This window comes from Sedimenticola hydrogenitrophicus (assembly GCF_025175675.1).
Taxonomy (GTDB): domain Bacteria; phylum Pseudomonadota; class Gammaproteobacteria; order Chromatiales; family Chromatiaceae; genus Sedimenticola; species Sedimenticola hydrogenitrophicus.
The window spans coordinates 230,413-287,235 of record NZ_JANIOA010000001.1; the positions used below are offsets into that span (position 1 = coordinate 230,413).

The following is a 56,823-nucleotide window of genomic DNA, read 5'->3' on the forward strand; positions in this document are numbered from 1 at the left end:
CCCCCTCGCGCTCCTGGAAGGCGCGAAACTGCGCCGCCCACTCGCTTCCCGGCTGCAGATGCTGCTCGCGGAAGTGGCGGTAGAGCAGCTCCAGGACCGGCAGTTTCAGCGCCGCCACCGCTGCGTAATCGACCAGTTCGGTCTCGCGCTGCGCCTGCAGGCGTAGCTGGAACTCGGCCGAGCCCACCAGTGCGCGGGCCGCCTCGCAGCCGCGGTACTCCGCGATCGCCTCGACATCGAGATAAAGCAGATTCAGGTAGAGGCGACTCGACGGGCTGTAGGGGCTGGCGTGTTCCGGGTTGTGGGGAAACAGGGCATGCAGCGGATTGACCCCGACAATATCCGCCCCCCAGCCCGACCACTGCTCCAGCAACAGCCGCAAATCGGTGAAGTCACCGATCCCCCAGTTGCGTTCGGAACGCAGGCCATAGAGCTGTACCGCCGGCCCCCACAGACCGCCGGGGCGCTCCAGCGCGGCCGACAGGTAACAGTTGCCCGGCGCGACGATGAGGCTTTGGGAGGCGATCACCTCCCCACCGCGGACGATGGCCAGTTGGTGATAACCCGGCGGGGGCTGGAGCGGTAACGCCAGCTTCCAGACGCTCGAAGGCCGGCCGTCCACCTCGCGCCACTGCAGGCGCGGCAATCGCGCCGGCTGGAACGGGTGGTCATGCTTCGTGCCATCCTCCAGCCGCAGGCGGCAGATCAACTCGGCGCCGGCCTCGGCATCCGCCATCACCAGGCGTACCCAGGGGTCGGTTTCCCCCGTCACCCGCACCGGTTCGAGCAGGCGCCGCCAGGGGCGCAGCCGGCACTCATCGATCGCCGCCGCCAGGCCCGCCGCGCTGGCGACGTCAAAGCCCATGGCGCCGAGCAGGGCGCGGCGGGTGGCGTCGGAGGGCCGGTGGGTGCGTTGCCAGTTATCCACGTACTCCGGCACTATCCCCGCCAGCTCGCTCAGGGTGGCCAGCAGTTCAGCCTGGTTCATCAGCACCCTCCAGATACCAAGCCACCGAACAGCCGGGCAGTCTCCCCGCCGCCAAATCCGCCGCCAGATCCTCCGGCGGCCCGGCCGGACCGGCAAACAGCAACCGGCCCCGGGGCGGTCCGGCCACCGTCACCGTGGCACTCCCCAGGTTGGCCAGGACACTGAGGCGGGAGCCGTCCCCAAGCCGCCAGGAGACCTCCAGCGCCGCCTCGCCCAGCACCTCGAACCAGCTGCCGCGCGCGCCCGGCAGACGCGGCACAATGACCTGCTGGCGCAACGCCAGCAGCCGCCGGTACAGGACCAGCCGGTCGCGCGACGGCGGGCTCTCCAGGGCGGACCAATCGAGCCGCGCCAGTTCGAAGGTCTGTTCGGCGCAGGGATCGGGAATGGTGGCGCGCACCGCCGGGTCGCGAAAGCGGCTGAAGCCGGCGAACTCCTTGCGCCGTCCCTCGGTCACCGCCGCGGCCAGACCGGGCTCGAACTGGCAGAAAAAGGGGAAGGGTTCACGCGCCCCCCACTCCTCGCCCATGAACAGCAGCGGCGGTGGCGGAGCCGGCAACAGCAGCGCCGTCGCCGCCGCCAGCGCCTCGGCCCCGGCCAGGGCGGTCAGGCGCTCGCCGAAGGCGCGGTTGCCGATCTGGTCATGATTCTGCAGAAACGAGACAAAGGCGCTGGGCGGCAGGTGGGCACTGGGCTCGCCGCGGCGCGCGCCGTGGCGGTAGCCGGAGACCTCGCCCTGATAGGCGAAACCCTCGCTCAGGCAACGGCCCAGGTGGGCCGTGGCGTGCTCCCGGTAATCGGCATAGTAGCCATCCTGTTCACCGGTCAGCAGCACATGACAGGCGTGGTGCAGGTCATCATTCCACTGGGCATCGTAGCCGTGGGCACCCGCGTCCCCGCGTTCCAGATAGCGGACCGCATTGTGGTCATTCTCCAGCACCAGGTGGATGTGCCGCTCGCGTCCCAGCGTGGTCCGCACCACCTGGGCCAACTCCTCCAGGATGTCGGGCCGGCTGTCGTCGATAATGGTGTGCACCGCGTCCAGCCGCAGCCCGTCGAGATGGAACTCTTCCAGCCAGTAGAGGGCGTTGTGGATATAGAAGTCGCGCACCGTGCGGCTCATCTCGCCGTCGAAATTGATCGCCGCGCCCCAGGGGGTGTGGTGACGCTGGCTGAAGAATGGCGGCGCATAGAGGTGCAGGTAATTGCCCTCCGGACCGAAGTGATTGTAGACCACGTCGAGGAGCACCATCAGCTCGCGTTGATGGGCCGCCTGAATCAGCCGCTTGAGGTCGTCGGGGGTGCCGTAGCCGGCATGCGGGGCGAACGGCAGGGCACCGTCGTAACCCCAGTTGCGGTGGCCGGGAAATTGCGCCAGCGGCATCAGCTCGATGGCGGTGATGCCGAGCTCCAGCAGATGGTCCAGCCGCTGCATGACGCCGGCAAAGGTCCCCTGCGGGGTGAACGTCCCGACATGCAGTTCGTAGATGACCGCCTCGTGCCAGGGCCGTCCGCGCCAATCGCCGTCCTGCCAGGCAAAGGCGCCGGAGTCGACCACCACGCTGGGGCCGTGCACGCCATCGGGATTGCCGCGCGATGCCGGATCGGGGACGCAGAGGCCGTCACCGATCTCGTAACAGTAACGGCTACCCGCCGGGACGGCGTCACACACCCGTTCGAACCAGCCCCCGGGCAACGCCGTCATGGGTTGCGGTGGTGCCTCGCCGAGCCGCAGCAGCACCCCCGGCAGTGCCGGCGCCCACAGACGAAAGCGCACCCCGCCCGGTTCCGTGAGCTGGGCGCCAAAGGGCATGCGATGCCCGCGCCGGGTGTCGGCCGGCGTAGAGGTAGTGGCTGAAGCCATGGTGGGCACTCCCTGTTGCAGTGGCGGTGGGCGGTGCGCTCGGTCAATCATCCGCCGCTCCCCGGGGGTCGGGGCCGTTGCCGACAAGCCGTCGGTACAGAATGCGAATCACCGCCTCCAGCCAGGTGGGACGTGTGTGCAGCGTGCGATGCAGGGTCTCCACCGCCCGCGCCGTGAGATGGAAGTCGAGTAGTGCCCGGGCCTGGGCGGCATCGGCCGGGTAGATGGTACAAGCGGCAATCCCCTCCAGGTAGCCGCTCATGAAGGCATCCCGGGCCGTCCGCTCCCACACCCTGGCCGCGTGTTCCAGCATTTCGTGCGCGGGGACCGCCAGCTGCCGCTGCAGCGCGATTGCGGCGGCCAGGGTCAGTGAGTAGTGCATCCCCGCCACGTCCTTGAGCGGGGAATAGCGGGCACGCCGCTCTTGCAGGGGGAGGTCCGGGTCGCCCTCGAAATCGGTGATGACAAAATCGTTGTGGGCGATCAGGATCTGCCCCAGATGATAATTGCCGTGGACCCGCAGCTTGTAGAGCGGCGCGCCGCCCGGGACGCTCAGCCGATCCAGCGCATCGGCGGCGCCGGCGAGCAGCGCTCCGGTCATCTCGCGGAGCGGTTCCGGCAGCGGGTCGGGGGCGTTGTCCAGCCACTCGAGGCCGCCCAGCAGCAGCCCGCGCAACCGGCCCCGCTGGCCGTCGATCTCTTCGGGCGCGAGCGGTTGCGGATCGAACTGCGGGTTGCCGCCGGTCGCCAGCGCACAATGCAGTTCGGCGGTACGCTGGCCCAGTTTGCCCATCTGGGTGGCATAGACCGCATGGGTCTCCGGGTCGTCCACGCTCTCCGGCACTTCGATGCAGAGCGTCAACAGGCGATCCAGATAATCCTGGGTATAGTCCCAGAGCGTGCCCTGATTGGACATATAGCGATGCATGACGGCGATGGCGGTGACGCTGTCCGGGGCATGGTATTCAATGCTGCCGATCAGTGGCGCGATCGACGGTCGCGGCGACAGGTCGCTGAGGAAACGTCCCATCTCCAGCTCTGGATTCACCCCCTCCTGGACCCGCCGGTAGACCTTGAGTATGGCCTGGTCAGCGAAGATGATGGCGTTGTTGCTCTGCTCCAGGCCGGGCCGTTGCACTGCGGGTGGGGCGGTGATATCGGGAAACTCCGCGCGACGGCTGAACACCATCTCGCCGCTGCCGAACGGCAGCCGCCGGTCATGCGCCATGGCATCGAGCAGGTGGAGACAGAAGGCATCCTCCCCCAGGGCATCGTAGATGATGCCCATCCTGGCATGCTGCCTGACCCTGGCCAGCATCCAGGGCGAGAGCGCGTTGAACTCCTGTTCGGATCCCGAGCCGTCAAACAGCATGCCGAGCGGCAGAAAACAGATCTGCATCGGCTGCGTATCGAAAGTGACCCTGACCAGCAGCGGCAGCCACTCCCGGTCGTCGCTCCCGCGCCATTCACTGGCCACTTCCAGCTCGATGCCGGCCACCTTGCCGGCGGCCTCGCTGAACCAGTGCTGGGCATCAAAAAAAGCCGGCAGCACCTCGCTCTTCAACTGGTTGAAAGTCTTGCGCGCCAAGCCATCACGCGCCCCCCGGCCGGATCCGCCGACCAGGGCCGCCAACAGGCTCTCCGGCAACACCAGCACCGGCAACTCCTCGCGCGGCAATTTATCCACATGCCAGACCGGCGGGTCCACCTCGGCCGACAGGCCGAACCAGTAAAAACCGTAACGCGGCAGACTGAGCAGATAGGGCAACTCGCCGATGGCGGGGAACGCCGAGTTGTCCAGCAGCTCCACCGGCACCAACCCCTTGTAGGCGGAGAGATCCAGTTCCACCGGCTGGGCGCTGTGCGAGAGGTTGAACACGCAGAGGATGCGCTCCTCCCCGTATTCGTGCAGATAGGCCAGGATCTTGCGGTTCCCCGGGCGCAGCAGGGTGATTCGGCCGCGGCCGAAGGCCTTGAAGTTCTTGCGCGTGGCGATCAGGCGCCGCATCCAGTTGAGCAGGGAGCTGGCATGCCGGGCCTGGGCCTCCACGTTCACCGCCTCGTAACCGTACAGCGGATCCATGATCAGCGGCAGATAGAGCCGCTGTGGATCGGCCCGGGAGAAGCCGGCGTTGCGATCCGGACTCCACTGCATGGGGGTGCGCACGCCGTGGCGGTCACCCAGGTAGATGTTGTCGCCCATGCCGATCTCGTCGCCGTAGTAGATGATGGGCGAACCGGGCATGGAGAGCAGCAGGCTGTTGAGCAGTTCGATCTTGGCCCGGTCGTTGTCCATCAGCGAGGCCAGGCGGCGGCGGATGCCCAGGTTGACCCGGGCCCGCGGGTCGGTGGCGTAGATGTCGTACATGTAGTCGCGCTCACGGTCGGTGACCATCTCCAGGGTCAGCTCATCGTGATTGCGCAGAAAGATCGCCCACTGGCAGTTGTCCGGGATATCCGGGGTCTGCAGCAGAATCTCGCTGATCGGGTGACGGTCCTCCTGGGCGATCGCCATGAAGATGCGCGGCATCAGCGGGAAGTGATAGGCCATATGGCATTCGTCGCCCTCGCCGAAGTATTCGCGCACATCCTCCGGCCACTGGTTGGCCTCGGCCAGAAAGACGCGGTCGCTGTAGCGCCGGTCAAGCTCGGCGCGCAGCTGGCGGATGATGGCGTGGGTCTCGGGGAGATTTTCGCAACTGGTCCCCTCGCGTTCGATCAGGTAGGGGATGGCATCCAGGCGCAGTCCGTCGACCCCCATGTCCAGCCAGAAGCGCATCGCCCGCAGCACTGCTTTGATTACCTGCGGGTTATCGAAATTGAGGTCCGGTTGGTGGGAGAAAAAGCGGTGCCAGTAATAGGCCTGGGCGGTGTCATCCCAGGCCCAGTTGGAGTTTTCATAATCGGTGAAGATAATGCGCGCGGTCTCGTAGCGTTTCGCCGTCCGGCTCCAGACATAGAAGTCGCGTTTCGGCGAACCGGCCGGCGCGGCGCGGGCGGCCCGGAACCAGGGATGCTGATCCGAGGTGTGATTGATCACCAGCTCGGTAATCACCCGCAGGTCACGATTGTGCGCTTCGCGCAGGAAGCGGCGGAAGTCGGCCAGGGTGCCGTAATCGGCATGGATGCCCCGGTAATCGGCGATGTCATAGCCGTCGTCGCGCAGCGGCGAGGGATAAAAGGGCAGCAGCCAGAGTGCATTCACCCCCAGCTCCCGCAGGTAATCGAGCTTGGAGGTCAGCCCCGCGAAATCACCGATACCGTCACCGCTGCTGTCGCAATAGGCGCGCACATGCAGCTGATAAATGATGGCATCCTTGTACCAGTCGTTATCGGTTGACGACTTCATCGGCAACGTCCATTGGCATCTCCCTGCATGTTCCGGCCTGCAACCTCTGGCCGGTCGTCACGCCCCCGGGGCGGTCGATGGGTCAAGCGGAATGGGACACAACCGGAAGCGATACGGGCCGCGGCAAAATTTACCCGCTCTTCCCATGCAACGGTGTAACTACTCACCCGGCCTGTAAGTGATTGGCCTGCCTTGCCGGCCTCACGCGATGGCTGGATCAAGATCGGCCAACAAGGCAGGCCAATCACCCCGTGAGTAGTTACACAACGGTATGAGTATAGATGCCGGGTGGTGGATCTTGAAGTTGGAGGGAAGGTGACGGCCAACCGCCGCGCCGGATCAACGCTCCGTCAGCAGCAGCTTCAGCGCCAGTCCGGCGAATACCACACCGCTCAGGCGGTTGAGAATCAGCCCGCCCCGGCCCTTGCGCAGGAAACCGCCGATGCGCCCCGCCGCCAGGCTGATCAGGCCGAACACCAGCAGCGCACTGAGCATGAACAGCAGGCCGAGGATGGCGATCTGCAGGGTGACGCTGCCCTGTGCCGGATCAAGCGCCGGATTGACGAACTGCGGCAGGAAGGCGAGGAAGAACAGCGACACCTTGGGATTCATGATGTTCATCAGCACCCCGCGCAGATAGAGCCGGCGATAACCGTCGCCGCTGCCGCGCGCGCCGAGTGTCTCGGCCGGTGCGCGGAACACCTGCCAGGCGAGCCAGGCGAGGTAGAGGGCGCCGCCGATCTTGAGCAGCGAGAAGGCCAGCGCCGACTCCTGGATGAATACCGCCACGCCGAGCGCCACCGCGCCGGTATGCACCACCAGGCCGGTGCAGAGGCCGAGGGTAGTGACCACGCCGGCCAGGGGACCCCGGGCGATGGAGATGGTCAGCACGAACAGGTTGTCCGGTCCCGGCGACAGGGCCAACAGCACCGCGGAGGTGACGAACAGCAGCAGGGTGGCGGTTTCAAACATGGCGGATCCTCGATTGAGCCACGATCATAGCATGGCAGCTACACGGCGATGATGCCCATTCAGGTCAGGCGGGAACAGGACTCACCACTTCAGCCCGATCATCAAGTCCATCACATTGGTGCCGGTGGGGCCGGTTTGGATCAGATCACCGCTGGCCTCGAGGAAGCGGCCGGAATCGGCCCGCGCCAGGCACACCTCGGGATCGATACCCAGCGCCCGGTTACCGCGTCCCACGCTGCCGCCGTCGACCAGGGCTCCGGCATCCTCGCCCGGTCCGTCGCCGCCGTCGGTGCCGGCGGCCAGGAAACAGAGGTCCCGGCGACCGGAGATCTGGGTGGCCACCACCAGCGCCAGATGCTGGTTACGCCCGCCCTGGCCGGGATGCTCCGGCAGCCGGATGGTGGGTTCGCCACCCCAGATATAGAGACCGGGCCAAGTATCGCGCAACTCATAGCCGAGGCGGCGGCCGAGCACCTCCACATCACCCCCCAGATGGGCCCGGTTCAGGGTCACGGCATAACCCAGCTCCCGTGCCTTGGCGGCGGCGGCCTCACGGGCATCCACCAGCGAGGCGACGACGCTGATGCGGATATTATCCGGCGGTGTCGCGGCGGGCGCCGGTGCGATCGGCAGCAGGGCCCGCAGCCAGTCGGGCAGTGACAGATCATCCAGGGTGTCCGGTTGCTGTGCCGCCACCAGCAATCCCGAGCCGATCACCCCAGGATCGTCACCCGGCACATCCGAGATCAGCAACACCCGGGCCGGCCGCCCCTGCAGCAGCGGGATAAGGCCACCCCCCTTGATCTGCGAAAGGGCCTTGCGCACCCGGTTCATGGCATCGATCGGCAGGCCGCTCCCCAGCAGCCAGCGGTTGACCCGCTGCAGGGTCTCCAGGTCGATGCCGTCGCGGAGCCGCTCCACCAGCCCCGAGGTACCGCCCGAGATCAGAAACAGCAGGCGGCGATCGCCGGGCCGTGTGCGGATGAACTCCAGCAGCGCATCGCCGGCCTGCAGGCTGCGCGCATCGGGCACCGGGTGCCCCCCCTCGACACAGCGCAGCCCGCGGGCGCCCAGCAGCGGCGCATCGAGATGCCCCGGCTTGGAGATCACCAGGCCGTCCACCACCCGCTCCCCCAATGCCTCCAGGGCGCCCAGGGCCATCGACTGGGCCGCCTTGCCCAGGGCGATGAGCGAGACCGGTCCCGCCACGTCTTGCAGCGGATCCCGCACACAGGTACGCCCCTCGACGCGCGCAAGCGCTGCCTGAAAAATCGTCAGCAGGTCCCGGCGTGCGCCCGCCCTGTCCGGCATGATGTGACTCCTGTTATGCAGTGGCTCTATATCAGTATAAACACAGGACCATTCTAGCCTCGTCAACCAGATATGGTAAGCTGGAGTCCATCGCTGGCCTGAACACCGCTGGGGAACACTCTTGGAAAGCATACAGATACGCCGTCATTTCAGTCGCAATATCCTGATTCGCATGATCATCCTGGGCGCCATCGGCGCCGGCGTGCTGTTCTGGAAACTCGATTTCATTATTGATATCTACTTCCGCGACCAGCTCACCCCCACCGGCCTGATCATCAACGGCGCCATCCTCGCCCTGTTCACCCTCGGGCTGTTCAGGATCATCGGCATACTGGTCAGTTACGGGCTGGAAGAGCGGGCGGTGGTCCAGTTCATGGCCAACCTGCGGGACAAGGTCGATCCGCTCTACGAGGTCGCCGAACAGCGCATTATCGCGCGCCGCTACCGTACCCTGGAGACGCTGCACAAGGCCAACACCCCGATCAATCACAACGCCCTGGCCACCACCCTGGTGGCGTCGGAGAGCACCCGCAACAGTCTGCCGAAGTTCGTCAACAACACGCTGATCCTGAGCGGCGTGTTCGGCACCATCGTGTCACTCTCCATCGCCCTGATCGGCGCCTCCGACCTGCTCGCCTCGGCGGTCAACGTCAATGGCATGGGACTGGTCATCCACGGCATGTCCACCGCGCTCTCGACCACCATCACCGCCATCGTCTGCTATATCTTCTTCGGCTATTTCTACATGAAGCTGACCGATGTGCAGACCAACCTGGTAAGCGGGGTGGAGCAGATCACCGCCGCCCACCTGATGCCGCGCTTCCAGATCCAGACCGAGAGCGTGCTGTTTGAGTTCAGCGGACTGATCCGCTCGCTGCAGAGCCTGATCAGCAAGATGGAGGGGTCCCAGGTCTCGTTCCAGAACCTGGCCCAGGAGATGCAGCTCTCCCAGGGTAACATCCAGGCGCTCGAGCAATCCATCAGCCGGGCGATGCAACAGGCCTATGAGGAGCGCATCCAGCCCATCACCCGGGAGATGGAGGACATCAAGCGGCTGCTCAGGGATGGCTTCCGGCTGCACGAGGACGTATGAACTCCGACAACAGCTTTGTCGATCTGCGGCTGAACCGCCAGGAGGGACAGAACCAGGATAGCTTCTGGCCCTCCTTCACCGACATCATGACCGTGATCGTGATGATCTTCGTCATCGCCATGGTGGTCCTGTTGCTACGCAATATCGAGCTGGTCAACCAGCTGCGCGCCACCATGGAGGCGGAACGTGCCGCGGTAGAACTGGCCAAGGCCACCGGCGAGGAGAAGGAGAGCCTGGCACTGAAGCTGTTCGCAGCGGAAAACGACCTCTCCATGCTGCGCATGCGCCTGATGCAGCTGGAAGAGCAGCGCACGGAACAGGCCGGCACCATCGACACCCAGCATCGCAGCATCGTCCAGCTGCAGGCGGAAAACGAGTCGCTGCAACTACTGCGCGACCAGCTCAATGCGGAGAATTTCACCCTCACCCAGCAGTTGCAGAAACGGGACGTGCTGATCCAGCAGCAGCAACAGAACCTGGAGGATCTGCAGCAGACCCTGCTCTCGGCACAACAACAGTTGAGCCGGTTCCAGGAGGAGATCGCCTCCGCCCACTCGGCACTCAATACGCTGGAGCAGAACTACGTCGCGGTACAGGAGCAACTGGCCCAGCTGCAGCAACGTTACAGCAGCCAGTCGGGCGAACTACGGGCGGCACGGGTCGCCGAGCTGGAGAGTGGCCGGCAACTGCAGACCCTGCAATCCAATTTCCAACAGCTCAAGGTCAAATACGACAAACTGATCCGGCCGGCCCGTTCACCCGCAGGACGCTACCTGGTGGAGGTACGCTACACCAAGCCGGACAAACGCATCCTGGCCGAATACCAGACCCAGGAACAGCCGGGCTACCGGTCCGTCTCCCAGGAGCAGCTGGAGACGGTTCTCGGCGGGCTCAAGAAGCAGCAGGACAATGGACTCTATATCAAGGTGATCTTCCCGGAGAACAGTGGTCTCACCTTCACCGAGGCGTGGGGCCTGACCTCCCATTTGCACGCCAGCTACGACTACTATTTCCAGGGCGGCGGCCCCGAGTTGGTCCCGGTGCTGCCCACCCCCGACCAGGGTGAATGAACGCCGCAGCGGATACCTCCGGGGGATGGCCCCGGAACTTGGCACGCCACTTCACTTGATTCTGGCCTTGATCCGGGGTTTTGTTGTTATACTCGCAACCGAACGCCCAATATAACTATAAGCCGGTCCGACTATGCCAATACCCGTCATCATCTGTGACGATTCAAGCTTTGCCAGAAAACAGGTCATGCGCGCCCTGCCCTCCGGCTGGGACGTGGATCTGACATTCTGCGAAAACGGCCGGGAGGCGGTCGCGGCGATCGAGGCCGGCCAGGGGGACATCCTGCTGCTTGACCTGACCATGCCGGTGATGGACGGCTTCGAGGTGCTCGAGTACATCCGCTCCAACGATCTGCCCACCCTGCCCATAGTCATATCCGGCGACATCCAGCCGGAGAGCCACAAACGGGTCATGGCGCTCGGCGCGGTCGCCTTCATCAAGAAGCCGGTGGACCCGGCCGAACTGACCCGGGTGCTGGATGAGTTCGGGGTGCTGGAGATCCTCACCGGCAAGGAGCCGCCGGCCAACGTCCAGGTCACCTTCACCGAGTGGGTGCAGGAGATCACCAATGTGGCCATGGGACGGGCGGCGGACCTGCTGGTGCGGGTGGTGAATGAAAAAGTGGAGCTCTCCATCCCCCACGTCAGCCTGCTGGACCGGGGCGATCTGGAGATGACCCTGAACGCCACCGCCCACGGTGACAGCTTCTCCTGCATCACCCAGGGATTCATCGGCGGCGGCATCTCCGGCGAGAATCTGCTGCTGTTTCACGACACCGATATCCGCCATGTCGCCGAACTCCTCAACTTCGATCTCAACCACCTGGAAACCTCCAGCGAGATCGAACTCTACATGGATATTGCCAATGTGCTGGTTGGCGCCTTCCTCAAGGGCTTCGCCGAACAGCTGGATGTCTGCTTCAGCCAGGGACATCCCCGCATCACCATCCACAATCAGGACAGTGCCGTGATCCTTGCCAACCACCAGGGACACGACCGGATACTGACCATAGAGGTCAACTATGTGATCGGGGACAATCAGATCCGCTGTAATCAACTGGTGCTGATCACACCGGAATCCATTGCCGCGCTGAAGCTGCGCTCGGGTGAGGAGATTATCTGATCATGAGTTCGCTCAACGACGATATTTCAGAGATGCACCTGCTGTTGGGGATTATCCACAATGTGGATGTAGGCCTGGTGGTGCTCGACCGCGACTACCGGATCAAAATCTGGAACCATTTCATGTGGAACCACAGCGGCATCAACCCCTTTACCCTGACCGACAAGAACCTGTTCGAGGAGTTTCCGGAGCTGCCGGTCAAGTGGCTGGAGAAAAAGCTGGATACGGTATTCCTGCTCAACAACCGGGCATTCTCCTCCTGGCAGCAGCGCCCCTACATCGTCCGCTTCAACAGCTATAACCCGATCACCGGCCGCTCGGACACCATGTTCCAGAACATGACCATCTTCCCGCTGACCGGTATCTCGGGTGAGGTGGAGCATGTCTGCCTGATGCTGTACGACGCCACCGATGCCGCCCTGGACGAGCAGGCGCTGCAGTCGGCCAACGAAGAACTGGACCGGCTGGGGCGCACCGACGGCCTGACCGGCCTGTACAACCGCCGCGCCTGGGAGCATCACCTGGAGAACGAATTCAAGCGGTTTCCGCGTAGCGGCAAACCGCGCACCCTGGTGATGTTCGATATCGACCACTTCAAGAAGGTGAACGACACCTACGGCCACCAGGCCGGCGATGAAGTGATCCGCATCACCTCGGCCCTGCTGCAGGAGACCAAACGGGAGATCGACATCGCCGGCCGCTATGGTGGCGAGGAATTCTGCGTCATCCTGCTGGATACCGACTGCCAGGGCGGCAGGATCTTCGCGGAGCGTCTGCGCCAGGCAGTGGAGGCGACCCGGGTGAATTACGACGGCCAGGAGATCCGCTTCCGCATCAGCCTCGGCGTGGCCGAGATTCGTGCGGACTTAGCCAACCACAGCGTATGGCTGGAACAGGCGGACAAGGCGCTCTACCAGTCCAAGGAGGGCGGCCGCAACCGCACCACGCTCTACACGCCGGAGTAAGGGCCATCCGGCGGGCACGGCCCACCCTATGTCTGGTGTCGAGTTAACGCGGGAACAGCGCGACCGCCCCTATACGAACCACGGATCCACACGGATGGACACAGATGGGTTCACCCTGCCGGGCACATGCATGCCCCCGCCCGACCAACTCCCTGCCGGGGCTTCCCTATCCAAAATCCGTGTGTATCCGTGTCCATCCGTGGTTCTTCCTAAGCCATAGGGGATCCCGTAGGCACCGTGATTTGTTGGATTGTCCCGGCAGGCACGGCCCGCCCTATGAAAATACCGATTTACCCCGCCCGGGATTCGCCCGGCCGGGACGCCACCTTGTCGCGCAGATAGACCGGCGCGGCCAGTTCCGCCGCCACCGCCTCGCCGCGGACAAAACCGGCCGCGCCCAGCAGCGCCACGTCGTGGGCACTGCAGAGCAGATCCGCATTCACTTCCCCGACCGCGTCGCCGAGCCGCTGGTCCAGCAGATCCCGGTAGCTACCCCAACCGGCCCCGACACCCTGCCAGCCGCCGCCAGCCGGCAAGGTTACCCGGTCGGGCGCGGACACCTCATCGGCTACCCGGGCCGAAACCAGGCCCTGGGCATCCACTTCATAGGCGCCCCAGTAGACCTCCTGCATGCGCGCGTCGTAGGCCGGCAGCAGACGCCGCCAACCCAGCTCGCGGAAGCCCCGTTGCGCCAGGGCGGCCAGGGTGGAGACCGGGACCACCGGCAAGTCGGCGGCGAAGGCGGCGCCCTGCGCCACACCCACCGCAATGCGCACCCCGGTGAAGGCGCCGGGCCCGCGGCCAAAGGCGATGGCATCCAGCCCCGCGAGTGTCACCCCGGCCTCGGCCAGCAACTCATCCAGCATCGGCAGTATCAGCTGGCTGTGCATGCGCGGTTGCACCTGGTAACGCTCAATGACGTTCCCGTCGATCAACAGTGCGGCGGAGCAGGCTTCGGTGGCGGTTTCCAGGGCAAGTATCTTCATGGCCACCGATTGTATCCCAGCTCCCGCTGAAAGTGGCTATTTTTGCTGACCGGCGCCAACCGGATCGCTCATCTATTCCACCCGCCCGTAGCTCCCCCCCACTGCCTGCTATGCTTAAATTTGTAATCACTTGGACAGTACCGCTGACTATGGCGTTGCTGCGGAGCGGGTCGCCGACGCCACCGTCCCTTATCAGGTTCCCAGCGACCCTTCCCCGGTCCCGCCCGCGCCCCGGCTACGGGTGTGGCCGGCAATTATCGCGCACATCCTGTGTGGCGCCGGGTAGGATTTACCGTGTGATGCCCGGAATACCATTCGACCAAGAGCGACTCCCCGCCACCAGCGGTACCGACATGGCGATGCCGGGCCAGGGGCTCGCCCTGTTCACGGATCTCTACGAGCTGACCATGCTTCAGGCCTACCTCGAGGAGGGCCTGACCGAACCGGCGGTTTTCAGTCTGTCCGTACGCCGCCTCCCGGCACGCCGCAACTACCTGCTCGCCTGCGGCATCGACAGCGTGACCGGGTATCTGCAGCAGCTGCGTTTCCGCGACGACGATCTCGCCTATCTCGCCTCGCTCCAGCTGTTCAGCGACCGGTTCTTGTCCTGGCTCGGCGCATTCCGCTTCAGCGGGGAGATGCAGGCCGTTCCCGAGGGCACACCGGTGTTCGCCAATGAACCCATTCTCGAGGTTTCGGCACCGCTGCCGGAGGCGCAACTGATCGAGACGCTGGTCTTGAACCAGGTGCACCTGCAGACCGTTCTGGCCTCCAAGGCGGCCCGGGTGGTAGCCGCGGCGCAGGGGCGGCCGGTGATCGATTTCGGCGCCCGGCGCATGCATGGCCTCGATGCCGCGCTGAAGGCTGCCCGCGCGTTTTACATCGGCGGGGTCACGGCGACGTCGAATGTAATGGCCGGCAAGCTCTACGGTATCCCGGTCGCCGGCACCATGGCGCACAGCTACGTGCAGGCGCACGAGGACGAGGCGGCGGCATTCCGGGCGTTCGCACGACTCTATCCGCAAACCATACTGCTGGTGGACACCTACGATACGCTGGCCGGCGTGGGCAAGGTCATCGCGCTGGCACAGACATTCGGTAAGGACTTCCAGGTGCGCGGGGTGCGGCTCGACTCCGGCGATCTCGCGCAGCTCGCCGGGGCGGCGCGGCAACTGCTCGACAGCGCCGGTCTGCAGCGGGTCGAGATCTTCGCCAGCGGCGGGCTCGACGAGGACGCCATTGCCGGCCTGCTGGCATCCGGCGCCCCCATCGACGGCTTCGGGGTGGGCACCCACATGGGCGTCTCCAGCGACGCCCCCGATCTGGATATCGCCTACAAGCTGTGCGAGTACGCGGGCGAGGGGCGCTTGAAGCTCTCCTCGGGAAAGCCGGTGTTGCCGGGACGCAAACAGGTTTTCCGGGTGCTGGAAGGCGAACGCGCCGTGCGCGACATCATCGCCCGCAGCGACGAGCCCTGTCCTGGATCCGCACTGCTGGAACCGGTAATGTGCAATGGCACCCGGGTCTCGACGGCCCGGCCCCTGACCCGGATCCGCGACTATGCGCGGGCGCAGATCGAGCGCCTGCCCGCGGCCGTGCGGGTGAACACGTCCGCCACCCCGCCCTATCCGGTGACGGTGAGCGCGGAACTATCGCGCTTCCAACGCCATGTCAGGGATAAAGTGGCGCATTTATGACCAGGCAACTGGAGGCACAACATGGATCACATCGAAGCGTTACTGCAACCGGGTGACGGCCTGCTTCTGGTGGATGTCCAGAATGATTTCTGCCCCGGGGGTGCGCTGCCAATCAGCGGCGGTGACGGGATCGTCCCCCTGCTCAATCACTGGATTGCCGCGGCTACCGCCAGGGGGGTACCGATCTATGCCTCGCGTGACTGGCACCCGGCCGGCCACATCAGCTTCCAGGAGCAGGGTGGCCCCTGGCCGGTACATTGCCTGCAGGACACGCCGGGGGCGATGTTCCATCCCGAACTGCAACTGCCGGGGTCCGTGGTAAAGGTCACCAAGGGCGTACGCTTCGACCATGATCAGAACTCCGCGCTCGACGCGACAGGACTGGAGGTCCGGCTGCGCCAGGATGGGGTCAGGCGATTGTGGATCGGCGGGCTGGCCGAGGATGTCTGTGTGCGGGCCAGCGTGCTCGACGCCCTGCAGGCGGGTTTCGCGGTCGTGCTGATCGGTGATGGCACACGCCCGGTGATCCGGGAGAACGGCGTCAAGGCACGCCGGGAGATGCAGGACGCCGGTGCCGAGGTGCACATCACGGGACTTACCGGTCGGTGATACCGCGGGTACGCGATGCCGCGATCGCGAGCCAGGTCCGGCCCGTCGGCAAAGGGCGCATTATCTCTGCGCCTGGATTATTTTCCGCCTACAATTGGGGTTGGTTCCATTCCGAGTGGGGAGTCCGTTATGTACTTCGGCAAGAAATATGAAAACGCGCCGCCAGGGGGTAGTGTCGCCGACGAGCGCCGGGCGATCCTGCGCCGCCACCTGATCTATTACCTGCGGGTATGGGACACCGCAACGGATACGCTGCTCGGGCATATCGTGGATATCAACACCGACGGCCTGATGCTGATCAGCGAGAAACCGATCGAAACCGGCAAGCCGTTCGACCTGGAGATCCGCTGTCAGGGCATCGCGGGCGCACCGGAGACGATCCGCTTTGCCGCAGTCAGCCGCTGGAGCAACAACGACGTCAACAGCGCCTTCTACGATACCGGCTTCCAGCTGGTCGATCCCTCGGAAGAGATCCTGGAACCGATCCGCCAGATGATCCGCCAGTACGGATTCGGGGAGTAGCCCAGGACCCGCCGGAAGCCCGCTGCCACATCACCCCACACAGGCACGGCGCCCACGGGGCGCCCTATGGCTGAGGAAGAACCACGGATGGACACGGATACACACGGATTTTGCATAGAGGAACTGTCGAACAGGCGGTTGGCGGTGCGAGGGGCATGTATGTGTCCGGCTGGAGGGTGAACCCATCTGTGTCCATCCGTGTGGATCCGTGGTTCGGATAGGGGTGGTCGAGCTCTTCCCAAGTTACCTCGGTACCCGTAGGGCGGGGCGGGCGCGGCGCCCACGGGGCGCCCAAGGTCTATTTGGTTTCATCCGCGGTTGATTCTCCATGCTCCGCCTCCGGCCCGGCCTGAAAAAACCGTACCACATCCTCCAGGTCGCGGGTGCGTGCCATCGGCGGCATGCTCTCCAGGAACAGGTGACCGTAGCCCTTCTTCAGCAGCCGCGGATCGCACATCACCAGCACGCCGCGATCGGTCTCGTCGCGGATCAGCCGCCCCGCCCCCTGCTTCAGGGCAATCGCCGCCTGCGGAACCTGGTACTCCATAAACGGATTGCCGCCCTGCCTGCGCAGGGCATCGATGCGCGCCTGCAGCACCGGATCGCCCGGGGAGGCGAACGGCAGCTTGTCGATAATGACGCAGGAGAGCGCCTCCCCCCGCACATCCACCCCCTCCCAGAAGCTGGCGGTACCCAGCAGCACTGCATTGCCCAGTTGGCGGAATCGCGCCAACAGTTCACCCTTGGGCATGCTCCCCTGCACCAGCAGCGGGTAGTCGAGCCGCTCCGCCAGGCAGTCGGCCGCCTCACGTAGCGCCCGGTGGCTGGTGAACAGGATAAAGGCGCGCCCCTCGCTGGCCTGGATCACCGGCACCACCACCTCCAGCACCGCCTGGGTGTAGTGCGGCTCGCGTGGTTGGGGCATACCCCGGGGGACGTACCAGAGCGCCTGGTGCCGGTAGTCGAACGGGCTGTCCCAGCAGGCGGTGCGCGCCTCGGTCAGACCCAGTTGGCGCTGAAAGTGGTCAAAACGCCCGCCCACCGCCAGGGTGGCCGAGGTGAAGATCCAGCTGCCGGGATGGCTGGCCATGCGCGCCTGGAACAGGGCGGAGATGTCCAGCGGGGTGCGATTAAGGCGGAAACTCTGGCTATAGGTCTCGAACCAGCGGATGTATTCCCCCTGCGCCTCGTCTTCCCGGGTCAGCTCATTGAGACATTGGCGGATCGACTTGCAGCGGGTGAGGCAGCTGTCCAGCCCCTTGCCACGCCCCTCGACCAGCTGCAGCAGCTCGATCATCTTGGCCAGCGCCCCATCCAGCTGATCCAGGGCGCGCAGGATCTGGCGATCGGCGGCGATCTCCGCCCAAGGGCCGCGACGCATCTCCAGGCCAAACCGCAGCCGCAAGTCGCGCACCCCTTTGGCCAGTTGCGCCGACTGCTCCGGCACCGCCTTGATATCCCCCGCCTCGCGCTGGTACTCGGTATCGATATCGCGGCACAGATCCAGCAACTGGCGACCGCTGATCCCGGAACCGAAGAAGTTGCCCGCCACCTCGGGGAGTTGATGCGCCTCGTCCACCACAAAGCAGTCCGCGCCCGGCAGCAGCTCGCCGAAACCGCCCTCCTTGAGGGCAAAATCGGCACACAACAGGTGGTGATTGATCACCACCAAATCCGCCTCCTGGGCACGCCGCCGCGCCTCCACCAGGTGACAGGCACTGTAATCACCGCACTCCGCCCCCAGGCAGTTCTCCGTGGTGGAGGTGACCAGCGGCCAGATGCGGGCATCTTCCGGAATATCGGTGAGTTCGGCGACATCGCCGCTGCGGGTGCGCCCCGACCAGCGCTGTACCTGCATCAGTTGATCCACCATCTCGCGGCTGTTGAGCCGCCCCTCCAGCAGGGTCATCTCCATGCGGTGGATGCAGAGATAGTTGGCGCGGCCCTTGAGCAGGGCCACATCGACCGGCACCGCCAGGGCCTGGCGGACTCGGGGCAGGTCACGGTGAAACAGCTGATCCTGCAGATTCTTGGTGCCGGTGGAGATGATCACCTTCTGCCCCGCGAGCAGGGCCGGGACCAGGTAGGCATAGGTCTTGCCGGTGCCGGTGCCGGCCTCGCTGATCAGCACCTCACCCCGGGTCATGGCCTGCATCACCGCCACCGCCATCGCCTCCTGCTGGGGGCGGTAGGTAAACCCCTCCACGCAGTTGGCCAGCAGGCCGTCGGGACCCAGGATTTCGCTGATTTCAGACATGATCCGGTTTAATCGTTGTGGTCGCGGGACCAGGCCAGCCGGCCGATGATCTTGAACCGGGCCACCGAGAGCGCGCCGCGCTTGGCCCGGCCGCTGCTGGATTTGTCCATGAATTCGAGCAGCTCCCCGCGCTCCGCCTCGTAGATCTCATACGGCTCATACTCCTCATCCATGAGCACCAGCACCACACAGTCCCAGGGCTGGTCGGCCTTGATCTGGCCGATGCGCTGGCCGGTCTTGCTCTCATCGAATATGGTCCGGCTCTTGATCTGGATACGCCGGCCATCGCGTGCCGGGTCGAGCGCATCGTAACCCCCGACCGCGGCATCGACCGGGGTCAGATGCAGCAGCCGGATGGCGTCATGCAGGGCGATCTCGTTGCTGATGCCGGGCAAAGGCTTACCCATGGCCCGCCGATACTCCGCTGCGAGCTGGCGTGCCTGGCCGATCAATTTGTCAGCGGCATAGAGGCTCATGCCGATAAATCTCCCCGGATATCAATGGCTTTCAGCGGGATTGTATCCTAAACCGTTGGCGACTGCCGCATCCTTGATCGGGCATCAGGCAAAAACATCCGCACTCGGAGGCTCACTGGAGCATGCGCGCCTTGCGCTCGGCCACGTTGGCACCGGAAACATCCCCGGCCGCCCGCCGCGCCCGGGCGATCAGCTGCCAGCTGTCCCGTTTCAAGGCCACATCGCCGCCCGCCAGGGTGAGAGATTTATTGGCCAGATCGGCGGCCAGGAGATGGCGGCCCTGGATCAGGCGCAGACCGGCCAGCCGGTACCAGAGATGGGCGTTGCGCGGTTCGATGCGCAGTGCCCGCTCGATGGTGCCGACAGCCCCGTTCAGGTCATCGGTCCGCTCCTGTTCCAGCGCGGTCGTCAGCAACGCACCCACCGCCCTGCTGTGCAGCGGGGTGAGGGGAATGGCCGGTGCCGGCTCATAGGCGGTGATCTGTATCCCCCGCTCCTCGGCCGGCGTTACCACGGCCGCGCTATCCGGCTCGCTGGAGACGGGGGCCGGTTGGCGTTGTCCGACGGATTCCAGCGGGCGCTGCGGGGCCGTGTAGCAGCCGGCCAGCAGCAGCCCCGGTAACAGCAGTGCCGTATATCTTTTCCAGTTCATTCAAAAAAACTCCGAAACAGCCGCCGGATCGAGGTCCCCGGCTGGCCCGCACAGGCGGCGGTGACCGTGGGCGCCGAACCGGCGATAAAAGGATACTGCAGCGCATCCGCGCACCCTTCGTCGGCCCTGAAGCCGGAGCCCGGATCAATCCACACCGTCTCCACCGCATCGGGCCTCAGCAGGGAGAGCGGCAACGGATGCATGCGCCGCATCATATCACCCCAGACCTGCAGTGCACCCGCCGCCCCGGTCAATCCCGCCGGCTTGTTGTCGTCACGTCCGACCCAGACCACGGCCACCTTGTCGCCGCTGAAGCCGGCAAACCAGCTGTCGCGCAACTCATCGGTGGTGCCGGTCTTGCCGGCGATGTTCAGCGAACTGTCGAGATAGCGGGCCAGCCCGCGTCCGGTGCCGCTGCGCACCACCTCCTGCAGATTGCGGTTGAGCAGGTAGACCGGAGCGGCATCCACCGCCTGGCGCACCGTCAGGGGATAGCGCTGCAGCGGCTGGCCGCTGCTCGACTGAACCCCGCGAATCGCCCGCAGGGGCGAATAGAAACCGCCGGCGGCGAAGGTCTGGTAGAGCTGGGCCACCTCCAGTGGTGACAGGGAGAGCGAGCCCAGCAGCATGGCCGGGACGCGGTTGACCGGCCGGCTGATGCCCAGCCGCTCCAGCAGGTCGGCGACCGTCCCCAGACCGAGATCCATGCCGAGCCGGACCGTCGCCAGGTTGTAGGATTTGGCCAGGGCCAGATGCAGCGGCACCTGACCATGGGAACTGCGATCGTAATTTTCCGGAACCCAACGCTCGCCCTCGCGACCGGCGATACTCAGGGGGCCATCATCCAGCCGGGTCACCAGATTGTAGCGGTCGGACTGCTGCAGCGCCGCCAGATAGACCACCGGCTTGACCAGTGACCCGATCGGCCGGACCGCATCCAGGGCACGGTTGAAACCGGCATAGCGGGCACTCCGCCCCCCCACCAGGGCGCGCACCTCGCCGCTCTCGCCGTCCACCAGCACCGCCGCGCTCTCCAGTTTTCCGCCAGGCAGGCCGTGCTGCTTCTCCAGGGTGCCCAGGCGCGCCGCCACGGCGGTTTCGGCCTGCTGCTGTGCCCAGGGGTCGAGCGTGGTGAAGATGCGCAACCCCTCCGAGGTGAGATCCTCCTCCCGGTAGTCCCGGTGCAGCTGGCGTCGCACCAGGTCGATGAAGGCCGGATAACTGCCCCGGCCGTCGCCTTTCTGTTGCACCCCCAGCGGTCGCCGTTGTGCGGCGGTGGCCTGCTTGGCGGTGATCACCCCCTGCTCCTGCATCACCCTGAGCACCAGATCCCGGCGCTCCCTGGCGCGTTGCGGATGGCGCCTGGGATCGTAATAGGAGGGGCCGCGCACCTGGGCCACCAGCAACGCCAGTTGCGACAGGTCCAACTCCTGCAGGCTGCGGTTGAAGTAGAAGTGACTGGCCAGGCCGAAGCCGTGAATGGCCCGTCCGCCATCCTGGCCCAGGTAGATCTCGTTGGCGTAGGCACCGAGGATATCCTCCTTGTCGTAATGGGCCTCCAGCAGCAATGCCATGGCGGCCTCGTTCAACTTGCGCCAGAGACTGCGCTCCCGGGTCAGGTAGAAATTTTTCACCAGCTGTTGGGTCAGGGTGCTCCCCCCCTGCACCACCCCACCGGCGCGCAGGTTGGCCCAGATCGCCCGGGCGATGGCCCGGGGATCGACTCCATGGTGCTGATAGAAGGTACGGTCCTCCATCACGATCAGCGCCTGCACCAGGGGGTCCGGCAGCTCCTGGCGCTGCACCAGCACCCGGTCCTCGTTGTGCGCCGGATAGATGCTGCCGATCTCGGGCGCCTCCAGCCGTACCAGGGCCAGCTCCCCGCCGCTCACCTCGGCCAGTCGCTCGATCTGTTCGTCGGCGAAGCGGATGTCCAGGAAGCGTCCCGGCTCCTGGCTGTCCCAGAAACGGAAATCACGCGCCCTGATCAGGAAGCGCCCGGCATTGCGCGACCAGCTGGCCGCCAGTTTGGGATAGGGAACCTGCTGATAGCCCATGCGCCGCAGCTCCGCCACCAGCTGGTCCGGGGTGACCGGCGCCCCCGGGTAGAGCTCCAGCGGCCGCCCGTACACCCGCGCGGGGACGGCCCAGCGCTTGCCCTCGAACTTGACCCTGACGGTGTGATCCAGGTAGATCAGGTAGGCCCCCAGCACCAGGGAGAAGAGGAAGCCGAGGGCCAGTAACCGAGCGATCCAGCGCCGGGCGCGGCCACTCCCGCGACGCGACCGACCGGTCGTCCGGCGCCCGCGGGTGCCGGTGGTGGTTTTTCGTTTTGCGGAAGACTGGGTACGTTTTCTGGGAGTTTTGGCCATCGGCTGCTAGTTGGATACTCGTACTTGTGTCGTGGGGTCTGCCGGTGCGGCCGGCGGCGAAGTTGGGGGCTACAGTTTTTCGGCCAACGGGAACAGCTGCAGCCGCTGGGCGATCCGGTCGTGCAACTCGCCCACCCAGGGCGGGACATATTCGGTCGCCGACGGGTGCGGTCTGAAGCGGTAATCCCGGGGCGTAATCAGTACCGATACATTCTGCTCACCGATCAGCGCGGTCAGCACGAACAGCTCCTCGGCGGCACTGTTGCCCATTGCCAGACAGCCAGTGGATACCTGCCCGCCATGAATAAAGATATCCCCGCCCAGATTGCCCCGGCCATCGAGCTCCGCCTGCCGGCGGTCATAGGCGTTGGGATAATCCAGTTTCAATGAAAGGTGGTAGGCACTGTTGGGGTTTAAAAGTTCAATCCGGTACTCGCCTTCCGGCACCTGTCGGTCGCCCTCCCTGAGCTTCGGGCCGGAGCGACCACTCATCGCCTTTACCCGGTAGTCCTTGATGTGTTGCCAGGGGCCGTCGTTCATAGCCCACAGCTCCATCAGCCGGGTATCCTTGAAGGCCACCAGCGCGACCCGCCGCGGCGGCCAGTCGACATCGGCGAATTGAAATCTTGGCTGCAGCCGCGCCTCCACCTTGTCGCTGTAGTGGGAGAGCACATCCTCTACCGTACGGGGGGCCGCTGCCGCCCTAACCGGCATCTGCAGAAGGGACAGCAGACCGACCATGATGATTCCGATTTGCCGTAAAAAAACGCGCCCCGGAATAGCCGGGGGTGATTGCTGAAATACCTGAACGCTCATGCCCTGCATATCTACACTATCCCGTCGCAAAATGAAACCGGCGGGACCCGGCCGCTCCGCCGACCCAATCTTTTAGCCCTTATAGATTTGGACACTCCGCATCTGCCGGGCATTGCGCAATCGATAAAATCTGCGATCAATCGCACAACACGGCCACCGCCACCGACTAGAATATGAACAATGTTATCAGGGACGACGATCAAAGGGGGACAACACGGCATGTGGGTGATCATCCAGGGTATACCGCCCAGCACTTCCCAGAGCGAACTGCGGCAATTTCTCAACCGGCGACTCAAACGCAAAGGCTGGCTCGGACTCGCCATCAGGCGGCGGAACCGGCTGAAAAGCTTCTCGATTCTCAGAATGACCGACCGGCAGACCGGCAGCGTGGAGTGTCACGGCCTGGCCGAACTGGAGACCGCCGGACGGGACGAAGAGACCTTGCGGAACCTGAACGGCCATCAGCTGCACGGGCGGACGGTGGCGGTCCGCAAGTACTATCATCGGTCGGCCAGCGCACACCGCGAGGCCCTAAAGAAGGAGCGGGAGAGCCAATTCGGGCGACCGGAGCGGCGGCGCCCCGGCCTGTATATCGAGATGCTGGGACCGGGACCGATCGATTCACTGTTGCAGCGCCGCTGAATCCGTCCGAACCGGGCCCGTAGCTTGGGGTGAGCCTGCGAACCCCGACGGGATTTCATGCATGTGCGCATGCTGTTGGGGTTCGTTCCTCACCCCAACGGGCTGACCAATTGTATCGATGGGTTGATGGGTTACGTCGTCCCTCCTCCACACAGCCTACTCGCTACCCACTCAATTGCTCGACTACGACGGTTTCAGCTCCGCTTCGAACGCCTTGACCACATCCCGGAACTTGACCCGGTTCTCCTCGTTCAGGTGCATCAGGGCGCGGTGCGCCTCCAGCAGTAACCGGCCGTTTGCCGGGCCGCCACTCTCCAGCGGGCGGATATCGACCGGCTCATCCCAGGCCGTGACCGGCTTATCGACTATGCTGAACACATCATCGAAACCCACCGCCCCCAGCAGTTCGTTGATATCGGGCTGATTTGATATCAGAGTCACTTTTGGCAACCTGGCCTTCTGCATCGCCTTGGCCAGCCGGGCCAGTATGCCCAGATTGGTGCTGTCGATACTCTCCGCCCGGGTCAGGTCAATGACAAACCCGCGGATATCCGGTTGTTGCAGCAGTTGCTGAAGATAGCGGTCCAGCGCCACACAGAGCGTGTGCCGGACATCGCCGCGGTAATAAAGGACTTCCACCCCATTGTGCGATCCATGCAGAATTTGGCCATTACCCATCTCTCTCACCACGCACAATAGATAAAAACGCGATATCGTCCGGTATCTCATCGAGCCTTTCAATATCGAACCGCTCCACCAGCGCCTCTATGGTCGGCGTCCCCCGGGTAACCATTTGCAACAACCACTCGGTTCGCCGGCGCGCCGAGTCCCGGGGAAACAGCTCCAGGATACCGTCCGAGATCATCAGAAACTGTTGCACCGGCTGAAAATCGATCTGGTGCTGGGTATAGATGGAATCCTCGAACAGACCCACCGGCTTGTCGTGGAGGGTCAGGGTACTGATCTTTTCGCCGTCGAACAGGATCGGGTAGGGGAATTGGCCACCGGAGCAGAAGCGCAGCCGGTGCTCCCGAACATCCAGCACACCATAAAAGATGGTCAGGTATTTTTCGATCGGTGACTGGTAGATCGCCCGGTTCAGATGATCCAGCATCTCGTGGGGCTGCCGGATCACCTCCTCCTGGGATCGCTGGAAGGCATCCAGATGCTTTTCAAACAGCGTCTTCAACATCACGGTGACAAAGGCGGAAGCGGCGCCATGGCCGGAGATATCGGCAATATAAAAACCCACTTCGTAGTTACCGATGGGAAAATAGTCGACAAAGTCGCCGCTCAACAACAGCGAGGGGAAGAGCTTGCGCCGGAACAGGTATTCACCGTATTGCGCTTCGGGGGGCGGCAGCAGACTGGACTGCAGGGCGCGCGCCGCCTCTTCGTCCTCGCGTAACTGGCCGAGGGCAATGGAGAGTTCCTGGTTGAGCTCCTCCAGGTGTTTCTGGTGATCCCGGTTCTCTTTGATCAAACGTGCCCGGTTCAGGGCGCGCTCGATCGCCGTATCCAGGATCTGGAAATCCACAATCGGCTTAGTGATGTAATCCCAGGCACCCCGTTTCAACGCCTGGATGGCGTCACTCACCTGGTTGGCGCCCGACACGATAATGATAGGAGTGTCGGGCGAGAGTTCGGCGAGGGTTGAGAGCACATCCAGTCCATCCATGCCGGGCAGCCGCAGGTCACACAGAACCAGATCCGGCTTGGCCGAATTGAACAGTTCAACCCCTTCCACACCGTTGGTCGCCTCAAAATAACCGTATTCCAGGTCCTCCAGATGCGCCACCAGGCTGCGTCGAACCGCTGTCTCATCCTCGATGGTTAATATTTTTACTGCCTGATCCATTACCGTTCCAGGGATTGTTCTTCTCTCTCGCCAACGCCTTCTACTTGTCTCCTAGTTTAGACAGCATCCAACGTGGGCGGGTAGTTTTCTTTGGCCCCGGAACGGCTGGGATCAACGTCTGGTCACCCGGTCATCCCAGAACGGACGCCTGGCCTCCCGTTCCGCCTCCAGCCGGCTGATGCCGATATCCTTGAGCATCCCGTCACTCAGGGTCCGCAGCAGATAACGCTCCCGGGAGAGCATGCGCCAGCGGTGCAAACGGTCGGTCAGCTCACGTATCAGCCAACTCAGGGTCAGCTTCCGTTGTGTGCTGATGGGCGCCCGCGGGGCAACGGCTGTGGAAAATGACTGGCTGAGTGAAATCGTCTGTTTCATAACGCCTCCTGATCGGGTTGTTCGGTCCATTTCATGACCGGTTGCAGAAAGTCTGGGCTCGTGCTAAACATTATTCAAACGAATAGTTTTGATGTAATACATCAACAGACATGATGGGTTTAACCATGAATCAGATACTGGACAATGAACTGCTGCGCACCTTTGTCGCCATCGCCGATGCCGGTGGCTTTACCCGCGCCGCCGAGATGGTGCACCGCTCCCAGTCGGCGGTGAGCATGCAGATGAAAAAGCTCGAGGAGATGGTCGGCCGGCCGCTGTTCGAGAAGGTGGGCCGGGGCATGGTGCTGACCCCAGATGGCGAGGTGCTGCTCAACTATGCCCGGCGCATCCTGCGTCTGCATGAAGAGGCGGTCTCCACCCTGCAGCAGCCGGACATGGTGGGGAGCGTGCGCATCGGCATCCCGGATGACTATGTGGCCGCCTTCATCCCACGCATCATGGCCCGCTTCGCCAAGGCCTACCCGATGGTCCAAGTCGAGGTGATCTGCAACGGTAGCGAACACCTGACCAAATCGGTCAAGGCCGGGGAGATCGACCTGGCGATCGTCACGGCGGTGCCGGGCAGCATGGACGGCGAGATCCTGCGCCGCGAGTCCACCGTCTGGGCCACTTCGAGACACCACTCCATCCATGAAGCGGATCCGCTGCCGCTGGTGCTGTTCCAGCCCGGCTGTATCTTCCGCCACTGGGCGATGAAGGCACTGGACAAGAGCGGCCGGCCCTACCGGGTGGCCTATTCCAGTCCCAGCATCACCGGCATCGAGGCGATCGTCGGCAGCGGACTGGGGGTGACGGTGCTGGTGGGCAGCATCGTCAACGAGAACATGCGCATCCTGACCACCGCCGAAGGATTCCCGGATCTGCCGGAGTCGGCCATCACCCTGCTGCGCTCCAAGGTCTCCGCCTCGCCCGCCATCAACTGCCTGGCAGAGTACATTTTCGAGGGATTCCGGGACAACCAGGCCAGCGCGGCCTGACCGACCGGTGATAGAATCGGGTCCGTATCAACCGCTGGAGTCGTCAAATGTTTACCGGGATCGTCCAGGGGACCGCCGAGTTGGTCGCCATCGAGGAGAAGCCACAGTTTCGCACCCACACCCTGCGCCTGCCGCCGGAGCGGCTCGCCGGCCTGGAGCCGGGGGCCTCGGTGGCCCACAACGGCTGCTGCCTGACGGCCACCCGAATCGACGGCGACCGGGTCTCGTTCGACCTGATGCAGGAGACCCTGCGGGTCACCAACCTGGGGCTTTTGAAGCCGGGCGACCGGGTCAATGTTGAACGGGCGGCACGCTTCGGCGACGAGATCGGCGGGCACTCCATGTCCGGACATATCCTCTGCATGGCGCCGATCACCCGGATCATCCGCAGCGAAAACAACCGCCAGATCTGGTTCCGGCTGCCAGCGGACTATCGCCGCTATCTCTTCACCAAGGGCTACATCGGTATCGACGGCATCAGCCTGACCATCGGCGAGGTGGACGATGGCGACTTCTGCGTCAACCTGATTCCCGAGACGCTGGAACGGACCAACCTGGGGTTTCGCGAGGAACAGGAGCTGGTCAATATCGAGATCGATCCCCAGACCCAGGCAATCGTGGATACGGTGGAGCGGGTGCTGGCCGAGCGCACGGAAGGTGTCGGAGTTTCGTAGCATGGAAGGTGTCGGAGTCAAACCAGCTCTCCGGTGGTGCGATCAGTTCACCCAATCGAGCCTGGTTTGACTCCGACACCTGAGGGTAGATAATCGACAGCGCATCCATCCTACATGAAGCACTTTTTCAGCGCTGCACTCTGTAGGAGGCCCGCCCCCGGGCCGATTTCGCGGCGAGGCGCCGCTCCTACAGGTTGATTTTTGCAACGCTCGGATCTACCAGCCGAACGGGCCAGCAAAAACGCTTGATCAGGCATCGCCCATCAGCTCCCCGACCCGCTGCTGCAAAAGCGGGATCACCTCCGCCTCGAACCAGGGATTCTGGCTCAGCCAGCGATTGTTGCGCGGACTCGGGTGGGGCAGCGGCAGCAGCGCGGGCCAGTAGTCCCGCCAGTGCCGCACCGTCTCGGTCAGGTTGGTCTTGCGATCCGTTCCCAGGTGCCAGGCCTGGGCATACTGGCCGATAGCCAGCACCAGCCGGATACGCGGCAACTGCTCCAGCAACTGCTCACGCCACTGCGGGGCGCACTCGGGACGCGGCGGCAGATCGCCGCTCTTGCCGGTGCCCGGATAGCAGAAGCCCATCGGCAGGATGGCCACCCGGCTAACATCGTAAAACTGTTCGCGATCCAGCCCCATCCAGAGCCGCAAGCGGTCCCCGCTGGGGTCATTGAATGGAATGCCGGTCTCGTGTACGCGCCGTCCCGGGGCCTGTCCGGCCACCAGGATCACCGCCCGGGGATCGGCACGGAATACGGGGTTCGGACCCAGCGGCAGGTGCTCGGCGCACAGAGTGCAGTCGCTGACCTGTTGAACCAGTGTGCTGAAATGCTGTTTGGACATGCCACGGGCCTCGACCGGAAACTACCCATGGACGATAACAACTCAAGGGGGGAATGTGTAGTAACCGCCGAGGGTTGGGGTGGAAAAATGTACGGAGCATTATCACGGGGTCGACGTCACTTTCTGACGCCGACCCGAATGACACTTACTTAAGCCTGGAACCGCCGTCATCCCGGCGAAGGCCGGGATCCAGACTGCTTAATGGTGGCGGTATTCCTGGATTCCGGCCTGCGCCGGAATGACGAAAATCCTGCGATTCGCCTTAAGTAAGTAGCATTCGACTCCACCCCGTGATTTCCCCGTAGGGTTGAAACAGCCGGTCAGACCCCGATCACCACCGCCTTGTTGGCCCCGGCAATATTGGCCTGGAAGATCGCCTTGTGCACATCACCCAGACTCAGCATACCCTGCAGCACGCCCCCTTCGGCCACCGGAATGCGACGGAACTTGTGCCGCACCATGGTGGTGGCGGCCTGCAGGATGTGCTGATTGGGTAACACGGTGATCACATCGGTGGACATCAGATCGGCCACCTTGAGGTTCACCACATCCTTGTACTTGTCCATCATCCCGGAGTAATCCCCGGCACCCAACCCATCGGCCATCATATCTTCCAGGGTCGGAAACAGGCGATGGAACACATCCTTCTCGGCAATAAAACCGACCATCTTCTCGCCCTCCATCACCGGCAGACCGCTGTAGCGATAGAGGCACATCAGCGACACCACTTCCAGCAGACCGGTTTCAGATGTTACCGTCCGTGGGGACTTGGTCATTATCTCTTTAACCTGCATAGCTTCATCCTCCAAGATTTGGCACGACATCAGTCGAATAGTGCAACCAGGCCCGGTACATCAATACCCTAATTATTATTCATTGCCGACAGTGGCGTACTGCGATCAACACAACCCCGGATAGGATAATAGCCAACCCGCTAAACTGTCTCACCTGCAACCGAACCGTGATTGCGCCTAGTATTCGCTGATTTTTCACCTCCTTGTCCACCGGTTTATCCTTATGCGGGCATAAAAAGGGGCTCTCCACAATTTATCCTGATACTCTAATATTGCACACACAAAATATTAAGACATGAGAATCGGCGGCGCGCCCGGTGCGATCGTACACATCCCCGGGACACAGGGATTGGATGGCCCGACGTCACTATTCGTTGCGGACAAGAATGACTGTCAAATGACCTATCTAACCGCTGTCGCCATCACCCTGGCGCTCCTGATCAGCCTGCTCCTGGCTGCCCTGCACCTGGGTTTTCGGGCACCCCGTATCCGCGAGCGGAGGACACCCGCGGACCTCGGTCTGGCCTATGAATCCGTACCTATTCCGACGGTTTCGGGAAAGCGTCTCTTTGCCTGGCTACTGCCGGTCGCGGGAGCCGACAGCAGTATCATCATCCTGCATGGATGGGGCGGCAACGCCGAGTTGATGCTGCCCCTGGCGTTACCATTCCATGCGGCCGGAATAAACGTGCTGTTGCTCGATGCGCGTAATCATGGCAACAGCGACGCAGACACCTTCTCTTCCCTGCCCCGCTTTGCCGAAGATATGGAGCATGCCATCGATTGGCTGCGGCGCGAACATCCCGGGCGTACCCAACGGCTGGCGCTGCTGGGGCACTCCGTCGGTGCGGGTGCCGTGCTGTTGGCGGCCTCGCGGCGCAACGATATTGATGCCGCCATCAGCCTGTCCGCCTTCGCCCATCCTGAATGGATGATGCAGCGCTACCTGCGGCGGTTTCACCTGCCCGGGCCACTGCTGCGGTTCGTCCTGAGTTACGTACAGTGGATCATAGGCCACCGCTTCGCCGATATTGCGCCCATCAGCACGGTGTGCCGCATCGCCTGTCCCATTCTGCTGGTGCATGGCCGAGCGGATAGCACCGTACCCGTGGAAGACGCCAGGGCGATCGTGCAGGGTTGTCCCGAGGCCCGTCTCACGCTGCTCGAAATCGACGAGGCCGAACACGATTCGGTCGACCAGATCGAGCACCACGGACACGAATTGGTGGCGTTTTTGCAACGCCACGGCTTCGCCGCCGTGCCCGCCCACTAGCCGAGGCAATACTGCCCGCGGTGCGCCCGCCAGGGCGACAGCATGTGAACCCGATCGTTGCAAAAATCGACCTGTGGAGCGGCGCCCCGCCGCGATATCGGCCCGGGGGCGGGCCTCCTACAGGGTTCAATGCCGGACTTCACCAGCGGTGCATTTCAGGCAACCATGCAACATGTCTATTTCATCCGGCAGATACCGGGGTGAAACAAATCATCGGGTTATGATTAATGCAACGATTGGATGAATCAATATCCCCGGACACGACATTGATGGCGGACGAACAGATCCGTTACTACACTGAATCTGTGTGACGGACCGATGGGTCTTGAAAAATAGTCAACGGAGGAGATAACAATGCAACACAGAACCATTGCACTGCTGCTCGGAATTGGCGCCCTTTGCGGTTCTTTCCCGCTGTCTGCGGAACAACGTCCGATGGGTTTCTTCGTCACCAGCGTGGGTATGGGTGATGGCGCCAATCTGGGCGGACTGGCCGGTGCCGACGCCCACTGCCAGAAGCTGGCCAGCGCCGCCGGTGCCGGCGAGCGGGAGTGGCGCGCCTATCTCAGTACCGAGGAGAAGGACAAGCGCGGCATTTTTGCCCGGGAGCGAATCGGCAACGGCCCCTGGTACAACGCCCGCAGCATGCTGATCGGCGCCAATCTCACCGACCTGCACCTGTACAACAACAAGATCACCCTGGAGACGGCGCTGGATGAGAACGGCAACCGGATCAAGGGCCGTTACGACAAGCCCAACGAGCATGACATCCTGACCGGGACCCAGGATGACGGCACCGCCTACTTCCCGGACGACACCGATCACACATGCAACAACTGGACCAGCAATGGCGAGGGCAGCGCCCAGGTGGGGCACCATGACCGGCATGGCGGTGGCAACGCCTCCTGGACCTCGGCCCATCCCACTCGCGGCTGCGGCAAGGATGATCTGCCCAAGACCGGCGGCAACGGTTACTTCTACTGCTTCGCCGCCGATTGATCCGAAGGCTGACCCGAGGCACCGCCGGGACCGGCTGACGCCGGCGGTGCCTGGGGGATCCGGCAGAAACCCTGGGCCGGGACGTCCAGGGCGGCGTTGAACTTGCTGGACATATTCTGAAACGCGATCAGGCCGGTCAGTTCGACAATCCCATCCTCGTCAAAAAAGCCCTTCAACCGCTGCATCAACTCATCGCTCACCTGCCGGTCCGAACAGGTCATCGCCTCGGCATACTCAAGCACCACCCGCTCCCGTGCATCGAACAGCCCGCTCTCCCGCCACTGTTCGAGTGCAACCACCTTGTCAAACGAGCCGGCGCGTCGGGCCAGGGTCGCCGAATTGATATCGACACAGAAGTTACACCAGTTGATCTGGGATACCCGGACCGTCACCAGGGAACGAAGCGCTGGATCCACCGGGGAGCCCTTGCGATCCAGCGCCCCGTAGAGCAGGGGCACGGTGGCGAACAACCTGGGCACCCTGGCCCAGAGCAGGCCGGGGTTGAGGACTTCCCCGTACTTTCTTTTCTGGTTCCAGAAAAAAGGTCGCAATACCCAGGGATAGGCATTCAATGGCTTGGTCGATATTCTCATCATGGATCTTCTTGCTGTTGAAGTTCAGATACCGATAAAAATCGGCCGACAGGGTATAGGACCACCATAGCGTCGCCTGGTTGCAGACGGAACGGACAAGGCAGAGCTGACCGGTGCAGCCCACCAATGGGAGTATCGCATATCGGATTCGGTCACGTTTTGCTACGATGGCCCTTGTCTTGGCAAGGATAGACGGAGCCGACCGCACTATCGATCTTCGAGGGGCCGGCGGTTACCGCGTTATACCCGATCAACCACCCCATATACACGACCAGGACAACTTGCAGGCACCGATGAAGAAAGGTCCCAGTAAACACTCCACCCAACCGGATGACCCGATCCGGGAGCTGCAGGCGAAGGCAGACCGCTTCGACAGGTTTACCCGCAATGTGCCGGCGATGCTGTACGACTATGTTATCGATCAGCAAGGCGCCAGTCACTGCCTCTACTGCAGCGCCTACTCGCTCGAGTTGCTCGGGGTCCCGCCCGGGGATTTCGTCAGGGACATGCGAAAATTCTGGGACATGATCCACCCGGACGATCTGCTCGCATTCCGCAAGGCCGACCAGACGTCCAACAAGCAGTCCGAGGTGTTCTCCATGGATGTGCGGGTGGTACTGGCTTCCGGTGAGGAGAAGTGGATCCGTATTTCATCCAAACGTAACCCTCCGGTCGGCGATGCACCGGCCATCTGGTCTGGCTACATGATCGATATCAGCGAGACGAAAAAACTGGAGAAGATGCTACAGGAACAGGCCAGTCATGACTTCCTGACCGGCCTCGTCAATCGCCACTACTTCCATGAATATTTCCACTCGGAGCTGATGCGGAAGGAGCGCTACCAGAGCCACAGTGTGCTGTTGATGCTGGACCTGGATCACTTCAAGACGATCAATGACGAATTTGGCCACGATGCGGGGGACTACGTCCTGAAGACGGTCTCGAAACTTATTCAGGCGCAGATGCGTGCTGTCGATGTCCTCGCCCGCTGGGGAGGCGAAGAGTTCTGTATTCTGTTGCCGGAAACCACGCAGGCGGCGGCAGGCGCCGTGGCGGAACGCATTCGCGCCTCGCTCGAACAGTACCTGTTCGAGTATCAGAGAGTGCCAATAAAGGTCACCACCAGCATTGGCCTGACGGCCCTGACCGCCCGGGACAAGCGCATCGAGGAGGTGGTCCAACGCGCCGACCAGGCGTTGTACCAGGCCAAGCGGGACGGCAGGAACCGTGTCACCAGCAGGTAGCCGGTCCACCCCGGGGCGCTGCACCTCCCCATTTTTTAGGGGCCAAAAAACTATTTATTACAACAGTTTGTTTTTATGCTGTAAGGTCCGGTTTTCTATATATTTTAAATTCGCCACCCCTGCACGCAGACCGCGCAAATCATCAAACCGGGTAATACGATATGAAGAGTAATCTAAGCGCATTGATACTGGCGGGCATCCTCGGCCTGTTGATCGTGGCTATCGGCCTGAGCTTCCTGTTTGGAATCGACAATCCGGTATCCTGGATCCTGATCCTGGTGCTGATCGCCATTCCGCTGCTCTACCGGCGTATCACCGCTCGCGGACAAATGGTCTGGAAGGAGGCTTACAGTGTCGGTGTCGCTGCCCTTGATGAGGACCACAAAAAACTCATCGATCTGTTAAACCAGTTCCAGACGGCGTACGAGTACCACACCAGCGACGCGTTTGAGCGCCGGGCATTAAACGAGCTGATCGACTACACCAAGTACCACTTCCAGCGTGAAGAACAGCTGATGGAAGAGCACGGCTATCCCGACCTGGAGCGCCACAAGGAAAAACACCAGGAGATGATTGCCGAGGTGGACCGCTTTGTCGCGGATTACGAAATCCGCGGGCATGCCGCCCTGGCGGATGTGGCCCACTACCTCATGGGCTGGTTGATCACTCACATCAACGGAACAGACAAGCATTACGGCCCCTTTCTCAACCGTCAGGGCGTGAACTGACCTTCCGCCATGGCCCTCCAATACAGAACGGAATGCCCGCCGTATTCCCGGGCGATTCGCGCATGAGTCGTTTCTAATCTACATTTGAATACATGGGGCGAGGTTTTCCCCTGTTCTGTATTCACCAAACGGAGATCCAATAACCAACAATAAAAATACAAAATCAGAATAACGGAGGCCTTTCCGCCCCCCATGAGGCGTAGACAACCGACCGTTAATCACACGCAACCGAGCGTGTGGAAGCGTGTCGGGTTCAGGTGGTTATAGAACGGCAAGCACCGTTGTTTATCTGAAGATTGCTGGGGAATGAACAAGCCGCGTCAGCCGCAGCCGATGCGACAAGATTGATAACCGTGGCCGCGAAGGGTGTCACACCCCCCGAACGGCATGAGAGGCAATCATGAAAACCCTGATTCTTCTGGCTACTCTCTCCACGCCACCGCTGTCATTTATCTCCATAGACTGCACACAGTACGGAAGCCCCACCACGCCCTTCCTGATCATGTCACACCGGGGAATCGGTGCCACGCTGCCGGTCAGTGTACTCAATCAATATCCCCAGGCGCTGAGGCTCCTCAACGAAATTGAATCGGGCGAGCACGAACGTTGGATTGATCCCAAGTGCAAGTGGGTCGAGTCGTAATCGAAGCGAACGTGAAACCACATGCGACCCATGGTTGAATCGCGGGTCCGACGGCTCCGGCCTGAACTATACTTTCTGCGTCTTGGCGATAGCAGGGTGCGCGACGACAGCCGGCCTGATGGAGGGCCGGCAGTAGATAGGCAAGTGGCAAGCGAGGAGACCGACCGACGGCGTACTCGAATCGGCAACAATCAACGCAGAGAGGAAGCGGACATGGCAAACTGGCAGATCGAAGGGCAATACATGGAAACCTGCAACTGCAATTTTATTTGCCCCTGCATTGGTACCAACCTGACGGCACCGCCCACCGAGGGTGACTGCAAGGCGGCCGTCGCCATGCGGATCGACCAGGGGCGGATGGCGGGCGTAACGCTGGACGGCCTGGCGTTCATTGTGCTGCTCCACTCTCCCGGTCCGATGATCGACGGCAATATCAAGGTCGGTCTCATCATTGACGAGAATGCAGACCAGGCCCAGACCGACGCCATCGCGGGGATCGCCTCGGGAGAGGCCGGGGGACCGATGGCGGCCCTGGCCCCACTGGTCAGCGAGATCGCCGGCATCGAGAAACGACCGATACGCTTCGAGATGGAAGGCATGGATCGTCATGTCACCGCCGGGGAACTGATTGACCAGGCCCTCAGCGGCATACCCAGCGCGGTCAAGGAGGGCGATACGCTGTACCTGGACAACGTGGCCCATCCCGTCTCATCCAGGCTCGCCTTGGCCAAAGCCAGCCACAGCCGCTTCCATGCCTTCGGTATCGACTGGGAGGACAGCAGCGGGCTGCGCAACGGCCATTTCGCGCCCTTCTCCTGGGCTGCCTGATCCGGATACCGACCAGGCCACGGACCATGTCCAGCCAGGGCCAGGTAGCCGTCACCCGGCGCGATCGCTGGACCATCCTTGCCAGCCTGTTCGCACTGGTGCTGCTAGCGTGGCTTTACCTGTGGATCGATGCCGGTCAAATGGACATGATGTCCACACCCGCCGGCGACATGGGCAACGGGGCCATGGCACCCGGGCCCTGGCGACTGGAATCGCTGTTACTCACCTTCCTCATGTGGGCGGTGATGATGGTGGGCATGATGCTGCCCAGCGCCGTGCCGGCGATCCTGCTCTTCAGCCGGCTGGCAAAGAACCGGGAAGCGGCCGCTCCCCTGCCCGCGGCGTGGCTGTTCAGCTCCGGCTACCTGACGGTCTGGGCACTGTTCAGCCTGACCGCCGCACTGCTGCAAGCTACATTTGAAAGCGCACGATTGCTGAGCCCGATGCTGACATCATCCAGCATCGCGCTCAGCGCCATACTGCTGATGGTCGCAGGCATCTACCAATGGCTTCCCGTGAAGAAAGCCTGCCTGGAGAAGTGCCGCAGTCCGTTAAATTTCTTCCTCATGCACTGGCGCCCGGACACACTGGGCGCCTTCCGCATGGGAGCCGAGCACGGTCTGTATTGCGTCGGCTGCTGCTGGGCCCTGATGCTGCTGCTATTCGTCGCCGGTGTCATGAACCTGCTGTGGGTGGCACTGATTGCCGGCTTTGTGCTGGTCGAAAAGCTGCTGCCACCCGGACGTCTTATCGGTCACCTGGCTGGCATCGGACTACTGCTGATCGGTGCCGGCCTGCTCGTCTCTAGCTTCTGATGAAGTTATTGGGTGGCGGCATTCGCGGGGGACGTTCACTACCTTTTGCCCCTGCGTGGTATCCAGTGCAACATTGATCTTGCGTGACGTCTTCTGGTTTTGGGTTCTCAGGCAATGGAAAAATAAATGTGTCCCCTTTTCAAAGTAATTGAACATATACGGGGCGAATGGAAACGGATCCGTACCGAATCTGCTTTAATGGGATGCCGAATTCCTTTTGTTCGTATGGTTGCATGCCAGCCCATTGCATCTCATCTCTCACCAATACGGTCTGACCATTCAAATATTCCAGGGCGACAACAGCTTGGGTAATTTGTCTGCCAGTGGTATTTACTGCAACTCCAAACAATCCACGCCCACCGCCGTTTGCGTTAGCGATCTGCAATCTTCCGAATTGAAGTCTTTGGGCTGCTTGTCGCTCTTGTTCCAGTTTTTTAGTCTGGCGTTTAAGCTGTTCTGTTTTCGCCTCTGTTGCCTCTACATAGGAGTTCGCAACTGTTTCAAGCAATGCAGCAAAGCCGCCACCCTCTCCGGCTTTAGCCGTTGATGGTTTGCTGTAAGAATACAGCGCGTTATTTATCAGGAGCTTTTCATGCTCTGGGTTGATTTCACCAGGGACTAGGTATTGCTGCACCGCCGAGGCGTATTTCACCATGCTCTTGGCACGATCATCGTTTAATGGATGATCGAAGAGCATGTCTCCCGTGTAGCTGCCACTTGCTTGATGCATCCGCTTCCACACGATGACGCTCACCGAAGGGTTGTAACCCGCCAGGGCCATATATAGGGCTGAATATTTATCTGCCTCGGCCTCCTGGTTTGTGGTGAAGCTGGCGTCAAATCCTTTCTCTTTTCTCAGCCCCTTATCTGCAAGTTTTGCTATCGCCAACTTGCCGCCTCTCTCGCTTGCGTGGCGTGCGGCAACGTGAGCCATTTCATGAGCCAGGACAGCAGCTAATTCGCTGTCATCTTTGAGGCCAATTTCTCCTTGAAAAATGCCAGAAAGTACGAATACTTTTCCTCCCCCGATTGTGAAAGCATTCCATTTTGGCGAATCCAAGACATAAATTTCCCAAGGAAGTTGCTTCCTTTGCACCACCTCCTTAAGGCGATTAAATACCCGGGTGACTTTTTCATAGTGCGGGGTATCGCCATCGGTTTTGATTCCTTTCTGTTTTGCTTCGGACAAGATTTGTTGCATCGCTTCCTCCGCTTGGCGAATCTCCTGCTCTTCAGAGACGAGATTGATTTGACGTTGGCCGGTAACGGGATCACGAGAAGAAATGCCATCGCTGACGGCCATCATGCCTCGATCTACCGAGGCACACCCTGTCAGTGCTACAGAGAGAATAACGGAAAGTAGTCGCATGGCGAGATACTTTGGTTTGTTTTGCCAACTATCAAATATAGTCTGCATAGAACGATGCTCCTGTCGCCCAACGCCGGAAATCAGCGGCTAAAAACCCGCTTCGGTTTTTTAGCCCGTTGCATTGAGTTGTTCGTTAAGTTTCGTCACCACTCAGCCTCTATGATGGAAATGCGAGAACAAATAAGCTTAGCTTGGCACATCATTAGTGGAACGACGCCTGCACTGCCCGAAGCTTGTGAGCCGCCCCAGATTGACGAATGTTTGTCTTCGCAAAGTTTTAGGGAATCTTGAAATGATGATGTTGATGATTCACTAAAAGGGTTCTTCCTTTCAGCTTGAGACAGCTTTAATTTAAGGACATCTACCCTATCTTGAGCGTCAGCCCAGAAATCAGGGAATGTCGCCATATCACACTCAGATATATCTGCGTAAACAGCGGGCGTAATAAGGAAAAGCATGAGCAAGAATGGTGCGTATTTCATATATCATCCTTCTTAAAAAAAGAAACCGCAGATCACGCGCCTCACGCATTTTCCAGAAAAATGTTGCTCGCGCATTATTTGTAATACTCAACTTATTCGTATCAGGCATTGTGCCATCCGCCCAGAGCTGGTTGCCCTGGCCGGGATGCTGATTGGTATTCAGCATCCAGCCAAGCAGATATTCCTTACATTCTCAGCAGGTTACCAGACAAACGCCAGCAGGTGAAATAATTTCACCTCGACAGGCAAGGAGACATTCAGGATACGTTTTGGATCATCAAGTCATCCTGGGGCGGATGGCTTTGATGAGGGGAGCTAGTTGATGGGGTGATGGCGGGCTGGGCGTCCCTCAGGCCCGTATTATGACTAAGCCTGGTGAGGTGGCATGCTGTAATTCATCTGTGATTGATCCTTCCCAGATCCATAAATGGCGCTTCCCTGCGCCATTCTTCAACGGTGGTAGCAGACGGCTAACCCAACCGCCTTCCCGGCTTGAGGCATCAGATAGCCAACAGGATCATCTCTCCTTCCAGGCGTACCGGATAACTCTTGGCACAGCCCACATCGGGGGCGACCGCCTCGCCGTTTTCCAGTTCAATGACCCAGTTGTGCAGCGGGCAGGTGACGCGGTGGCCGTGCAGGATACCCTCCGAGAGGGGACCCTGTTTGTGCGGGCAGCGGTTGGAGAGGGCGAACACGCGGTCATCCGCCGCGCGGAAGATGGCGATCTCGTCCGATGCGGTGCGGACCACGCGGGAACCCAGTTTGGGTATCTCGTCCAGGTTGCCGATCTCCACCCACTTTTCACTCATGACTGCGGACATGTCACTCTCCTATCTGTTTTATCGGGGTGAACTCATGGGCCTCGGCTCCCTTGGCGCGCGCGGTCCAGGGATCGTGCTGGGCCACTTCCTGGGATTCCAGGAAGCGGGCGTACAGCGCCTTTCTGCCGGGTACATCTTCAACAATACGTTTTTTGATATAGGAGAGCCCGACCCGTTCGATCCAGGGCGCGGTGCGCTCCAGGTAGCGCGCCTCTTCCCGGTAGAGCTGGATGAAGGCGGCGCAGTGCTCCATCACTTCTTCCTCGGTGGTGACACGGCAGAGGACATCGGTGGCGCGTACCTTGACGCCGCCGTTGCCGCCGATATGCAGCTCGTAACCGGAGTCGACACAGACCACGCCGAAATCCTTGATGGTGGCCTCGGCGCAGTTGCGCGGACAACCGGAGACCGCCATCTTGAATTTATGCGGCATCCAGGAGGCCCAGGTCATCTCCTCCAGCTTGATACCGAGGCCGGTGGAGTCCTGGGTACCGAAACGGCACCAGGTGGAACCGACGCAGGTCTTGACCGTGCGCAGCGCCTTGCCGTAGGCGTGTCCGGAGAGCAGGCCGCGTTCGGTGAGGAAGGCCCACATGGCCGGCAGGTCCTCCTTCTTCACCCCCAGCATGTTGATACGCTGGCCGCCGGTCAGATTGACTTCGCCGACGTTGAATTTATCCGCCGCGTCGGCGATGGCACGCAATTCATCGGGCGTGGTGCGTCCGCCGAGGATACGGGGAATGACGGAGAAGGTGCCATCCTTCTGGATATTGCCGTGCACCCGCTCATTGACAAAACGGGACTGGGCGTCATCCTCGGCCTTGCCCGGCCAGGCGGAGATCAGGTAGTAGTTGATGGCCGGGCGACAGACGTGACAACCGTCCGGGGTACGCCAATCCATCTTGTCGAACACCGCCTGCTTGTCGGTCAGTTCATACTCGCGGATGGTGGAACGCACCTGATCGTGGGTGAAGTCGGTACAGGCGCAGATCGGCTTGGCCTCCGGCGCCGAATAGTCGCCGCCAAGGGTGTTGGCAAGGATCTGTTCCACCAGGCCGATGCAGGATCCGCAGGAGGCGCCGGCCTTGGTATGGGCCTTGACGTCGTCCACGGTGAACAGTCCTTCGCTGGTGATTGCCTTGACGATATCGCCCTTGCAGACGCCGTTGCAGTCGCACACCTGGGCCTCGTCGCCCATGGCCGAGGCCTTGGACTGGCCGCCGTGACCGGAGCTGCCGAGATGCGCCGCCTCGCCGAACAGCAGGCTCTCGCGCATGTCGGAGATGTCGGTACCCTCGCGCATCAGCTGGAAGTACCAGGCGCCATCCACGGTGTTGCCGTAGAGCACCGCGCCGCTGATGCGGTTGTCCTTGATCACCAGTTTCTTGTAGGTGCCGCCAGCCTGATCCTGGAATACGATCTCTTCGGTCTGCTCGTCGCCGTGAAAATCGCCCGCCGAGAACAGCTCGATACCGGTCACCTTGAGCTTGGTGGAGGTGACCGAGCCTTCATAGCGCCCATAACCCAGCTCGGCCAGGTGGTTGGCACACACCTTGGCCTGTTCGAACAGCGGTGCCACCAGGCCGTAGCAGGTGTCACGGTGCTGCACGCATTCGCCCAGGGCATAGATGCGCGGATCGTAGGTCTGCATGGTGTCATTGACCACCACGCCGCGCTCGCAATAGAGACCGGCCTGTTTGGCCAGTTCGATGTTGGGACGGATGCCCACCGCCATCACCACCAGGTCGGCCTTGACCTCGGAGCCATCCTTGAAGCGCACGCCGGTGACCCGCTCCTCGCCCAGGATCGCATCGGTCTGCGCGCCCATCAGGAAGTGCATACCGTTCTCTTCCAGCGAACGCTTGAGCATGGCGCCGGCCGCGGCATCGAGCTGGCGTTCCATCAGGGTCTCCATGAGATGGACCACCGAGACCTCCATACCCTGCTTGATCAGGCCATTGGCGGCCTCTAGTCCGAGCAGGCCGCCGCCGATGACCACGGCGCGTTTGTACTGGCGCGATGCCGCCAGCATCTGCTCCACATCATGGATATCGCGGAAGCTGATGACGCCTTCCAGGTTCGCACCCGGGACGGGAATTATAAAAGGAGAGGAACCGGTGGCCAGCAGCAGCCGGTCATACGCGGCCTCCGTGCCATCGGCCGCGATCACCTTGCGCTTGACCCGGTTGATCTCCACCACCGGCGAACCGGCATGCAGGGTGATGTCGTGCTGCTGGTACCACTCGCGTTTGTTCAGGACGATCTCATCAAACTTCTTCTCTCCCGCCAGCACCGGCGAGAGCAGAATCCGGTTGTAGTTCGGGTGAGGCTCGGAACCGAACACCGTAATCTCGTATTTGTCCGGCTCCAGCTTGAGCAGCTCCTCCAGGGTGCGCACGCCCGCCATGCCGTTTCCTATCAATACCAATCGTTCTTTCATGTTTTGCCTCTTAACGCATCGGTTGGATCAACCGTCAAATCCTTGGTCACCTGTTTGCAACCGCTATGCCAACTTGCGGCAAGTGCGTTAACGACGCCGTTTTACCGGCAAAGGCGGGACTTTCTTCCTGCTGGAGATGATTCAATCTGGTGCCGCAATCGGGTTGTGTGCACTGAAATATGGCAGGCAAAAGCGGCAGGGGCGGAATTGACCTGAAACCGGGCAAGGGAATTTTTACATGCACTCTCCGAGTGCGCGAATCGTTGACCCATCTCAAAGATTTTTAGTTTTTACATTCATATTCAATCACTTATAGATTTGGCACGGGCAATGCTTTAGGCAGGCCAACACTGTTAATCCCTGGAGCATCCCGATGTCAGAAAGCAAGTTAAACCTCTTTTCCTTCAACGGTAAGGTCCGCACATTGCATCTCACCTGGTTCGCCTTTTTCCTCTCCTTTATGGTCTGGTTCAATCACGCCCCGTTGCTGGCGTCGATCCAGCAGACCCTGGGGCTCACCGCCCAGGAGGTGAAGGCGCTGCTGATTCTGAACGTCGCCCTGACCATCCCGGCACGCATCATTATCGGCATGCTGGTGGATAAGTTGGGACCGCGCATCGTCTACTCCGCCCTGCTGTTCATCTCCAGCTTTATCTGTTTCGCCTTTGCCATGGCCGACTCGTTCGTGACCCTGGCGATCAGCCGCTTTCTGTTGGGTTTTGTCGGCGCCGGCTTTGTCATCGGCATCCGCATGATCGGCGAGTGGTTCCCCGCCCGCCAGGTGGGGCTGGCCGAAGGGATCTACGGCGGCTGGGGCAATTTCGGCTCGGCGGCCGCGGCCCTGGCGCTGCCCACCATCGCCCTGCTGTACGGTGGCGATGAAGGCTGGCGCTATGCCATTGCCAGCACCGGCGTCATCACCCTGGTCTACTCGTTCATCTACTACAAACTGGTGCGCAACACACCCAAGGGTTCGACCTATTTCAAACCGAAGAAAACCGGCGCCATGGAAGTCACCAGCCAGGGTGACTTCTTCTTCTACCTGCTGATGAACATCCCGATGTATGCCGCGCTGGCGCTACTGGCCTGGAAACTGAGCCCGGCCAATCTCGGCCTGCTGAACGACACGGTCAGCTATCTCATCTATGCCGGGCTGGTGCTGCTTTATCTCTACCAGACCTCACAGGTGTGGCGCATCAACAGTCATGTGTTCAAGGCGGCCGTGCCCGAGCTCCACCGCTACAAGTTCAAACAGGTGGCGATTTTGGATGTGGCCTATCTGGTCACCTTCGGTTCCGAGCTGGCCGTGGTCTCCATGCTGCCGCTATTCTTCAAGGAGACCTTCGATCTCTCCCTGGTACAGGCCGGGCTGCTCGCCTCCGGTTTCGCCTTCATGAACCTGCTGGCCCGGCCCATCGGCGGTCTGTTCAGCGACCGGTTCGGGCGCAAAAAATCCCTGACCTTCCTGATCGGCGGACTGGCGGTCGGCTATCTGGTGCTGAGCAGCATCACCTCCGCATGGCCCATCACCCTGGCGGTACTCGCCACCATGGCCTGCTCGTTCTTCGTGCAGGCGGGCGAGGGCGCGGTGTTCGCCATCGTGCCGCTGGTCAAGCGGCGCATGACCGGTCAGGTGGCCGGGATGGCGGGCGCCTATGGTAATGTAGGGGCGGTACTGTTCCTGACGGTGTTCTCGTTCGTCACGCCGCAGCTGTTCTTCCTGGTGATTGCCGGTGCCGCGGTGATCACGCTGGCGGCGGTACAGTTCCTGGACGAGCCGGAAGGTCAGACCGCCGAGGTGATGCCGGACGGCACGGTGCAGATGATCGACGTCGGCTGACCACCCGGCCGCGCCCGATCCGATCCGATCCGATCCGCGATGGTGGTCGGATCGGGCGCGCACCACCGCGGTGGCGAATCGCAGCCCCGATTGATGAAGCTCAGGAGTCCCGATGCCGAGCACACTTGAAATCGATTACGCCTGCTGCACCGAGACCGGCGCCAAGTCGCTGAACGCGGATGCGGCGGACGCCCGCATCCCGGCGGACGACCTGCTGCTCAGCAAGGGCGTGGCGGCGGTCATCGCCGACGGCATGAGCAGCAGCGAGGGGGGCCACGAGGCGAGCCAGATCTGTGTCACCGGTTTTCTCAACGACTACTTCAGCACCCCCGAATCCTGGAGCGTCAAGACCTCCGCCAGCAAGATCCTCAGCGCTCTGAACACCTGGCTGTGTGGCCAGGGCCAGAGCCGCTACGACTCCCCCAGGGGAATGGTCACCACCCTCAGCGCGGCGGTGGTCCGCTCCACCACCGCCCATCTGTTCCATGTCGGCGACAGCCGCATCTATCTCTATCGCGAGCAACGCCTGGAACAGCTGACCAAGGACCACCGGGTCTGGGTCTCCAAGGACCAGGACCTGCTCTCCCGCGCCATGGGCATCGACAGTCATCTGGAGATCGACTACCGCTCCATCGCCCTCAACCCCGGCGACCTGCTGCTGTTCTCCACCGACGGGGTACACGATTTTCTCACCGACCGGCAGTTGCAGAAGCTGCTGCGGGAACACCGGGGCAATCTGCAGCAGGCGGCCAAGGCGATCACCACCAGCGCCCTGGAGCAGGGCAGTGGCGACAACGCCACCTGCCAGCTGCTGCGGGTGATCTCACTGCCCGACGAGCAGCCGGACGACATCCTGCGGCGGGTGGCGGAACTGCCGTTTCCGCCCAATCTGTTGCCCGGCATGAACATCGACGGCTTTGAGATTGTGCGCGAGATTCACGCCAGCAAACGCAGCGAAGTCTACCTGGCAATCAACGGCGAGACCGGCGAACAGGTGGCGTTGAAGACCCCGTCGGTCAACTTCAGCGACGATCCGGAATTTCTCAACGGCTTTCTCAACGAGGAGTGGATCGGCCGCCGCCTCAACAATCCCCATGTGCTCAAGGTGCACCCGCCGGGACGCCGGCGCTTCCTCTATCACATCACCGAATACCTGGAGGGACAGACCCTGCGCCAGCGCCTGGATGACCTGGGCCAGATGGACCTGGAAAAGATGCGCGACTGCCTGAGCCAGATCGTCAGCGGCCTGCGCGCCTTCCACCGCATGGAGATGGTGCATCAGGATCTGAAGCCGGACAATATCCTGATCAACAAGAACGGCGTGCTGAAGATCATCGATTTCGGTTCGACCCGGATCGCCGGGGTGCAGGAGCTGAATAACAACCCACCCGAGGTGCCGCTGGGTACCCTCAACTACACCGCCCCCGAGTATCTGGAGGGCAGCCCGGGCAGCCCCCGCTCCGATATCTTCTCGCTCGGCGTCATCGCCTACGAGATGCTTACCGGCACCCTGCCCTATGGCGACCACGAGCAGCCGCTGCCGGCCCGCAAACTGCGTTATCGCTCCGCCCGGGAACATAACCCCGCCATCCCCGCCTGGATCGACGGCGCCCTGCGCAAGGCGACCCATCCGTTGCCGGAAAAACGCTACGAAGTGCTCTCCGAGTTCCTGCAGGACATGACCCGGCCGAATCCGCAACTGATCAGCGAGACGCCCAAGCCGCTGCTGGAGCGCCACCCGCTGGCGTTCTGGAAGGCCCTCGCCGCGCTACTGGTGATCGCCAACCTCGTAACCCTGCTACTGTTGCTCGGCGACCGATAGACAAGCACCGGATGCTGGCTAATAATGACTAATCTATCACATACGCTATAGTCAGCCGTTCGATGAAGGATGGAAACACAAGGTGGCATGACCGATGTGATTCTTGTGTACTCAAGTTTCGGAGTTCATTTCACAACACCAAAATCGCTGAATTCGTAGGGTGAGGAGTGGTACAAGGATGTACCGTTTACGGACCCGAGGATGGAATAAGCTTGCGCATCCACCGCCATCCGATTCATGGTGGATGCGCTGATGCCTATCCACCCTACGAATACTGCGAACTCCGAAACTTGTGTTGTGTACTTGGCTGAATAGCCAAACGCCATCGACAATACGAGCCGGATACCGGCCGAAAATCACTCAAGGGAGGATAACCCATGCGCAACCGACTATTCGGCATTATCGGACTCGTCTGCTGTGCGCTGCTCAACCTGCAAACCGCCGCCGCCCAAACCGGCCAACTGACCGGCGGTGCCCAGATCCAACACCCCGACTGGTTCAAGAACAGTTTTCTGGATGTTGCCAGCGACGTGGACGAGGCCGCCGCGGCGGGCAGGCACGTAATCCTGTTCATGTACCTGAACGAATGTCCCTACTGCGCACGAATGGCCGACGAGAATTTCGCCAACGCCCCCTACACCCCCTTCATCCGGGAGAATTTCGACGTTATCGAAATCAACATCAGGGGCGACCGGGAGGTCGCCTTCGATACCGAAACCAGCGTTACCGAGAAGGAGCTGGCACGCCTGCTGAAGGTGCGCTACACCCCCACCATCCTGTTTCTCAACAAAGAGAACCAGACCGTTCTGCGGCTGAACGGCTACCGCTCGGTGCCCGCCTTCAAGCATGCCCTGGACTTTGTGCAACAGCAAGCGTATTTGAACACCACTCTCAGCCGCTTTATCGAGCAGCAGCAGAGTGCGCCGGTCTACCGCTTCCGTGATCACCCGATGCTGCGGCAGATCAGCGACCTGCAATCGGTGGCCGAGCGGCCGTTGGCGGTGCTGTTCGAGGACAGCAGTTGCGATGCCTGCGACGACCTGCATGATGGCCATCTGCGAGACCCGAAGACCCTGAAGATCCTGGAGAACTTCACCCTGGTGCGGCTGAACGCCAACGCCGATGACCCGATCGTCGACCCGACGGGAAACCCGACCACACCCCGGGCCTTCGCCGAACAGCTGGGACTGACTTACCGGCCCGGGATCGTGCTGTTCGATCGGGGCAAGGAGATCAGCCGTATCGATGGCCTGCTCTACAGCTACCATTTCCAGGAGATGCTGCGCTACGTGGGCGAGCGGCACTACGAGCAGTACCCGAACAGTTTCTATGACTATCTCAATGTGCGCACGGCGGAGATCCTGGAGAGCGGCCGGAATATCGATTTGTCGAAGTAGCCCCGTAGGGGCAACCCCCCGTGGTTGCCCGAGAACACAGCACACACCACCATCCCTGGCCCCCGCGGCATTAGTGAATCCATTCACGTCGCCGGCAAGGCAGGCCTATCACCCCGTGAGTAATTACCCCTGGACAAAAAAGGGCAGCCGCGAGGCTGCCCAATTGGGGAGTGTATCTTTCGGGTTGCGTCAGTTCAGGGCGACGTATTCGAAATCGCCCGGTTTCTTGTCGATGCCCTGCTTGGGCGGGGCGATCCAGTCGGCGTACTGGCCTTTCTCGGTCACCGGTTTCATCAGGCTCAGCAGATAATCCTCGTCAGCTTGGGTGGGCAGCCATTCGTCCCGCCGCGCCTGCCATGTTTCGGCGCTGACCAGGTTGCCCCGCGGGTCCACATGCACTTCGCAGAACTCACCCACCCGGCGGTTGAACGCCTTGTGTGGTGCCGTGATCTCGAAATCCACGCCGCTGCCCTGAAACAGTTTGTTCCAGCGTTTGACCCCGGCGGTGGCATCGGCGATGTAGTCGTCCAGGAGACGCGCATTGATAGCATTCAGGGCCGGTTCCTCAACCTCTTTCAGCTCACCATCCAGATGGCGCAATACCGGGTAGGTGTCATTAAGCAACTGGTGGTTATCTTCCAGACGGTCTTCGCGGTAGCGCCCCTTGATACCGGCGTTGAAGGCGTTGGCGGCGTTGGTGGAGACCTCGGCACCGAACAGGTCCAGGGTGACCGAGAAATGGAAGTTGACCTTGCGCTGCAGGGTCGGCAGATCCACCACGCCGAGGGCGCGCACCGCCTCCACCTCGTTGGGATCGCTGATGCCGGCCTCCTGCATCTTTTCCAGGGTCTTGCGGATCACCCGCGACACGCCGGACTCACCGACGAACATGTGGTGCGCCTCTTCGGTGAGCATGAAGCGGCAGGTGCGGGCCAGCGGATCGAAGCCGGACTGGGCCAGGGACTCCAGCTGCATCTTGCCGTCCCGGTCGGTGAAGAAGGTGAACATAAAGAACGACAGCCAGTCCGGGGTCTTTTCGTTGAAGGCACCGAGGATGCGCGGCTTGTCCTCATCGCCGGAGCGGCGGTTGAGCAGCGCTTCGGCCTCCTCGCGGCCATCTTTACCAAAATACTTCTGCAGCAGGTAGGCCATGGCCCAGAGGTGGCGCCCCTCTTCCACGTTGACCTGGAACAGGTTGCGCAGGTCGTAGAGCGACGGACAGGTCTTGCCCAGGTAGCGCTGCTGCTCCACCGAGGCCGGCTCGGTATCTCCCTGAATCACGATCAGCCGCTTGAGCATGGCGCGGTACTCGCCCGGCACCTCCTGCCAGGCCGGCTCGCCCTTGTGCTTGCCGAACGGGATCACCCGTCCCTCCTCCTTCGACGCCAGCAGGATACCCCAGCGATACTCCGGCATCTTCACGTAGTCAAACACCGCCCAACCCTTGGGATCGGCGCCGACCGCGGTACGCAGATACACCTCCGCCTCCTGGAAGCCCTCCGGTCCCATGCTCTTCCACCAGTCAATGAACTCAGGCTGCCACTTCTCCATGGCGCGCTGCAGGCGGCGATCCTCCGACAGGTTGACATTGTTGGGGATCTTGTCCGCGTAGTTGACTTCGATGGTCGGGGTCATTTCCGTGGTCTGTTCGCTCATTGTGTTACACCCTTTTGTGATCATAATGTGGACGTTCGCCGCTGCCGAAACACTTCAGCGCACCCTGTTCGCCGACCGCGTTGGGCCGCTGGAATATCCAGTTCTGCCAGGCACTCAGGCGGCCGAATATCTTGGTCTCCATGGTCTCCGGTCCGGCGAAGCGCAGGTTGGCCTCCATCCCGGTCAGCGCATCCGGCGAGTAGCTGGCGCGCTCCTCCAGCAGGAAGCGGATATCGTCTTGCCAGTCGATGTCATCCAGGGCGAAGGTGACCAGCCCGGCCGTGGCGGCGGCCTGCGCCGCCAGCGACTCGCCAACCAGCGATTTCGCCTGCACCAGGCTCTCCGGCTCGCCCAGGAAGCGGGTCTCCAGGCGTGACAGCCCGTTGCCCATGGGCAGGGGACCGAAGTTGAATGCGGAGAGGCGGATCTCCGGCGCCGGTCGCGCGTCGCCCTCGAACGCTCCCTCCAGCATGTAGCTGCGGTCGACGGCGAACAGGATCTCGGCCAGGAAACCGCTGAAACAGCTGCCCGGTTCGACGAAGGCGAAGGTGCTGCGGGCGGTGTAGTCGATACGCTTCAGCGTGCGCTTCAGGTAGAGCATCACCTCGCGGATGAACCAGTCGTCCCGGTGCTGCTGCAGGAACGCCTCGTAGGCGGCCACCCGCGCGGCATCCCCCTGGGTCTTGAAGATCAGGGTGCCGGTCTCCGGCTCGTTGGTACGCAGGTGCAGCAGGGCATTGTCCAGCTCCCGCATCAGGGCCAGGGGCCAGAAGTGGCAACCCTGCCGCTTGGCCTCGGCCAGGTCCGCGGGCGGCGTCCCATCCGGCCCCTTCAGGATCAGGGTGGCGACCCGCGACTGCCGGTCCACGGTCAGCTCCAGATGGCTATAGTGCAGCTGGGTCTCATCTCCGCCGATCCTCAGCGGCGCCAGTGCGATGCCGGGCTCGCTATCCGGCCGGTCGGAGCCGCCGGCCATCTCCCGGGCCCGCTCTGCTACGGCCTCCTGGAACTTCGAGGAGACCACCACCTCATCCACCAGCCGCCAGTCGACCGCGCGCTGTCCTTTTACCCCCTCCTCGATGGTGCAGAAGACGTCCGCCAGATCGCGGCGCATCTTGCGCTTGTCCACCAGCCGGGTCAGGCCGCCGGTCCCCGGCAGCACCGCCAGCAGCGGCACCTCGGGCAGCGACACCGCGGCGTTGCCGTCGTCAATCAGCATGATGTGGTCGGCCGCCAGGGCCAGTTCGTAACCGCCGCCTGCCGCGGTGCCGGTAATGGCACAGAGATAGCGTTGACCGGAGAACTCGCTGGCATCCTCGATGCTGTTGCGGGTCTCGTTGGTGAACTTGCAGAAGTTGACCTTGTGCACATGGCTGGAGCTGCCGAGCATGCGGATATTGGCCCCGGCGCAAAACACCCGCTCCTTGGCCGATTCCAGGATCACCGTCTTCACCTCGGGATGTTCGAAGCGCAGACGCTGGACCGCGTCATACAGCTCGATATCCACCCCCAAATCATAGGAGTTGAGCTTCAGGTCATAGCCCGGCACCAGCCCACCGTCCTCCTTGACATTCATCCTCAGCCGGGCAACCGGCCCCTCAAAAGCCAGCTGCCAATGCTGGTATACCGCTGGATTGGTGTGAAAACTGATCATCGATATCCCCGTCGTTGCTCATGGTAATAGGCACTATATTTCCTACCGTTTGGCTAAGGATATGGTAATAAATGACATTTGTCACGTTTTTTATCATGCAATATATTGCATGTATAGGTTATGGCAGGAGATGAGTTGTTTCGCCGGCGCCCCTGGGGCGCCCTATGACTGCGGAAATACCACGGATGGACACGGATACACACGGATTTTTGATAGGGGGTTACTCCACAGTCGTTTGGCCTGTGCGAGGGACATGCCTGTGCCCAGCTGGAGCTTGAACCCATCTGTGTCCATCCGTGTGGATCCGTGGTTCGAATAGCGGCAGTCGCGCTGTTCCCACGTTGCATCGACACCACCCATAGGGCGGGCCGTGCCCGCCGCCAGCGCCCACGGTGCGCCCTATGACTGAGGAAGTACCACGGATGGACACGGATAGACACGGATTTTTGATAGGGGGGTTACTCCACAGGCGTTTGGCCTGTGCGAGGGACATGCCCGTGCCCGGCTGGAAGGTGAACTGATCTGTGTCCATCCGTGTGGATCCGTGGTTCGGATAGGGGCGGTCGCGCTGGTCCTGAGCTTCTGACGCCGCCCCCGTTGTCAGGCCCGCTCAGCCCGCGTCCGGCGGACGGCAAGCAGCGGCCAGCAGCCCATGCATGCGCTCCGCCAGCAGGGCCAGATCCGCCTTGCGATGATAGGAGGCGCGCCACACCAGGCAGATCTCGCGATGCGGTCCCTTTTCGGCCAGGGGACGCACGGCGATCGGGTTCTGCGCCAGGAAATCCGTATCCACCGCCATCTCCGGCAGGAAGGTGATCCCCTGCCCACCGGCCACCATCTGCACCAGGGTGTAGAGGCTGGTGCCCTGGAAGGTGGCGCGCTTGGCCATCGCCTTCATATGACAGACGGCCAGGGCGTGATCGCGCAGGCAGTGCCCCTTCTCCAGCAGCAGCAGTTCATTGCCGGGCAGTTTCTGCGAGGCGATGGGGCCGCCCCGGCTCAACGGGTGCTCGGCAGGAAATGCCACCAGAAAATTCTCCTGCCAGAACACCCGGTATTCCAGCCCGCCCAGGTCGAACGGCAGGGCCAGGATGGCGCAATCCAGTTCCCCGGCGGCCAGTCGCCCCAGCAGGTTCTGGGTCTGATCCTCCAGCAGATAGAGCTCCAGCTCCGGGAAGCCGCCGCGCACCCCCGGCAGCACCCTGGGCAGCAGGAACGGACTGATGGTGGGGATCACCCCCAGACGCAACTCGCCGCTCAGCGGCTGGCGGTCGACCTGGGCATCCAGCACCAGGGATTCGGTCAGGCTGATGATCTGCCGCGCCTTGTCCGCCAGTTCCATCCCCAGCTGGGTGGGAATCACCTTGCGCTTGGTACGCTCCAGCAGCTGTACGCCGAGCAGCGATTCCAGCTCCTGGATGGCGGTGCTCAGGGTCGACTGGGTGACGAAACAGCGCTCCGCCGCCTGCCCGAAGTGGCACAGCTCCACCACGGTGACCAGGTAATGGAGCTGGCGTAGTGTCGGTAGATTCATAAATTGATTTTCTCTATTAAATTTTACTTTTAATTCAATTGGAACGAATTTACACCATTCGGTAACCTGCCTCCATCGAATTCAATCGCTGGAGAAGATCATGACCGAACAGAATGTTTCACAAACCGTCAAAAACCTTGAGGCCGCCTTTGCCGGCGAATCCATGGCCAACCGCAAGTACCTCTACTTCGCCCGCCTGTGCCGCCAGATGGGCGCCGATGAGGTGGCCGAGGTGTTCGAGAAGACCGCCGAGCAGGAGACCGCCCACGCCTTCGGGCACCTGGATCTGCTCTACCCCAAGGCGTCATTAACCGTAGAGAAGATGCTGGAACTGGCGATCGAAGGCGAAACCTACGAGTATACGGAGATGTACCCGGCCTTCCGTCACACCGCCCTGGAGGAGAAGGAGCATGCCGCGGTGCGGGAGATGGACGAGCAGATCGCCGAATCGGCCGAGCACGCCGAGCGTTTCTCCAGGCTGCTGGAGACCGCGGCCAAGCGCTTCAACGCCCTGGCCAAGATCGAGGAGCGGCACGCCAACCACTACCGGGACGCCCTGAGCCGGGTCGGTGGTTGAGATAACAACAAACTTGAATGAATTTTTTACCGGAAGGAATTGAGCATGAAAAAGTATCGATGCATTGTCTGCGACTTTATCTACGATGAAGCCAAGGGGCTGCCCGAGGAGGGCATTGCGCCCGGCACCCGCTGGGATGATATCCCCGACGACTGGGAGTGCCCCGACTGCGGCTCATCCAAGTCGGACTTCGAGATGGTGGAGATCTGATTACGGAATCACGACTCCGGTTGACGCCGCCGCAACAGATTGCGGTGGTGACTCCGGACTACCTCATCAAACGCCCTGGCGACACCAGAACTGCCGGGATTACGGACGGAAGGTCAAGCAGTAACTAACAACAAACCGAAGGTGAATGATATGTCCATCGTAATCATCGGCACCGGCATGGCCGGTTACAACCTGGCGCGCGAGATCCGCAAGAGCGATGCCGAGGTGCCGCTGGTTCTGGTCACGGCCGACAGCGGCGAGGCCTATCCGAAACCGGCCCTCTCCAACGCCCTGATCCAGGGCAAGCAACCCGACCAGATCGTCTCCGCCGATGCCGCCACCATGGCGGAACGGCTGAACGCGGTGATCCACACCCACACCCGGGTGCTCTCCATCGACAGCGCCAACCGGCAGCTGGTCACCAACCAGGGGAACATCCCCTACGGGCGGCTGGTGCTGGCCACCGGGGCACGACCGATCCGTCTGCCGTTCAAGGGAGACGGCGCCGACGCGATACTGTCGGTCAACGACCTGGAGGAGTACCGGTTTTTTCGCGCCCGGGTCGAACGGGCGAAACGGGTCGCCATCATCGGTCCCGGACTGATCGGCTGCGAATTTGCCAATGACCTGATCGTCTCCGGCCGCAAGGTGGAGGTGATCGGCCCCGACCCCTACCCCATCAGCACCCTGCTGCCGGAGACGGCCGGCCGGGCGCTCCAGGCCGGCCTGGCCGAAGTGGGGGTGCGCTGGCACCTGGGCACGGTGGTGGAGGAAATCAGCCGCACTTCCGACGGCCTGCAACTGCGGCTGGCCGACGGCAGCACCGTCACCGCCGACGTGGTCCTCTCGGCAATCGGACTGAAGCCCGACCTGACGCTGGCCACCGCCATGGGACTGGAGACCAACCGGGGCATCGTCACCGACAGGCAGCTGCAGACTAGCCTGCCGGGCGTCTACGCCCTGGGGGACTGCCTGGAGGTGGCGGGGCTGAACCTGCCGTTCGTGATGCCGTTGATGAACGCCGCCCGGGCCCTGGCCAAGACCCTGACCGGGGCAGAAACGCCCCTCACCTACCCGGCCATGCCGGTGAGCATCAAGACCCCTGCCCACCCGATCGTGGTCTCCCCGCCGGCACGGGGTGCCGCGGGCGACTGGGAGATCGAGCAAAATGACACAGGCGTGCGGGCACTCTTCCGGTCGTCCCAGGGCGAACTGCTGGGCTTCACCCTGACCGGCAGTTACGTCGATGAGAAGGGCCAGTTGACCAGGCAGGTGCCGCCGGTGCTGGCGTGAGTCGAGCAGCAAAAATGCTGTTTCGCAGGGGGGGTTGAGAAAACGGTGGGTCACACGGCGCCTGGATATTGGCGTGGTGTGGAAGCGTGGTGCCTGTGCGCCGCTAACCCACCCTACAAAACTGCATCCGGGCGTAGGATGGGTGGAGCGCCCCGATGAACTCTCCGCCGGCTCCGTCTCCGGCGCACAACCCATCGCGCACCTGCAATCGAATCCGAAGATGGGTTACGGCGCGCCCGACCACGGCGAATAGCCGTCAACAAGGGTGCCGCGCCTCCACCCATCCTACACGCCTGCTCATCGGCGTTTGCGGGTAAAGGGCAGACCTGGGACTATTTCATCCGTCCACGCAAAAAATCGCGGCGGCTGCCCGTGGTCTGATCCACCGGCTTGGCCTCCCGCTTGATATCCAGTCGTCCCGGCATCGCCACGGTCACCGACTTCCCCGGGGCTTGTTCCGCCGGCGCCTGGAACAGCAACTCCATCACCTCCTCCGCCGTCTGGCGGATCACCTCCTGGGAGGGGAAGTCGTGCAGCGGGGACATCAGCGAGCAGGCCATGTAGACACCGAGGTCGGGATTCTCCGAGGCCATGAACACCACCGGTCCCTGGGGAAACGCCAGGCTGCGGTGATCGCCCTCCCCCAGGCGTTCCGCCTCGGCGGTGGCCGGCAGCAGGATCAGCTGCAGGGTCCAGGGGGTGATCAGCGCCCCCACCCAGTGCTGCTCAAAACGGCGCAGACCCACCACCTCCGTGGTCAACTGGTCGTGGCAGACCGGCAGGCCGTGCATCTGGTTCTGTTCGATGCGCCGGAAGGCGCGGGTGATCTCGGCGGCGGGGCTGGTGGCAAAAAACGCGGGGCGATTCATGATCTCATCCACTCTGATCGTTGGAAAAACTGCCGGGCTTGCGGTTGGGATCGGTCAGGTCTGCAAAGTAGCTGTCCACATCCACCTCGCCATCGCTGCCCATGATCTGCTCCAGCGCATCCAGGGCGTCATTGGTCTGTTTCGCCTCCGTCTCGGTCAATACTTCCCGGGCCGAACCGATGAAATTGAGTATCCAGGTACCGGGCTCCTGCGGACCGATCAGCATGGTGTTGACCATCTCCTCGCGTCCCCGACCCCGGCACAGCGCCATCAAGTCGCGCTGTTCTATCACCTGCATTGGAATTCCGATACACATCCCGCACCTGCCTTTATCTGTTACTCCGGTCTGTTGCGTTGGACCGTTTTGTTCAGCAACCCGCTTCCGCCCAGAAGCCCCGGACTCCATCCTGCCTGGGTTCGATAGGAATGCCAAGGGATCGCAGTTCATCCGCCAGCATCTCCACCATCTCGTCCATCCGGGCGTTGACCCCGTCGGTGAGGCCGATCCGGGTCCGAAGGGAGTCCGGGACCATGCCGATGATGGTGATCTTCTCCGGTGCCTGCCCCTGTACCATAAGCAGCGCCAGCAGGTCGGAGAGGCCGATCTGGTGGGGTGAAATCTTGGTTTGGAAAAACTTTGGGACCTCGTCATCGGCCAGCCGCACCAGGGTGCAAGGCGGCGCGCCGGTCTTTACCGCGTCGGCGATAATGACGTGTTCGTTATTGCTGAGGGGGTTGAGCAGGTCCATGGCCGAGGTGCCGCCATCGATCACCTCAACCGACTCCGGCAGGATGTAATGCTGTTCCAACAGCTCGACCGCGCGCACCCCCAGGCCCTCATCGGATAACAGCACGTTACCCAGTCCGATCACTACTACGCTCATATCGTTTCCACCTCGATCAGTGGCCATGGAGTCCTCCACGGCCCAACTATTCTTCCACCACGCCCCGGAAACAAACCGTAGCCCGTAGGTTGGGGTGAGCCTGCGAACCCCAACAGGATTTCAGGCGTGTGCACAAGGTGTTGGGGTTCGTTCCTCACCCCAACCTACGGCCTCTGCCACGTTATCGACGTCCATAGATGGCGGTGCGTACCCGCCGGGGTCGACAGCAAGGTGCCATGGTTCCATCCTGGAAAAAAACCTCCCTCCCGATGAAGGGAGGGAGGGAAGGAGGCATCTATTGCTGTTCAGATGCTCAGAGCGCCTTCACCTTGACGATCTCCTGCTGCTCGGTATCCACCAGGTGGATGGCACAGGCGATACAGGGATCGAAAGAGTGAACGGTGCGTAACACCTCCAGCGGCAGTTCCGGATCGGCCACCGGGTTGCCTATCAGCGAGGCCTCGTAGGGCCCCATGGCATCACTCTCATTGCGTGGACCGGCATTCCAGGTGCTGGGCACCACGCACTGGTAGTTCTTGATCTTGCCGTCGTTGATCACCACCCAGTGTGACAGCACGCCGCGCGGCGCCTCGTGGAAACCGAAGCCCCTGATCTCGCCCTTGGGGAATACCGGCTGGTTGAAGGTATCGGTATCGCCCTTGCCGATATTCTCCATCAGCATGTTCCACTGGTCGTTCATGTTATCCAGCATCACCGCGGTACGCACCGCGCGTGCCGCGTGTCGGCCGATGGTGGAGTGCAGGGCGGCTAGCGGAATCTCCTTGCCGGCCACCGCGCTCAGGGTGCCCATGGCAGTCTTCAGATGCCTGGCCGTGGGCTCGTGCCCAGCCGCCGCCATGCACAGCACATTGGCCAACGGGCCGACCTGGGCCGGTTTGCCGTAGAAGGTGGGTGACTTGATCCACGAGTACTGCCCCTCGTCCTGGAAGTCGGTGTACTGCGGCTCGGTCTCACCCTCCCACGGATGCAGGGCCGCGTCGCCCTGGTACCAGGAGTGCTTCGAGCTCTCCTTGACGCCGTCGCGGAACAGGGCGTCCTGGTAGCTGGCGATCGGCTTGAAGGTGCTCAGGTCGCCGCCGGTGATGTAGCCGCCCGGCAGGGCGAATTTCGTCCCCTTGGTGTCGATCGGCATGTCCGGCACCGACAGGTAGTCGGTGATGCCTTGGCCGTAACCGGCCCAATCGAGATAGAAGGCGCCCACCGCCGGCACGTCCACCATGTAGACGTTGTTGACGAAATCAGAGAGCTTGTCGATCCAGCCCTTGATCGCCAGCAGCCGCTCCATGTTCAGGGTTGACTGGCTGTCCAGGTTGATGGAGTTGGTGACACCGCCCACCGCCAGGTTCTGGATATGCGGGGTCTTGCCGCCGAGGATGGTGACGATCTTGTTGGCGTAGCGCTGCACCTCCAGTGCCTGCAGGTAGTGGGCCACCGCCAGCAGGTTCACCTCCGGCGGCAGCTTCATGGCCGGGTGCCCCCAGTAGCCGTTGGCGAACGGCCCCAGCTGGCCGCTGGAGACGAA

General features: G+C 62.2%; 51 protein-coding genes (2 of these 51 cut by a window edge). 23 read left to right on the forward strand and 28 right to left on the reverse strand.

Translation table 11 applies throughout. The annotated features are described in order from the left end of the window. From NPX02_RS01010 to NPX02_RS01030, 5 genes are all read right to left on the reverse strand, one after another. Positions 1–988, reverse strand: partial view of a malto-oligosyltrehalose synthase gene (locus NPX02_RS01010; protein WP_260291247.1) — the beginning only. 4,109 nt of this gene lie to the left of the window's left edge; only the first 988 of its 5,097 coding nucleotides appear in the window; the start codon lies at positions 986–988; the stop codon falls past the left edge of the window. Beyond that, positions 975–2,852, reverse strand: a complete 1,878-nt coding sequence (treZ, locus tag NPX02_RS01015) for a malto-oligosyltrehalose trehalohydrolase (protein ID WP_260291248.1) — start codon at positions 2,850–2,852, stop codon at positions 975–977. The genes NPX02_RS01010 and treZ overlap by 14 nt, the downstream gene beginning before the upstream one ends. A 43-nt stretch (positions 2,853–2,895) precedes the next feature. Further along, complete coding sequence (gene treS / locus NPX02_RS01020; protein ID WP_260291249.1) at positions 2,896–6,201, reverse strand: maltose alpha-D-glucosyltransferase; 3,306 nt, start codon at positions 6,199–6,201, stop codon at positions 2,896–2,898. A 339-nt stretch (positions 6,202–6,540) separates the two neighbouring features. After that, positions 6,541–7,173, reverse strand: coding sequence for a LysE family translocator (locus tag NPX02_RS01025; protein WP_260291250.1), 633 nt, complete (start codon positions 7,171–7,173; stop codon positions 6,541–6,543). 81 nt (positions 7,174–7,254) lie between these two features. Beyond that, the gene (locus NPX02_RS01030; protein WP_260291251.1) at positions 7,255–8,484 is read right to left on the reverse strand and encodes a glycerate kinase type-2 family protein; all 1,230 of its coding nucleotides are present in this window, start codon (positions 8,482–8,484) and stop codon (positions 7,255–7,257) included. A 121-nt stretch (positions 8,485–8,605) separates the two neighbouring features. Between NPX02_RS01030 and NPX02_RS01035 the strand changes: the two genes are divergently transcribed. The 4 genes from NPX02_RS01035 (at position 8,606) to NPX02_RS01050 (ending at position 12,735) form a co-directional block, all read left to right on the forward strand. Beyond that, complete coding sequence (locus NPX02_RS01035) at positions 8,606–9,577, forward strand: hypothetical protein (protein WP_260291252.1); 972 nt, start codon at positions 8,606–8,608, stop codon at positions 9,575–9,577. Continuing rightward, positions 9,574–10,647, forward strand: a complete 1,074-nt coding sequence (locus NPX02_RS01040; protein WP_260291253.1) for a hypothetical protein — start codon at positions 9,574–9,576, stop codon at positions 10,645–10,647. The genes NPX02_RS01035 and NPX02_RS01040 overlap by 4 nt, the downstream gene beginning before the upstream one ends. Positions 10,648–10,780: 133 nt before the next feature. Next, a complete protein-coding gene (locus NPX02_RS01045) occupies positions 10,781–11,770 on the forward strand; it encodes a response regulator (RefSeq protein ID WP_260291254.1) in 990 nt (329 codons plus the stop codon). A 2-nt stretch (positions 11,771–11,772) separates the two neighbouring features. Continuing rightward, a complete protein-coding gene (locus NPX02_RS01050; protein WP_260291255.1) occupies positions 11,773–12,735 on the forward strand; it encodes a GGDEF domain-containing protein in 963 nt (320 codons plus the stop codon). 290 nt (positions 12,736–13,025) lie between these two features. Here NPX02_RS01050 and tsaB read toward each other — a convergent pair whose 3' ends face one another. Further along, positions 13,026–13,721: a tRNA (adenosine(37)-N6)-threonylcarbamoyltransferase complex dimerization subunit type 1 TsaB gene (gene tsaB, locus NPX02_RS01055; protein WP_260291256.1), complete on the reverse strand. Its 696-nt coding sequence runs from the start codon at positions 13,719–13,721 to the stop codon at positions 13,026–13,028. A gap of 353 nt (positions 13,722–14,074) precedes the next feature. Between tsaB and NPX02_RS01060 the strand changes: the two genes are divergently transcribed. The 3 genes from NPX02_RS01060 (at position 14,075) to NPX02_RS01070 (ending at position 16,549) form a co-directional block, all read left to right on the forward strand. Continuing rightward, positions 14,075–15,418, forward strand: a complete 1,344-nt coding sequence (locus NPX02_RS01060; RefSeq protein WP_260291440.1) for a nicotinate phosphoribosyltransferase — start codon at positions 14,075–14,077, stop codon at positions 15,416–15,418. A 21-nt stretch (positions 15,419–15,439) separates the two neighbouring features. Continuing rightward, positions 15,440–16,027 carry an isochorismatase family protein gene (locus NPX02_RS01065; protein ID WP_260291257.1) on the forward strand — a complete coding sequence of 196 codons (588 nt, stop codon included), beginning with the start codon at positions 15,440–15,442 and terminating at the stop codon, positions 16,025–16,027. A 129-nt stretch (positions 16,028–16,156) separates the two neighbouring features. After that, positions 16,157–16,549, forward strand: coding sequence for a PilZ domain-containing protein (locus NPX02_RS01070; protein WP_260291259.1), 393 nt, complete (start codon positions 16,157–16,159; stop codon positions 16,547–16,549). Between the two features lie 298 nt (positions 16,550–16,847). Here NPX02_RS01070 and NPX02_RS01075 read toward each other — a convergent pair whose 3' ends face one another. The 5 genes from NPX02_RS01075 to NPX02_RS01095 all read right to left on the reverse strand — a co-directional run bounded on the left by NPX02_RS01075 (position 16,848) and on the right by NPX02_RS01095 (position 23,047). Further along, complete coding sequence (locus NPX02_RS01075; protein ID WP_260291261.1) at positions 16,848–18,806, reverse strand: ATP-dependent DNA helicase; 1,959 nt, start codon at positions 18,804–18,806, stop codon at positions 16,848–16,850. An 8-nt stretch (positions 18,807–18,814) separates the two neighbouring features. Beyond that, positions 18,815–19,282, reverse strand: a complete 468-nt coding sequence (locus NPX02_RS01080) for a hypothetical protein (protein ID WP_260291262.1) — start codon at positions 19,280–19,282, stop codon at positions 18,815–18,817. Positions 19,283–19,394: 112 nt separating this feature from the next. Continuing rightward, entirely contained in the window at positions 19,395–19,934 is a 540-nt protein-coding gene (locus NPX02_RS01085) for a hypothetical protein (RefSeq protein ID WP_260291264.1), read from the reverse strand. Next, the gene (gene mrcB / locus NPX02_RS01090) at positions 19,931–22,306 is read right to left on the reverse strand and encodes a penicillin-binding protein 1B (protein ID WP_260291265.1); all 2,376 of its coding nucleotides are present in this window, start codon (positions 22,304–22,306) and stop codon (positions 19,931–19,933) included. The genes NPX02_RS01085 and mrcB overlap by 4 nt, the downstream gene beginning before the upstream one ends. Positions 22,307–22,375: 69 nt before the next feature. Continuing rightward, positions 22,376–23,047 (reverse strand): L,D-transpeptidase family protein, encoded by a 672-nt coding sequence (locus NPX02_RS01095; protein ID WP_260291266.1) that lies wholly within the window; start codon positions 23,045–23,047, stop codon positions 22,376–22,378. A 294-nt stretch (positions 23,048–23,341) separates the two neighbouring features. Between NPX02_RS01095 and NPX02_RS01100 the strand changes: the two genes are divergently transcribed. Continuing rightward, complete coding sequence (locus tag NPX02_RS01100) at positions 23,342–23,764, forward strand: RNA-binding protein (RefSeq protein ID WP_260291267.1); 423 nt, start codon at positions 23,342–23,344, stop codon at positions 23,762–23,764. Positions 23,765–23,947: 183 nt separating this feature from the next. Here the strand turns inward: NPX02_RS01100 and NPX02_RS01105 are convergent, their stop codons facing one another. The 3 genes from NPX02_RS01105 to NPX02_RS01115 all read right to left on the reverse strand — a co-directional run bounded on the left by NPX02_RS01105 (position 23,948) and on the right by NPX02_RS01115 (position 25,997). After that, positions 23,948–24,442, reverse strand: a complete 495-nt coding sequence (locus tag NPX02_RS01105) for an STAS domain-containing protein (protein ID WP_260291268.1) — start codon at positions 24,440–24,442, stop codon at positions 23,948–23,950. After that, positions 24,435–25,622 carry a response regulator gene (locus NPX02_RS01110; RefSeq protein ID WP_260291269.1) on the reverse strand — a complete coding sequence of 396 codons (1,188 nt, stop codon included), beginning with the start codon at positions 25,620–25,622 and terminating at the stop codon, positions 24,435–24,437. The genes NPX02_RS01105 and NPX02_RS01110 overlap by 8 nt, the downstream gene beginning before the upstream one ends. 111 nt (positions 25,623–25,733) lie before the next feature. Beyond that, entirely contained in the window at positions 25,734–25,997 is a 264-nt protein-coding gene (locus tag NPX02_RS01115) for a DUF1127 domain-containing protein (protein WP_260291270.1), read from the reverse strand. Between the two features lie 125 nt (positions 25,998–26,122). Here NPX02_RS01115 and NPX02_RS01120 point away from each other — a divergent pair, with 125 nt between their 5' ends. Continuing rightward, the gene (locus NPX02_RS01120; RefSeq protein WP_260291271.1) at positions 26,123–26,995 is read left to right on the forward strand and encodes a LysR substrate-binding domain-containing protein; all 873 of its coding nucleotides are present in this window, start codon (positions 26,123–26,125) and stop codon (positions 26,993–26,995) included. 47 nt (positions 26,996–27,042) lie between these two features. Then, positions 27,043–27,669 carry a riboflavin synthase subunit alpha gene (locus tag NPX02_RS01125; RefSeq protein ID WP_260291272.1) on the forward strand — a complete coding sequence of 209 codons (627 nt, stop codon included), beginning with the start codon at positions 27,043–27,045 and terminating at the stop codon, positions 27,667–27,669. A gap of 249 nt (positions 27,670–27,918) precedes the next feature. Here the strand turns inward: NPX02_RS01125 and NPX02_RS01130 are convergent, their stop codons facing one another. Together NPX02_RS01130 and NPX02_RS01135 are read right to left on the reverse strand one after the other, a co-directional pair. Then, a complete protein-coding gene (locus NPX02_RS01130; protein WP_260291273.1) occupies positions 27,919–28,512 on the reverse strand; it encodes a uracil-DNA glycosylase family protein in 594 nt (197 codons plus the stop codon). A gap of 320 nt (positions 28,513–28,832) precedes the next feature. After that, a complete protein-coding gene (locus NPX02_RS01135; RefSeq protein WP_260291274.1) occupies positions 28,833–29,288 on the reverse strand; it encodes a CBS domain-containing protein in 456 nt (151 codons plus the stop codon). 415 nt (positions 29,289–29,703) lie between these two features. Between NPX02_RS01135 and NPX02_RS01140 the strand changes: the two genes are divergently transcribed. Continuing rightward, positions 29,704–30,579, forward strand: a complete 876-nt coding sequence (locus NPX02_RS01140) for an alpha/beta hydrolase (RefSeq protein ID WP_260291275.1) — start codon at positions 29,704–29,706, stop codon at positions 30,577–30,579. Positions 30,580–30,933: 354 nt separating this feature from the next. Next, a complete protein-coding gene (locus tag NPX02_RS01145) occupies positions 30,934–31,578 on the forward strand; it encodes a hypothetical protein (RefSeq protein ID WP_260291276.1) in 645 nt (214 codons plus the stop codon). Here the strand turns inward: NPX02_RS01145 and NPX02_RS01150 are convergent. Next, entirely contained in the window at positions 31,557–32,174 is a 618-nt protein-coding gene (locus tag NPX02_RS01150; RefSeq protein WP_335342499.1) for a carboxymuconolactone decarboxylase family protein, read from the reverse strand. The genes NPX02_RS01145 and NPX02_RS01150 overlap by 22 nt on opposite strands. Before the next feature lie 290 nt (positions 32,175–32,464). Between NPX02_RS01150 and NPX02_RS01155 the strand changes: the two genes are divergently transcribed. From NPX02_RS01155 to NPX02_RS01175, 5 genes are all read left to right on the forward strand, one after another. Further along, complete coding sequence (locus NPX02_RS01155) at positions 32,465–33,415, forward strand: sensor domain-containing diguanylate cyclase (protein WP_260291277.1); 951 nt, start codon at positions 32,465–32,467, stop codon at positions 33,413–33,415. A gap of 161 nt (positions 33,416–33,576) precedes the next feature. Further along, entirely contained in the window at positions 33,577–34,143 is a 567-nt protein-coding gene (locus NPX02_RS01160; protein ID WP_260291278.1) for a bacteriohemerythrin, read from the forward strand. A gap of 400 nt (positions 34,144–34,543) precedes the next feature. After that, the gene (locus NPX02_RS01165) at positions 34,544–34,786 is read left to right on the forward strand and encodes a hypothetical protein (protein WP_260291279.1); all 243 of its coding nucleotides are present in this window, start codon (positions 34,544–34,546) and stop codon (positions 34,784–34,786) included. A 213-nt stretch (positions 34,787–34,999) separates the two neighbouring features. After that, complete coding sequence (locus NPX02_RS01170; protein WP_260291280.1) at positions 35,000–35,614, forward strand: DUF1326 domain-containing protein; 615 nt, start codon at positions 35,000–35,002, stop codon at positions 35,612–35,614. 26 nt (positions 35,615–35,640) lie between these two features. Continuing rightward, entirely contained in the window at positions 35,641–36,429 is a 789-nt protein-coding gene (locus tag NPX02_RS01175) for a DUF2182 domain-containing protein (RefSeq protein ID WP_260291281.1), read from the forward strand. 139 nt (positions 36,430–36,568) lie between these two features. Here the strand turns inward: NPX02_RS01175 and NPX02_RS01180 are convergent, their stop codons facing one another. The 4 genes from NPX02_RS01180 to nirB form a co-directional block, all read right to left on the reverse strand. After that, complete coding sequence (locus tag NPX02_RS01180; protein ID WP_260291283.1) at positions 36,569–37,846, reverse strand: M48 family metallopeptidase; 1,278 nt, start codon at positions 37,844–37,846, stop codon at positions 36,569–36,571. A 95-nt stretch (positions 37,847–37,941) separates the two neighbouring features. Continuing rightward, positions 37,942–38,280 carry a hypothetical protein gene (locus NPX02_RS01185; RefSeq protein ID WP_260291284.1) on the reverse strand — a complete coding sequence of 113 codons (339 nt, stop codon included), beginning with the start codon at positions 38,278–38,280 and terminating at the stop codon, positions 37,942–37,944. A 500-nt stretch (positions 38,281–38,780) separates the two neighbouring features. Next, positions 38,781–39,104 (reverse strand): nitrite reductase small subunit NirD, encoded by a 324-nt coding sequence (gene nirD / locus NPX02_RS01190; RefSeq protein WP_260291285.1) that lies wholly within the window; start codon positions 39,102–39,104, stop codon positions 38,781–38,783. A gap of 1 nt (position 39,105) precedes the next feature. After that, on the reverse strand, positions 39,106–41,544 hold the full coding sequence (nirB, locus tag NPX02_RS01195) for a nitrite reductase large subunit NirB (protein WP_260291286.1): 2,439 nt from the start codon (positions 41,542–41,544) through the stop codon (positions 39,106–39,108). 373 nt (positions 41,545–41,917) lie between these two features. On the opposite strand from nirB, the gene NPX02_RS01200 reads away from it, so the two are divergent. From NPX02_RS01200 to NPX02_RS01210, 3 genes are all read left to right on the forward strand, one after another. Then, the gene (locus tag NPX02_RS01200; protein ID WP_260291287.1) at positions 41,918–43,384 is read left to right on the forward strand and encodes a NarK family nitrate/nitrite MFS transporter; all 1,467 of its coding nucleotides are present in this window, start codon (positions 41,918–41,920) and stop codon (positions 43,382–43,384) included. 112 nt (positions 43,385–43,496) lie between these two features. Next, positions 43,497–45,206, forward strand: a complete 1,710-nt coding sequence (locus NPX02_RS01205) for a bifunctional protein-serine/threonine kinase/phosphatase (protein ID WP_260291288.1) — start codon at positions 43,497–43,499, stop codon at positions 45,204–45,206. A gap of 377 nt (positions 45,207–45,583) precedes the next feature. After that, entirely contained in the window at positions 45,584–46,603 is a 1,020-nt protein-coding gene (locus tag NPX02_RS01210) for a thioredoxin family protein (RefSeq protein WP_260291289.1), read from the forward strand. 189 nt (positions 46,604–46,792) lie between these two features. On the opposite strand, the gene boxB is transcribed toward NPX02_RS01210, so the two are convergent. From boxB to NPX02_RS01225, 3 genes are all read right to left on the reverse strand, one after another. Then, complete coding sequence (boxB, locus tag NPX02_RS01215) at positions 46,793–48,259, reverse strand: benzoyl-CoA 2,3-epoxidase subunit BoxB (protein WP_260291290.1); 1,467 nt, start codon at positions 48,257–48,259, stop codon at positions 46,793–46,795. 4 nt (positions 48,260–48,263) lie between these two features. Then, a complete protein-coding gene (gene boxC / locus NPX02_RS01220) occupies positions 48,264–49,913 on the reverse strand; it encodes a 2,3-epoxybenzoyl-CoA dihydrolase (RefSeq protein ID WP_260291291.1) in 1,650 nt (549 codons plus the stop codon). Between the two features lie 610 nt (positions 49,914–50,523). Then, the gene (locus NPX02_RS01225; RefSeq protein ID WP_260291292.1) at positions 50,524–51,447 is read right to left on the reverse strand and encodes a hydrogen peroxide-inducible genes activator; all 924 of its coding nucleotides are present in this window, start codon (positions 51,445–51,447) and stop codon (positions 50,524–50,526) included. Positions 51,448–51,547: 100 nt separating this feature from the next. On the opposite strand from NPX02_RS01225, the gene NPX02_RS01230 reads away from it, so the two are divergent. From NPX02_RS01230 to NPX02_RS01240, 3 genes are all read left to right on the forward strand, one after another. After that, the gene (locus NPX02_RS01230; protein ID WP_260291293.1) at positions 51,548–52,024 is read left to right on the forward strand and encodes a rubrerythrin family protein; all 477 of its coding nucleotides are present in this window, start codon (positions 51,548–51,550) and stop codon (positions 52,022–52,024) included. A gap of 45 nt (positions 52,025–52,069) precedes the next feature. After that, a complete protein-coding gene (locus NPX02_RS01235) occupies positions 52,070–52,234 on the forward strand; it encodes a rubredoxin (RefSeq protein ID WP_260291294.1) in 165 nt (54 codons plus the stop codon). Between the two features lie 150 nt (positions 52,235–52,384). Beyond that, positions 52,385–53,527: an FAD-dependent oxidoreductase gene (locus NPX02_RS01240; RefSeq protein WP_260291295.1), complete on the forward strand. Its 1,143-nt coding sequence runs from the start codon at positions 52,385–52,387 to the stop codon at positions 53,525–53,527. Positions 53,528–53,859: 332 nt separating this feature from the next. Here NPX02_RS01240 and hybE read toward each other — a convergent pair whose 3' ends face one another. The 4 genes from hybE to NPX02_RS01260 all read right to left on the reverse strand — a co-directional run. Then, positions 53,860–54,396 carry a [NiFe]-hydrogenase assembly chaperone HybE gene (gene hybE / locus NPX02_RS01245; RefSeq protein WP_260291296.1) on the reverse strand — a complete coding sequence of 179 codons (537 nt, stop codon included), beginning with the start codon at positions 54,394–54,396 and terminating at the stop codon, positions 53,860–53,862. A 4-nt stretch (positions 54,397–54,400) separates the two neighbouring features. After that, positions 54,401–54,844 (reverse strand): HypC/HybG/HupF family hydrogenase formation chaperone, encoded by a 444-nt coding sequence (locus tag NPX02_RS01250; protein ID WP_335342500.1) that lies wholly within the window; start codon positions 54,842–54,844, stop codon positions 54,401–54,403. Further along, on the reverse strand, positions 54,765–55,280 hold the full coding sequence (locus NPX02_RS01255; RefSeq protein WP_260291298.1) for a HyaD/HybD family hydrogenase maturation endopeptidase: 516 nt from the start codon (positions 55,278–55,280) through the stop codon (positions 54,765–54,767). The genes NPX02_RS01250 and NPX02_RS01255 overlap by 80 nt, the downstream gene beginning before the upstream one ends. 313 nt (positions 55,281–55,593) lie before the next feature. Then, a protein-coding gene (locus NPX02_RS01260; RefSeq protein ID WP_260291299.1) for a nickel-dependent hydrogenase large subunit crosses the window boundary here: on the reverse strand, positions 55,594–56,823 show its 3' portion. The gene runs 471 nt beyond the window's last position; the window shows 1,230 of its 1,701 coding nt (coding positions 472–1,701); its start codon lies beyond the right edge, outside the window; it ends in the stop codon at positions 55,594–55,596.

What these genes read in the sequence shown, in the direction of transcription:
- treZ (WP_260291248.1), bottom strand. Translation starts at nt 2,852, where the DNA reads ATGGCTTCAGCCACTACCTCTACGCCGGCCGACACCCGGCGCGGGCAT.
- treS (WP_260291249.1), bottom strand. Translation starts at nt 6,201, where the DNA reads ATGAAGTCGTCAACCGATAACGACTGGTACAAGGATGCCATCATTTAT.
- NPX02_RS01025 (WP_260291250.1), bottom strand. Translation starts at nt 7,173, where the DNA reads ATGTTTGAAACCGCCACCCTGCTGCTGTTCGTCACCTCCGCGGTGCTG.
- NPX02_RS01030 (WP_260291251.1), bottom strand. Translation starts at nt 8,484, where the DNA reads ATGCCGGACAGGGCGGGCGCACGCCGGGACCTGCTGACGATTTTTCAG.
- NPX02_RS01040 (WP_260291253.1), top strand. Translation starts at nt 9,574, where the DNA reads ATGAACTCCGACAACAGCTTTGTCGATCTGCGGCTGAACCGCCAGGAG.
- NPX02_RS01045 (WP_260291254.1), top strand. Translation starts at nt 10,781, where the DNA reads ATGCCAATACCCGTCATCATCTGTGACGATTCAAGCTTTGCCAGAAAA.
- NPX02_RS01050 (WP_260291255.1), top strand. Translation starts at nt 11,773, where the DNA reads ATGAGTTCGCTCAACGACGATATTTCAGAGATGCACCTGCTGTTGGGG.
- tsaB (WP_260291256.1), bottom strand. Translation starts at nt 13,721, where the DNA reads ATGAAGATACTTGCCCTGGAAACCGCCACCGAAGCCTGCTCCGCCGCA.
- NPX02_RS01060 (WP_260291440.1), top strand. Translation starts at nt 14,075, where the DNA reads ATGGCGATGCCGGGCCAGGGGCTCGCCCTGTTCACGGATCTCTACGAG.
- NPX02_RS01065 (WP_260291257.1), top strand. Translation starts at nt 15,440, where the DNA reads ATGGATCACATCGAAGCGTTACTGCAACCGGGTGACGGCCTGCTTCTG.
- NPX02_RS01070 (WP_260291259.1), top strand. Translation starts at nt 16,157, where the DNA reads ATGTACTTCGGCAAGAAATATGAAAACGCGCCGCCAGGGGGTAGTGTC.
- NPX02_RS01075 (WP_260291261.1), bottom strand. Translation starts at nt 18,806, where the DNA reads ATGTCTGAAATCAGCGAAATCCTGGGTCCCGACGGCCTGCTGGCCAAC.
- NPX02_RS01080 (WP_260291262.1), bottom strand. Translation starts at nt 19,282, where the DNA reads ATGAGCCTCTATGCCGCTGACAAATTGATCGGCCAGGCACGCCAGCTC.
- NPX02_RS01085 (WP_260291264.1), bottom strand. Translation starts at nt 19,934, where the DNA reads ATGAACTGGAAAAGATATACGGCACTGCTGTTACCGGGGCTGCTGCTG.
- mrcB (WP_260291265.1), bottom strand. Translation starts at nt 22,306, where the DNA reads ATGGCCAAAACTCCCAGAAAACGTACCCAGTCTTCCGCAAAACGAAAA.
- NPX02_RS01095 (WP_260291266.1), bottom strand. Translation starts at nt 23,047, where the DNA reads ATGGTCGGTCTGCTGTCCCTTCTGCAGATGCCGGTTAGGGCGGCAGCG.
- NPX02_RS01100 (WP_260291267.1), top strand. Translation starts at nt 23,342, where the DNA reads ATGTGGGTGATCATCCAGGGTATACCGCCCAGCACTTCCCAGAGCGAA.
- NPX02_RS01105 (WP_260291268.1), bottom strand. Translation starts at nt 24,442, where the DNA reads ATGGGTAATGGCCAAATTCTGCATGGATCGCACAATGGGGTGGAAGTC.
- NPX02_RS01110 (WP_260291269.1), bottom strand. Translation starts at nt 25,622, where the DNA reads ATGGATCAGGCAGTAAAAATATTAACCATCGAGGATGAGACAGCGGTT.
- NPX02_RS01115 (WP_260291270.1), bottom strand. Translation starts at nt 25,997, where the DNA reads ATGAAACAGACGATTTCACTCAGCCAGTCATTTTCCACAGCCGTTGCC.
- NPX02_RS01120 (WP_260291271.1), top strand. Translation starts at nt 26,123, where the DNA reads ATGAATCAGATACTGGACAATGAACTGCTGCGCACCTTTGTCGCCATC.
- NPX02_RS01125 (WP_260291272.1), top strand. Translation starts at nt 27,043, where the DNA reads ATGTTTACCGGGATCGTCCAGGGGACCGCCGAGTTGGTCGCCATCGAG.
- NPX02_RS01130 (WP_260291273.1), bottom strand. Translation starts at nt 28,512, where the DNA reads ATGTCCAAACAGCATTTCAGCACACTGGTTCAACAGGTCAGCGACTGC.
- NPX02_RS01135 (WP_260291274.1), bottom strand. Translation starts at nt 29,288, where the DNA reads ATGACCAAGTCCCCACGGACGGTAACATCTGAAACCGGTCTGCTGGAA.
- NPX02_RS01140 (WP_260291275.1), top strand. Translation starts at nt 29,704, where the DNA reads ATGACCTATCTAACCGCTGTCGCCATCACCCTGGCGCTCCTGATCAGC.
- NPX02_RS01145 (WP_260291276.1), top strand. Translation starts at nt 30,934, where the DNA reads ATGCAACACAGAACCATTGCACTGCTGCTCGGAATTGGCGCCCTTTGC.
- NPX02_RS01150 (WP_335342499.1), bottom strand. Translation starts at nt 32,174, where the DNA reads ATGATGAGAATATCGACCAAGCCATTGAATGCCTATCCCTGGGTATTG.
- NPX02_RS01155 (WP_260291277.1), top strand. Translation starts at nt 32,465, where the DNA reads ATGAAGAAAGGTCCCAGTAAACACTCCACCCAACCGGATGACCCGATC.
- NPX02_RS01160 (WP_260291278.1), top strand. Translation starts at nt 33,577, where the DNA reads ATGAAGAGTAATCTAAGCGCATTGATACTGGCGGGCATCCTCGGCCTG.
- NPX02_RS01165 (WP_260291279.1), top strand. Translation starts at nt 34,544, where the DNA reads ATGAAAACCCTGATTCTTCTGGCTACTCTCTCCACGCCACCGCTGTCA.
- NPX02_RS01170 (WP_260291280.1), top strand. Translation starts at nt 35,000, where the DNA reads ATGGCAAACTGGCAGATCGAAGGGCAATACATGGAAACCTGCAACTGC.
- NPX02_RS01175 (WP_260291281.1), top strand. Translation starts at nt 35,641, where the DNA reads ATGTCCAGCCAGGGCCAGGTAGCCGTCACCCGGCGCGATCGCTGGACC.
- NPX02_RS01180 (WP_260291283.1), bottom strand. Translation starts at nt 37,846, where the DNA reads ATGCAGACTATATTTGATAGTTGGCAAAACAAACCAAAGTATCTCGCC.
- NPX02_RS01185 (WP_260291284.1), bottom strand. Translation starts at nt 38,280, where the DNA reads ATGAAATACGCACCATTCTTGCTCATGCTTTTCCTTATTACGCCCGCT.
- nirD (WP_260291285.1), bottom strand. Translation starts at nt 39,104, where the DNA reads ATGTCCGCAGTCATGAGTGAAAAGTGGGTGGAGATCGGCAACCTGGAC.
- nirB (WP_260291286.1), bottom strand. Translation starts at nt 41,544, where the DNA reads ATGAAAGAACGATTGGTATTGATAGGAAACGGCATGGCGGGCGTGCGC.
- NPX02_RS01200 (WP_260291287.1), top strand. Translation starts at nt 41,918, where the DNA reads ATGTCAGAAAGCAAGTTAAACCTCTTTTCCTTCAACGGTAAGGTCCGC.
- NPX02_RS01205 (WP_260291288.1), top strand. Translation starts at nt 43,497, where the DNA reads ATGCCGAGCACACTTGAAATCGATTACGCCTGCTGCACCGAGACCGGC.
- NPX02_RS01210 (WP_260291289.1), top strand. Translation starts at nt 45,584, where the DNA reads ATGCGCAACCGACTATTCGGCATTATCGGACTCGTCTGCTGTGCGCTG.
- boxB (WP_260291290.1), bottom strand. Translation starts at nt 48,259, where the DNA reads ATGAGCGAACAGACCACGGAAATGACCCCGACCATCGAAGTCAACTAC.
- boxC (WP_260291291.1), bottom strand. Translation starts at nt 49,913, where the DNA reads ATGATCAGTTTTCACACCAATCCAGCGGTATACCAGCATTGGCAGCTG.
- NPX02_RS01225 (WP_260291292.1), bottom strand. Translation starts at nt 51,447, where the DNA reads ATGAATCTACCGACACTACGCCAGCTCCATTACCTGGTCACCGTGGTG.
- NPX02_RS01230 (WP_260291293.1), top strand. Translation starts at nt 51,548, where the DNA reads ATGACCGAACAGAATGTTTCACAAACCGTCAAAAACCTTGAGGCCGCC.
- NPX02_RS01235 (WP_260291294.1), top strand. Translation starts at nt 52,070, where the DNA reads ATGAAAAAGTATCGATGCATTGTCTGCGACTTTATCTACGATGAAGCC.
- NPX02_RS01240 (WP_260291295.1), top strand. Translation starts at nt 52,385, where the DNA reads ATGTCCATCGTAATCATCGGCACCGGCATGGCCGGTTACAACCTGGCG.
- hybE (WP_260291296.1), bottom strand. Translation starts at nt 54,396, where the DNA reads ATGAATCGCCCCGCGTTTTTTGCCACCAGCCCCGCCGCCGAGATCACC.
- NPX02_RS01250 (WP_335342500.1), bottom strand. Translation starts at nt 54,844, where the DNA reads ATGAACTGCGATCCCTTGGCATTCCTATCGAACCCAGGCAGGATGGAG.
- NPX02_RS01255 (WP_260291298.1), bottom strand. Translation starts at nt 55,280, where the DNA reads ATGAGCGTAGTAGTGATCGGACTGGGTAACGTGCTGTTATCCGATGAG.